The organism is Clostridium sartagoforme (assembly GCF_004794105.1).
Taxonomy (GTDB): Bacteria; Bacillota; Clostridia; order Clostridiales; family Clostridiaceae; genus Clostridium; species Clostridium sartagoforme_B.
The window spans coordinates 173,014-230,684 of the sequence record NZ_SRYR01000002.1 but is presented as its reverse complement, the minus strand read 5'-3'; the positions used below and the strand labels follow the sequence as shown (position 1 = coordinate 230,684).

General features: G+C 28.9%; 53 protein-coding genes and 1 riboswitch (1 of these 54 running past the window's edge). Of the genes, 4 read left to right on the top strand and 49 right to left on the bottom strand.

Annotated features, from left to right (window positions below; all coding sequences use genetic code 11):
• The 7 genes from E5347_RS08065 to E5347_RS08035 form a co-directional block, all read right to left on the bottom strand.
• Positions 1-327: the 5' portion of a cysteine desulfurase gene (locus tag E5347_RS08065; RefSeq protein ID WP_136006231.1), read on the bottom strand. It extends 900 nt beyond the left edge of the window; 327 of the gene's 1,227 nt are visible here — the first part of the coding sequence; its start codon is at positions 325-327; its stop codon lies off the left edge, out of view.
• The gene (gene sufD, locus E5347_RS08060) at positions 320-1,426 is read right to left on the bottom strand and encodes a Fe-S cluster assembly protein SufD (RefSeq protein WP_136006230.1); all 1,107 of its coding nucleotides are present in this window, start codon (positions 1,424-1,426) and stop codon (positions 320-322) included. Before sufD ends, E5347_RS08065 begins: the two co-directional genes overlap by 8 nt.
• The gene (gene sufB, locus E5347_RS08055; RefSeq protein WP_136006228.1) at positions 1,426-2,835 is read right to left on the bottom strand and encodes a Fe-S cluster assembly protein SufB; all 1,410 of its coding nucleotides are present in this window, start codon (positions 2,833-2,835) and stop codon (positions 1,426-1,428) included. Before sufB ends, sufD begins: the two co-directional genes overlap by 1 nt.
• 17 nt (positions 2,836-2,852) lie before the next feature.
• Positions 2,853-3,602 (bottom strand): Fe-S cluster assembly ATPase SufC, encoded by a 750-nt coding sequence (gene sufC, locus E5347_RS08050; RefSeq protein WP_136006227.1) that lies wholly within the window; start codon positions 3,600-3,602, stop codon positions 2,853-2,855.
• 555 nt (positions 3,603-4,157) lie between these two features.
• A complete protein-coding gene (locus tag E5347_RS08045; RefSeq protein WP_136006226.1) occupies positions 4,158-4,715 on the bottom strand; it encodes a GNAT family N-acetyltransferase in 558 nt (185 codons plus the stop codon).
• Between the two features lie 274 nt (positions 4,716-4,989).
• Positions 4,990-5,964 (bottom strand): alpha/beta fold hydrolase, encoded by a 975-nt coding sequence (locus E5347_RS08040; protein WP_243109757.1) that lies wholly within the window; start codon positions 5,962-5,964, stop codon positions 4,990-4,992.
• 148 nt (positions 5,965-6,112) lie between these two features.
• Positions 6,113-6,700: an NUDIX hydrolase gene (locus tag E5347_RS08035; protein WP_136006223.1), complete on the bottom strand. Its 588-nt coding sequence runs from the start codon at positions 6,698-6,700 to the stop codon at positions 6,113-6,115.
• A gap of 338 nt (positions 6,701-7,038) precedes the next feature.
• Between E5347_RS08035 and E5347_RS08030 the strand changes: the two genes are divergently transcribed.
• On the top strand, positions 7,039-8,175 hold the full coding sequence (locus E5347_RS08030) for an AI-2E family transporter (protein WP_136006221.1): 1,137 nt from the start codon (positions 7,039-7,041) through the stop codon (positions 8,173-8,175).
• A 130-nt stretch (positions 8,176-8,305) separates the two neighbouring features.
• Here E5347_RS08030 and E5347_RS08025 read toward each other — a convergent pair whose 3' ends face one another.
• From E5347_RS08025 to E5347_RS07910, 23 genes are all read right to left on the bottom strand, one after another.
• Positions 8,306-9,208, bottom strand: a complete 903-nt coding sequence (locus E5347_RS08025; protein ID WP_136006220.1) for a Gfo/Idh/MocA family protein — start codon at positions 9,206-9,208, stop codon at positions 8,306-8,308.
• Between the two features lie 24 nt (positions 9,209-9,232).
• On the bottom strand, positions 9,233-10,930 hold the full coding sequence (locus tag E5347_RS08020; protein ID WP_136006218.1) for a bifunctional diguanylate cyclase/phosphohydrolase: 1,698 nt from the start codon (positions 10,928-10,930) through the stop codon (positions 9,233-9,235).
• 58 nt (positions 10,931-10,988) lie between these two features.
• On the bottom strand, positions 10,989-11,123 hold the full coding sequence (locus E5347_RS08015; protein ID WP_136006217.1) for a cyclic lactone autoinducer peptide: 135 nt from the start codon (positions 11,121-11,123) through the stop codon (positions 10,989-10,991).
• A 2-nt stretch (positions 11,124-11,125) separates the two neighbouring features.
• Complete coding sequence (locus tag E5347_RS08010) at positions 11,126-11,785, bottom strand: accessory gene regulator ArgB-like protein (RefSeq protein ID WP_136006216.1); 660 nt, start codon at positions 11,783-11,785, stop codon at positions 11,126-11,128.
• Positions 11,778-12,245, bottom strand: a complete 468-nt coding sequence (locus E5347_RS08005) for a hypothetical protein (RefSeq protein WP_136006215.1) — start codon at positions 12,243-12,245, stop codon at positions 11,778-11,780. Before E5347_RS08005 ends, E5347_RS08010 begins: the two co-directional genes overlap by 8 nt.
• Before the next feature lie 10 nt (positions 12,246-12,255).
• Positions 12,256-12,822: a DUF5317 family protein gene (locus E5347_RS08000; protein ID WP_136006213.1), complete on the bottom strand. Its 567-nt coding sequence runs from the start codon at positions 12,820-12,822 to the stop codon at positions 12,256-12,258.
• 222 nt (positions 12,823-13,044) lie between these two features.
• Complete coding sequence (locus E5347_RS07995) at positions 13,045-14,769, bottom strand: NADH-dependent [FeFe] hydrogenase, group A6 (protein WP_136006212.1); 1,725 nt, start codon at positions 14,767-14,769, stop codon at positions 13,045-13,047.
• A complete protein-coding gene (locus tag E5347_RS07990; RefSeq protein WP_136006210.1) occupies positions 14,769-16,673 on the bottom strand; it encodes an NADH-ubiquinone oxidoreductase-F iron-sulfur binding region domain-containing protein in 1,905 nt (634 codons plus the stop codon). The genes E5347_RS07995 and E5347_RS07990 overlap by 1 nt, the downstream gene beginning before the upstream one ends.
• A gap of 1 nt (position 16,674) precedes the next feature.
• The gene (locus E5347_RS07985; protein ID WP_136006209.1) at positions 16,675-17,151 is read right to left on the bottom strand and encodes a complex I 24 kDa subunit family protein; all 477 of its coding nucleotides are present in this window, start codon (positions 17,149-17,151) and stop codon (positions 16,675-16,677) included.
• 974 nt (positions 17,152-18,125) lie between these two features.
• On the bottom strand, positions 18,126-18,584 hold the full coding sequence (locus E5347_RS07975) for an S-ribosylhomocysteine lyase (protein ID WP_136006206.1): 459 nt from the start codon (positions 18,582-18,584) through the stop codon (positions 18,126-18,128).
• 270 nt (positions 18,585-18,854) lie between these two features.
• Positions 18,855-19,751: a methylenetetrahydrofolate reductase [NAD(P)H] gene (gene metF, locus E5347_RS07970; RefSeq protein WP_136006203.1), complete on the bottom strand. Its 897-nt coding sequence runs from the start codon at positions 19,749-19,751 to the stop codon at positions 18,855-18,857.
• A 223-nt stretch (positions 19,752-19,974) separates the two neighbouring features.
• Positions 19,975-20,081: riboswitch (SAM riboswitch) on the bottom strand.
• Positions 20,082-20,229: 148 nt separating this feature from the next.
• Positions 20,230-21,183 (bottom strand): MraY family glycosyltransferase, encoded by a 954-nt coding sequence (locus tag E5347_RS07965; protein ID WP_136006201.1) that lies wholly within the window; start codon positions 21,181-21,183, stop codon positions 20,230-20,232.
• 241 nt (positions 21,184-21,424) lie between these two features.
• A complete protein-coding gene (locus E5347_RS07960) occupies positions 21,425-22,066 on the bottom strand; it encodes a V-type ATP synthase subunit D (protein WP_136006199.1) in 642 nt (213 codons plus the stop codon).
• A gap of 2 nt (positions 22,067-22,068) precedes the next feature.
• Entirely contained in the window at positions 22,069-23,451 is a 1,383-nt protein-coding gene (locus E5347_RS07955; protein ID WP_136006197.1) for a V-type ATP synthase subunit B, read from the bottom strand.
• The gene (locus E5347_RS07950) at positions 23,444-25,225 is read right to left on the bottom strand and encodes a V-type ATP synthase subunit A (protein ID WP_136006195.1); all 1,782 of its coding nucleotides are present in this window, start codon (positions 25,223-25,225) and stop codon (positions 23,444-23,446) included. Before E5347_RS07950 ends, E5347_RS07955 begins: the two co-directional genes overlap by 8 nt.
• 17 nt (positions 25,226-25,242) lie before the next feature.
• Positions 25,243-25,554 (bottom strand): V-type ATP synthase subunit F, encoded by a 312-nt coding sequence (locus E5347_RS07945; protein ID WP_168354929.1) that lies wholly within the window; start codon positions 25,552-25,554, stop codon positions 25,243-25,245.
• Positions 25,547-26,548, bottom strand: a complete 1,002-nt coding sequence (locus E5347_RS07940) for a V-type ATP synthase subunit C (RefSeq protein WP_136006192.1) — start codon at positions 26,546-26,548, stop codon at positions 25,547-25,549. The genes E5347_RS07945 and E5347_RS07940 overlap by 8 nt, the downstream gene beginning before the upstream one ends.
• Positions 26,549-26,560: 12 nt before the next feature.
• A complete protein-coding gene (locus tag E5347_RS07935; RefSeq protein WP_136006190.1) occupies positions 26,561-27,151 on the bottom strand; it encodes a V-type ATP synthase subunit E in 591 nt (196 codons plus the stop codon).
• Positions 27,152-27,169: 18 nt separating this feature from the next.
• Positions 27,170-27,655, bottom strand: a complete 486-nt coding sequence (locus E5347_RS07930) for a V-type ATP synthase subunit K (RefSeq protein ID WP_136006189.1) — start codon at positions 27,653-27,655, stop codon at positions 27,170-27,172.
• Between the two features lie 12 nt (positions 27,656-27,667).
• The gene (locus E5347_RS07925; RefSeq protein ID WP_136006188.1) at positions 27,668-29,623 is read right to left on the bottom strand and encodes a V-type ATP synthase subunit I; all 1,956 of its coding nucleotides are present in this window, start codon (positions 29,621-29,623) and stop codon (positions 27,668-27,670) included.
• Positions 29,610-29,936, bottom strand: coding sequence for an ATPase (locus tag E5347_RS07920; protein ID WP_136006186.1), 327 nt, complete (start codon positions 29,934-29,936; stop codon positions 29,610-29,612). Before E5347_RS07920 ends, E5347_RS07925 begins: the two co-directional genes overlap by 14 nt.
• A 202-nt stretch (positions 29,937-30,138) precedes the next feature.
• Positions 30,139-31,815, bottom strand: coding sequence for a B12-binding domain-containing radical SAM protein (locus E5347_RS07915; RefSeq protein WP_136006184.1), 1,677 nt, complete (start codon positions 31,813-31,815; stop codon positions 30,139-30,141).
• Positions 31,816-31,844: 29 nt separating this feature from the next.
• The gene (locus tag E5347_RS07910) at positions 31,845-32,339 is read right to left on the bottom strand and encodes a hypothetical protein (protein ID WP_136006182.1); all 495 of its coding nucleotides are present in this window, start codon (positions 32,337-32,339) and stop codon (positions 31,845-31,847) included.
• A gap of 191 nt (positions 32,340-32,530) precedes the next feature.
• On the opposite strand from E5347_RS07910, the gene spoVB reads away from it, so the two are divergent.
• Positions 32,531-34,030: a stage V sporulation protein B gene (gene spoVB / locus E5347_RS07905; RefSeq protein ID WP_136006180.1), complete on the top strand. Its 1,500-nt coding sequence runs from the start codon at positions 32,531-32,533 to the stop codon at positions 34,028-34,030.
• Between the two features lie 141 nt (positions 34,031-34,171).
• On the opposite strand, the gene E5347_RS07900 is transcribed toward spoVB, so the two are convergent.
• From E5347_RS07900 to E5347_RS07855, 10 genes are all read right to left on the bottom strand, one after another.
• Positions 34,172-34,477: a hypothetical protein gene (locus E5347_RS07900; RefSeq protein ID WP_136006178.1), complete on the bottom strand. Its 306-nt coding sequence runs from the start codon at positions 34,475-34,477 to the stop codon at positions 34,172-34,174.
• Between the two features lie 30 nt (positions 34,478-34,507).
• On the bottom strand, positions 34,508-35,680 hold the full coding sequence (locus E5347_RS07895; protein WP_136006177.1) for an MFS transporter: 1,173 nt from the start codon (positions 35,678-35,680) through the stop codon (positions 34,508-34,510).
• A gap of 16 nt (positions 35,681-35,696) precedes the next feature.
• Positions 35,697-36,710, bottom strand: a complete 1,014-nt coding sequence (locus E5347_RS07890) for an ROK family protein (protein WP_136006175.1) — start codon at positions 36,708-36,710, stop codon at positions 35,697-35,699.
• A gap of 253 nt (positions 36,711-36,963) precedes the next feature.
• Positions 36,964-37,164: a DUF4177 domain-containing protein gene (locus E5347_RS07885; RefSeq protein WP_136006172.1), complete on the bottom strand. Its 201-nt coding sequence runs from the start codon at positions 37,162-37,164 to the stop codon at positions 36,964-36,966.
• 54 nt (positions 37,165-37,218) lie between these two features.
• Positions 37,219-37,590, bottom strand: a complete 372-nt coding sequence (locus E5347_RS07880; protein ID WP_136006409.1) for a nuclear transport factor 2 family protein — start codon at positions 37,588-37,590, stop codon at positions 37,219-37,221.
• Positions 37,591-37,777: 187 nt separating this feature from the next.
• Entirely contained in the window at positions 37,778-39,397 is a 1,620-nt protein-coding gene (locus E5347_RS07875) for a putative polysaccharide biosynthesis protein (protein WP_136006169.1), read from the bottom strand.
• Positions 39,398-39,411: 14 nt separating this feature from the next.
• Positions 39,412-40,383, bottom strand: a complete 972-nt coding sequence (locus E5347_RS07870) for an RluA family pseudouridine synthase (protein WP_136006167.1) — start codon at positions 40,381-40,383, stop codon at positions 39,412-39,414.
• A 90-nt stretch (positions 40,384-40,473) separates the two neighbouring features.
• The gene (locus tag E5347_RS07865) at positions 40,474-41,658 is read right to left on the bottom strand and encodes a M20 metallopeptidase family protein (protein ID WP_136006165.1); all 1,185 of its coding nucleotides are present in this window, start codon (positions 41,656-41,658) and stop codon (positions 40,474-40,476) included.
• A gap of 302 nt (positions 41,659-41,960) precedes the next feature.
• Entirely contained in the window at positions 41,961-43,928 is a 1,968-nt protein-coding gene (locus tag E5347_RS07860) for a cell division protein FtsA (protein WP_136006163.1), read from the bottom strand.
• An 87-nt stretch (positions 43,929-44,015) separates the two neighbouring features.
• Positions 44,016-46,004 carry an ATP-dependent helicase gene (locus E5347_RS07855; RefSeq protein WP_136006160.1) on the bottom strand — a complete coding sequence of 663 codons (1,989 nt, stop codon included), beginning with the start codon at positions 46,002-46,004 and terminating at the stop codon, positions 44,016-44,018.
• Positions 46,005-46,322: 318 nt separating this feature from the next.
• Here E5347_RS07855 and E5347_RS07850 point away from each other — a divergent pair, with 318 nt between their 5' ends.
• Positions 46,323-47,792, top strand: coding sequence for a nicotinate phosphoribosyltransferase (locus tag E5347_RS07850; protein WP_136006158.1), 1,470 nt, complete (start codon positions 46,323-46,325; stop codon positions 47,790-47,792).
• Between the two features lie 50 nt (positions 47,793-47,842).
• On the opposite strand, the gene E5347_RS07845 is transcribed toward E5347_RS07850, so the two are convergent.
• The 3 genes from E5347_RS07845 to E5347_RS07835 all read right to left on the bottom strand — a co-directional run bounded on the left by E5347_RS07845 (position 47,843) and on the right by E5347_RS07835 (position 49,825).
• Positions 47,843-48,064: a hypothetical protein gene (locus tag E5347_RS07845; RefSeq protein ID WP_136006156.1), complete on the bottom strand. Its 222-nt coding sequence runs from the start codon at positions 48,062-48,064 to the stop codon at positions 47,843-47,845.
• 117 nt (positions 48,065-48,181) lie between these two features.
• Positions 48,182-49,384: an EAL and HDOD domain-containing protein gene (locus tag E5347_RS07840; protein WP_136006154.1), complete on the bottom strand. Its 1,203-nt coding sequence runs from the start codon at positions 49,382-49,384 to the stop codon at positions 48,182-48,184.
• A 108-nt stretch (positions 49,385-49,492) separates the two neighbouring features.
• Positions 49,493-49,825 (bottom strand): hypothetical protein, encoded by a 333-nt coding sequence (locus tag E5347_RS07835; RefSeq protein ID WP_136006152.1) that lies wholly within the window; start codon positions 49,823-49,825, stop codon positions 49,493-49,495.
• Between the two features lie 293 nt (positions 49,826-50,118).
• Between E5347_RS07835 and E5347_RS07830 the strand changes: the two genes are divergently transcribed.
• The gene (locus E5347_RS07830) at positions 50,119-50,526 is read left to right on the top strand and encodes a Fur family transcriptional regulator (RefSeq protein WP_136006150.1); all 408 of its coding nucleotides are present in this window, start codon (positions 50,119-50,121) and stop codon (positions 50,524-50,526) included.
• A 185-nt stretch (positions 50,527-50,711) separates the two neighbouring features.
• Here the strand turns inward: E5347_RS07830 and E5347_RS07825 are convergent, their stop codons facing one another.
• The 6 genes from E5347_RS07825 to lonB form a co-directional block, all read right to left on the bottom strand.
• Positions 50,712-51,332, bottom strand: coding sequence for a hypothetical protein (locus E5347_RS07825; RefSeq protein ID WP_136006148.1), 621 nt, complete (start codon positions 51,330-51,332; stop codon positions 50,712-50,714).
• A 139-nt stretch (positions 51,333-51,471) separates the two neighbouring features.
• Complete coding sequence (locus E5347_RS07820) at positions 51,472-51,750, bottom strand: hypothetical protein (RefSeq protein ID WP_207670462.1); 279 nt, start codon at positions 51,748-51,750, stop codon at positions 51,472-51,474.
• Between the two features lie 25 nt (positions 51,751-51,775).
• A complete protein-coding gene (locus E5347_RS07815; RefSeq protein ID WP_136006146.1) occupies positions 51,776-52,183 on the bottom strand; it encodes a hypothetical protein in 408 nt (135 codons plus the stop codon).
• Positions 52,184-52,462: 279 nt separating this feature from the next.
• Positions 52,463-53,059: a ribosome biogenesis GTP-binding protein YihA/YsxC gene (gene yihA, locus E5347_RS07810; protein ID WP_136006405.1), complete on the bottom strand. Its 597-nt coding sequence runs from the start codon at positions 53,057-53,059 to the stop codon at positions 52,463-52,465.
• Positions 53,055-55,388: an endopeptidase La gene (lon, locus tag E5347_RS07805; RefSeq protein ID WP_136006144.1), complete on the bottom strand. Its 2,334-nt coding sequence runs from the start codon at positions 55,386-55,388 to the stop codon at positions 53,055-53,057. The genes yihA and lon overlap by 5 nt, the downstream gene beginning before the upstream one ends.
• A 448-nt stretch (positions 55,389-55,836) precedes the next feature.
• Positions 55,837-57,513, bottom strand: coding sequence for an ATP-dependent protease LonB (lonB, locus tag E5347_RS07800; RefSeq protein WP_136006142.1), 1,677 nt, complete (start codon positions 57,511-57,513; stop codon positions 55,837-55,839).
• Positions 57,514-57,671 lie beyond the last annotated feature (158 nt).

Sequence of the window (57,671 nt, the reverse complement as noted above, 5' to 3'; positions counted from 1 at the left end):
CTCATTTATAAAATTCATTCCATAGGACATAGCTACTAAGTTAAAGGCCTCTGTTGCGTTCTTAGTAAATATTATTTCCTCAGAACCCTCTGCATTTATAAACTTTCTAACTTTTTCTCTAGCCTCATCATAAGCTTCTGTTGCAAGTACGCTTAATTCATAGGCACCTCTATGTGGGTTTGCATTTATCTTTTCATAATAATCTTTAATAGCTTCAATTACAGCTATTGGCTTTTGTGTAGTAGCAGCACTATCTAAATAAGCTATTCTTTTGCCGTTTTTCTCCCTGTTTAAAGTCGGAAAATCCTTCAAATAATCTCTATTCATTGTCTAATGATTCCTTTATATAAGATAAAACTTCATTTCTTGTAGTTTCGTCTTCAATCTTATCTATAATAGGATTAAATGCACCTTCAATGATTACTCTTCTAGCATCATTGTAATCTAGTCCTCTACTCATTAAATAAAATAGCTTATCTTCATCTATTTTACCTGAAGCTGCTGCGTGTTCTCCAGATACATCATCTTCTTCACATAGTAATAATGGAAGAGCTTTAGCTTTTACCTTAGGTGATAAAATCATACAATATTCATCTTCTTCACCTTTACTTCTAGATGCACCCCTCTTAAAATCAAGAGTTCCTCTAAATATCTTATTTGCTTCACCCTTTAAAGCACCTCTTGTGATAATATCTGAATTACTTCTTCTACCCATATGAGTCATAACATAGTTCATATCTATAATTTTCTTATCTCCACCTAGGTAAATAGAACTTAGTGTTGATTCTGAACTTTCCTTTGCTAAATCACCATGGTAGTTAGTAATACTAACACTTCCACCTAAATCTATTGAAACAAAATCTACTTTTCCGTAGTATCCTATATCTGAAAGATTAGAGTCTACATTTACTGTATTTTTGTTTAATAAATTTACTTTAACTACTTGAATCTTACTGCTATCCTTACCATATATCTTACATATTCCATTATGATATCCTTCAGATTGATCTTTTGAATTATACTTAATTAATATTTTTGCTTCTGATTCCTCTTCTGCAACTACTATTATATTATCAACTAAGGCATTATTTTTTTCATCTAAATTAAATTCAATTTCTATTAATCCATCTACCTTAGCTCTTTTATCTATATTTATTATGAAGCCCTTATTAAAATCAAATTCACCTTGATTTACTATTTCTTCTGATGCTCCATATTTAAATTTCTTATTTAACGGAAATACTTTTCCTTTTTTAAATTCTTCTATTGTAACTCCATCTAAATCATTACCAGTTACTTTATAATTATTAAATTCTCCAATCCTTGGAGGATTATAATCCTTTAATGTTACATCATTAACTTTTAACCAGCTTTTAGTTCTTACAGGAGTCTTATTAATATTATTAAAACTTATATTGCTATTCATTATCCTATGCTCCCTTCTAATTCAAGCTTAATTAAGTTATTCATCTCTACTGCGTATTCTAATGGTAATTCCTTAGATATTGGTTCAACGAATCCTCTAACTATCATTGACTTAGCTTCTTCCTCAGTTATACCTCTACTCATTAAGTAGAATATAGCATCATCACTAATCTTACCTATCTTAGCTTCATGTGAAATTTCTACTTCATCATTCATTAAATCTATAACAGGTATAGTATCTGACTTAGATAAATTATCTAGCATTAGTGATTCACAAGATACTACTGATTTAGAATTATAAGCATTAGCATTTACCTTAACTACTCCTCTATAAGTAGCTTCACCACCATTTTTTGAAATTGACTTAGAGTTTATAGTAGATGATGTATTTGGAGCTGCGTGAATTACTTTTGCTCCAGTATCAAGGTTTTGGCCTTTACCTGCAAATGATACTCCAGTAAATTCTGCTCTAGCACCTTCTCCTTTTAATACACTCATTGGGTAAAGCATTGATATTCTAGAACCAAATGAACCTGATATCCATTCAATTCTTCCATTCTTTTCAACAAATGCTCTCTTAGTATTTAAATTCAGCATATTCTTTGACCAGTTTTCTATTGTACTATATCTTAAAGTAGCGTCTTCTTTAACAAATAGCTCAACACAACCAGCATGTAAGTTAGTTACATTATATTTTGGAGCTGAACATCCTTCTATAAAGTGTAAACTTGCTCCTTCTTCTACAATAATTAATGTATGCTCAAATTGTCCTGCTCCAGGTGAGTTTAATCTAAAGTATGATTGTAGTGGAATATCTACATGAATTCCTTTTGGAACATAAACAAAAGATCCACCTGACCAAACTGCACCATGAAGTGCTGCAAATTTATGATCATTTGGTGTTACACATTTCATAAAATACTCTTTAACTATATCTTCATAATCCCTAACAGCAGTTTCCATATCAGTATAAACAACACCTTGCTTAACTAAATCTTCTCTTATGCTGTGGTAAACTACTTCTGAATCGTACTGAGCTCCAACCCCTGCAAGAGATTTCTTTTCTGCTTCTGGGATTCCTAAAAGATCAAAAGTTTTTTTAATATCTTCCGGAACATCTTCCCAAGTTTCATTTAATTTTGTCTTAGGTCTAACATAAGTAACTATGTTATCCATATCTAGTTCATCTAAAGATGGACCCCAAGTAGGTAGTTTAATTTTATTATATACATCAAGGGATTTTAATCTAAAATTTTTCATCCATTCTGGTTCATTTTTTTCCTTTGAAATAGTTTCTACTATTTCTCTTGTTAAGCCTTTTTCAGTCTTAAATTCAAATCTATCTTCGTTTTTAACGTCATAGATTCCTCTTTCGACGTCTTCTACATAAGTCTTCTTTTTAATTTCCAAAGCCTGTCACCTCCGTTTTACATAGCTTCTGCTTTAAAAGCTTCATAACCATTCTTTTCTATTTCATCTGCTAAACTTGCATCTCCTGTTTTAACTATTTTTCCGTTAACTAAAACATGAACATAGTCAGCCTTTAAATTTTCTAAAATCTTAGTATTATGAGTTATTATTAAAACTCCGTTATCTTCATTAGCATACATTTTAATACCTTCTGAAACTACTCTTATAGCATCTATATCTAGACCTGAATCTGTTTCATCTAATATAGCAAGCTTTGGATTAAGCATAAGCATTTGTAAGATTTCATTCTTTTTCTTTTCTCCGCCTGAGAATCCTACATTTAAATATCTCTTAGCATATTCTGGATCTATTTTTAATTCTTTCATATTATTTTTTAAGTCCTTATCGAACTTTAAAAATTTAATTAATTGACCATCTTTTGCTATCTTTGCACTTCTAATAAAGTTTTCAACAGTTATACCTGGAACTTCTTCTGGATGTTGGAAGGATAAGAATAATCCTTTCTTAGCTCTTTCATCAGTTTTAAGTTCTGTTATATCTTCATCTTCAAAAGTAATATCTCCTTCAACTCTTTCGTATTTAGGATGCGCCATTAAAGTATTTGCTAAAGTTGACTTACCAGCACCATTAGGTCCCATGATAATATGAACTTCACCTTTATTGATTTTTAAATCTAATCCCTTTAATATCTCCTTGCCTTCTACAGCAGTTTTTAACCCATTTATATTTAATAAAACTTCGCTCATTTTTACATCTCCTTATTTGTGTTTAATTATATATTTAAATTAAATCATATCATTTCACTCTGAATTGATTATATCATACTAAATTACTAAGAATTAATCAACTGTTTTTTTGCTATTTGTAAGCTTATAACAGTTAATTATTCATTAATAACTATTATTAGCTTTTTTATTCTAAATATTATTTACATTTATACAAAAAAGCTAACATTTGTAATTAATAATAGTTAATGCATAATTAATGATATAATTTGTTCCAAATTACTAAAATATTTTTTTAACTCCTACTGGAGTCTTCCTTTTAAATTCTTCACTCTTTCATTCTTTAATTCTTTCATTATAAAAAACTCAGCTTCTACTGAGTTTTCACCTAAATTGTCAATTGCTAATTGCTAACTGTTAATTATCATCGCCACCCTTCCTTACTTTCTCCACAAATCATATTTTCATTCCCTAATTCTTTAATTCTTTAATTCCTTCATTTTTTCATTTTTTCATTAAAAAAACTCAGCTTCCGCTGAGTTTTCACCTAAACTGTTAATTCTTAATTGCTAATTGTTAATTGTCAATTGTCTTCGCCATTACATATCTTCTAAGTCCACCATATTTTAATTTCTCTTTCTTTATTTCATAGCCTAAACTAGTAAATGTATTTACACTATATTTATTATATGGTGATGCTGTTGACGTAAGTATCTTAACTTCATCATCTTTTGCAATTTCTTCTATCTTTTCACATAATATTTTTTGTAGACCATTTCCTCTATAGTCACTTCTAACTACTGTAGATTCAACCTGCCCTATCTTAAGTAAATTTTCTCCTGATATTCCTAAATCGTAGCCATAGTTACCTTCTTCATATCCTTTTTTTATATATACAGCCATAGCTATTAGCTCTTCATTTTCGTCAGTATAGCCTATTATTTTTGCACCTTTATTTAAGTAATTTATAAATTCATCTCTTTCTGTAGGTGCATATAACTCTTTATTTTCTAATCCCTCTAAAATTATATCTTGAAGTTCCATTATATGATCTAAATCCTTTATATCTAGAACTCTTAATTTGGCATCAACTAAATTACCTGACTTATTTTTAAGCTTCAATACTTCTTTCAATATTGCTCCCTCCCTTTCCAATTTATTATATATATGTTTCAATAAATAATCTACATTTTGAGGGCTTATGATATTTAAAGTAAGAAATAGTATTAGAAGCAAATTACATCAATTGAAATCATATAGTTTTTAATTTCTATATAAGTTGTTTGTGTAATTGCCTAACTAAAATATTTTGAGTATAAAATATAGCTGAATAAAATGCAAAAACTTTATTACAACTTATATATCATATTTATTAAAACTTTATATTGTTAATATTTTTTAGATTTCATTATATCTCCTGCATAAAATCAAATATTTTGTCTAAATAATCTTCAAGAATATCATTGTTTTCTAAATATAAGTCATGTTTAGCATTTTTATAGTATATGAGGTTAGCACTTTTACATAATTTTATAAACTTCTTAATCCCTCGTTCACCTACAAGTTCATCTTTTCCAGCTTGAAATAATAATATAGGTGTTTTTATCTTCCTTATATTTTCCTTTTTCAATATATATTTGATTCCAATTAAAGATTCGTAAAGCCACTTAAAGGAACCTCCTCCTCTTTGCAGGTTTTCATTTGATAATACCTCTCTATAGTAAAGATTGTACCTACTTTCATTAGAAGTTGAAGCTAAGATAAAGTCATAAGTACTTTCATAAGGCATATTTCCAAATATAAATTTATCACCTTTTCCAAATATAATTAGGATCTTACATAAAATTATAGCTAAAAAACTAGGAACGTTTCCTACAGCTATCTTTAACATTGGTGAAGATAATATAGCCTTTTTAAAATAATTATTATACTTTTCTATAAACATCGCACTTATAGCTCCACCCATTGAATGTCCAAAAAGAAATAAATCTTTATCTTCATTTCTTTTTACTACTACTTCATCTATAAATATTTTTAAATCATTAACATAATAATTAAAATTTTCAACATTAACCTGGCTTTTATGAAGTTTTCCAAGTTCCCCAGACCTTCCGTGTCCTCTGTGCTCCATTATATAAACTGAATATCCTTCCCTAGTTAAATAATAAATAAACTCCTTATATTTTTCTATACATTCAGTAAATCCATGAGAAATTACTATTCCTCCTCTATCATCATTAATTTTATAAATCTCGTAATACATTTTATTATCTAATTCTCCCTTTATGTTCCCAGTAACCTTTATAGCATCCAGCTTATCTTTAACCATTTCAACAACATCTTCATCCATACCAAAATTTATAAAATACTCTCTTTTCTCCATAGTCATACCTCTTAAGTCTTTTTTAGTATTTTATCTCTAATTAGAATATTTATAAGCCTAAGATGAAGTTTAATAAATTAATTATTAAAGGAGCCATCTTATAAGATAACTCCTTTAATAATCAAATTTTGTATTTACTTTTATACTTCTATTTAATATAATTTTCTATTGCTAATAAAGCCTTTACATCAATATTTTTTTCAGTCTTAAGTATCTCCTTTGCTTTTTCTTTAGAAACTAATATAACTTCTATATCTTCATCGTCCTCTAAGTTCTCATTAGAAGGATTTCCACTACAAGTGCAATAAACCAAAGATATTGATTCATCCGTCATTCCAACAGATACATACACCTTCTTATTAGTTCTTTCCTCATCTATTTTAACTAAATCTAAACCAGTTTCTTCTTTTAATTCTCTTTTTACTGTTTCAATAAAATTTTCCCCTTCATCAACAAGACCTGCAGGTAATTCTATAACATAATCATTTATTGGAACTCTAAATTGTCTTATTAAAACTAGTTTATCTTCCTCTATATGCTTAGCTATTATAACTACAGCATCTGGCTGATCTTCTCCATTATCAAAAAATTTATTATTTAAGTCTTCTATACTCTTACGGGAAGCAATAGTCCAATTTCTAAGGGTTCCCTTTTTATTTATGTAATCAGCACTATATAACTTTAAGTATTTAGTATCTGCTAATTTTTCTATATTTTTAACCTTTACCTTACTCATTTTTTCATCTCCAACTCTCTATATTATACTTCATTCTTATTTTACTTTTATTTTACAATTCATTCAACATTAGTACTAGAATAAATTATAGACATGCTTTACAATTATATATATGTTTCAATAAGTAATCTACATTTTTAGTACTTATGTTATTTTAAGTAAAAATACTTTTAAAGTAAACTACATCAATTGAAATCATTGATCTTTTAATTCTTATATAAGCTGTTGTGATAATTACATATATTAAATATTTTTACCACCAAATATAGCTTAATAGAAAGTAGAATATTTATTACAACTTATATACTATAATTTTAATTTATGGAGGATATTTCAATTTGAAAGAGCTGAATAATAAATTTAAAGAAAACCTATTACTTGGAACTTATTTAATGTTACTTTATTTTATTTTATTAAATATAAAGAATATATTTGCCATGTTCGATGGTGTTCTAAGTATATTAAACCCATTTTTACTAGCCTTTTGTATGGCTTTCGTTTTAAATCTGCCAATGAAATTCTTTGAAAATAAGATTTTCAATTTCTTAGATAAAAACAAATCAGATTTTGTAAAAAATCTAAAAAGACCTTTATCAATTTTATCTACTTTTATAACTGTTATAGGTCTAATAGTTGCTTTAGGACTATTTGTAATTCCAGAACTTATTAATAGCCTTGCTACACTTATGGATGCAGTTCCAGGCTATATAAAGTCTTTTGAAACATTAATTAATCAATATGTATCATCCACAGAATTACTTCAAAATATTTATAATGCATTAATGACTACATGGCAAGACTTATTACGTATAGTTACTACATTCTTAACTACTTCATTAACAGGAATTTTAAGTACTACAGTTACTATTACAAGTGGTGTTATTAACTTTATACTTTCTGTTATACTAACAATTTACATGTTATCTAGTAAAGAAAAATTAGTATTAAACTTTAAGAAATTACTCTTTGCTTTTTCTAAAAAAGAGATTGCTAATAAAATCATTGATATATCTAAGATATCAAATTATACATTTTCTAAGTTTATTACAGGACAATGTATTGAAGCAGTTATTCTAGGAGTTTTATGTTTTATAGGAATGACTATACTATCAATGCCTTACGCATTACTAATTAGTGTGCTTATAGGTGTTACAGCCTTGATACCTATTTTTGGAGCTTTTATTGGCGCAATTCCTGCAGTGTTCTTAATACTTATAATAGATCCTATTAAAGCAATATGGTTTATAGTATTTTTACTATGTCTTCAACAATTTGAAGGTAATATAATATATCCTAAAGTTGTTGGAAATTCTGTTGGACTTTCTGCAATATGGGTTATGCTTGCAATGATTGTTGGTGGAAGTACTTTAGGACTTGTAGGAATGCTAATTGGAATACCAACTTTCAGCGTTATATATCAATTACTAAAGGAAGTAACATATAAAAAACTAAATGAAAAGAAAGTAAAATTATAAAAGGGCTGTCTCAAAAACAGCCCTTTTATAATTAAAAAAATCTAATTATCAATGTAATTCTTCCAAAATTACTAAAAAGATTTATTTTCTAAACTCATTTATGAGTTTTTTCATTAATTTTTCATTATTTCTATAGTTCTATTATCTTTTTAATTATTTCATCACATAATCTATGACTCTCTAATGCGTCATCTATAGAAGGGTTTGGTTGTTTTCCATTCTTAACAGCACTTATAAATTCATTAATTATTGAATCAAATCCTCTTCTATATAAAATAGTATCCCAATCATTAAATTCTAGACTTTTCTCTATATTTTGTGAAGCAATCTTAGAATTATTTAAATTCTTTACAATAGTTTTTTCCCCACTAAATGAATATTCTAATATTTCTTCATTTAATCCATTATCCTTGTTCATTATAGCTATACATGTTGTGTTTTTATTTCCTAATGTAACTACTACATTATATAAAATATTATCTTTTTTTAAAGCACTAACATTTAATAATTCAAGTTTATCCTTAGCTAAAAATCTTATAGTATCTATAACATGAATAAAATCATCTAATATAAAAACAGTAGTATCCTTAGGCTTTAATACCCTGTTCTTTTGAAGTTTTATTATGCTTGGACTACTATCTCTAAGTCTTGAATACATAGGAGCAAATCTCCTATTAAAGCCTACCATAAATATTTTATTTTGCTTTTTAGCAAGGTCACTCATTCTTTTACTTTCATCATAATCATAACTAATAGGCTTATCCACATAAACATGAATATCATTATTCAATAACTTTTCTATTATTTCTATATGACTTTCTGTAGCTGTATGAATAAATGCTGCATCTATTTTTTTATTTATTAAGTCATCAACGTTATTAACAGCTTCACTTATTCTATATTTATTAGATAAAGACTTCAACTTATCATTATTTCTAGTACAAAAAACTAATTCTAAACCTTCCATAGCTGTAATTACAGGTAAATATGCCTTTTCACAAATATTACCTAAACCTATTATTCCTATTCTCATTTAACCCTCTCCTTATAATTTTCCTTATCTAAGATTATCAAACTTTTCTTTGTTTTCTTCAATAACTTCTATAAATTTTTCTGCAATACTCGGATCAAATTGAGTACCTGAAAACTTTCTAAGTTCGACTATAGCCTCTTCATAAGTCTTTCTTTTATTATAAGGCCTATTAGATGTCATTGCATCAAAACTATCTACAACACTTAATACCCTAGATAAATAAGGAATTTCTTCTCCTTTTAAATTACTTGGATATCCGGTACCATCAAATCTTTCATGATGGTGTTTTATAATAGGTATAATTTTTTCTAATGATTTAACTGGCTTTATTATCTCTATTCCCTCTTCCGGATGACTTTTTAAAATCTCCCATTCTTCTTTAGTTAAAGGCATTTTCTTTAAAAGTATTTCCTTGGAAATATTTATTTTCCCAATATCATGCATATAAGAACCTTGAATGAGATTGGATTTCTCTTCCTTTGATAAACCTAATTTTTCTGATAATAATTTACTATATAAAACTACTCTTTCTGAATGACCATATGTATATCTATCCTTAGCATTAATCACACTTATTAACGTCTTAATAGATGTAACTAATTCAACATCTTTTTCTTCTATATCATTTTTCAAATCATCTAATATAGAACTATATGTTTCAACTCTATTTTTATTAAAAAACTTTGCTCTATATAAAGCATCATCAGCACTTTTAATTAACTCCACTTCATTCCTAGCTTTATCTGGGAAAGTAGATATACCCATTGATACTGTTAATACACCACTTGGCTGATTTTCTTCACCATAAAATTTTGTTTTTTCAATAATCACTCTAATTTTATCAGCAATTTTCAAAGCTTCTTCTTCATTAGTATCTGGTAAAATTATAGCGAACTCTTCTCCACCATATCTTGCTGTTATGCTTTTATCTCCAGAATTATCTCTTAATATTTTACCAATACATCTTAAAATTTCATCACCCTTTTGATGACCGTATAAATCATTATAGTGCTTAAAGTAGTCTATATCGATCAAAATCATAGCTAATTTAGCTTTTTTCTTCTTTGCGCTAATAATTAATTCCTTTAAGGAATCTTGAAAATATCTATGATTATATACTCCAGTTAGTCCATCCATATTAACTAAGTTCTCTAACTTTTCTATATGTTCACCTTCTATTTTTACATAAAATCCTAGTGGCCATGCAGTTAATATAAATACTCCAGCTAATAATAAGTCATCTTGAAAGTATTTATTTACCGAAGCTCCTGGCATACATAAAATATCCATTACTAAAATAGCTAGTGATGCAATTATAGAAGTTACAATTCCACTTTTCATTCCAGATTGTATAGTTGTACTAGTAATTATAAATAAAAATATAAATTTATAATTACTCTTATTTGCGCCAGAAATAACTATCGCAAAAAATAATATCACCATAAACAGTATATTTTCAATTAATATCTTGTATTTTAATACAGGCTTATTTGTATTTTCATGTACTTGAAATGACCATAGCATATAAATTATTGTTAATACAAGACAACCTACAACTATTGGCATAAATATAGATATACTATTAAAAGAATCTAACAGCATGCCTTCTTCATTAAAAAAATATTGAAAGAAAATTATTGCTGTAAACATCAAAGATGCCAACTTTACTATAGATGCCATATCATCAATTTGCTTAATTCTACTTTTCTTAATTTCTTTCATATTTATCACCATTTCTATATGATAAATAAAGACCGGTTACCCGATCTTTATTTTTCAATTACTCATCTCTTAAGCATTTTGGTTCTTCTGGTTGGTATGAACACCAGAAACATGCTGAAGTAGCAACTGTTGAAGCTATAACTGTAGCAAATGCTGCTACTGCCATCATTACCTTACTGTTTAATTTTTTCATTTCTAATTCCTCCCCTTAATACTTAAAATTTTTATTAATAAAGAATCCATTCCATTCACTAATGAATGTCCTATTTTGGTAAGTGTTAGTACTTGCCAAGAAACCCCAAAATAAATACATATAGAATATACTAAGTAATCTATATTTGAGCTTTCTCGATAAATAAATATCATTGCTAGAGCTAAGAACATATATATAGTCAATAAAATAATAGATCCCTTTTTTAATCTTCTAATTTTAGCCAGACTTTTTATAGGCTTGTTAGGAGTATCTACAGGCGCAAGCTTATAAGTTACTATAATAGAAATTAAGTAAACTAATCCTCCGACTATTATTAAATAATTGGTATTAATATTTATTTTTGTGAATATAATTGCTGGTATTACTGATACTAAAGCACCAATAATTGCACAGTTAAAAGCTTTACTTGCATGGGCTCCCCCTGAGTATTTTCTAAAAATACTAATTACAAAAGAAATGATTAACGCTTCTAACATAACATTAAGTATTCCACCAACAATAGCTACTAAAAGTATTGATAGTCCTATTTGAAAGAAGGCATAGAGTCCATACTCTATAACACTAGTTTTATCATCATCATAATTTAATTCTTTTCTTAAGTTATTAGCTATTTTTTTTGATAAAGCTTCTACACTATACATCCTTTAACACATCTTTCCTTTTATCTAAAATATAGAAAATATATATTATTGCAGCTAATATTATTAATGAAGGTATTCCTAAAAGTGTTTTTAATACAGGGTTTAGAAATAACTTATCTAAATCAATATTAGGTATTAGCCTTAATACAAATACATTAATTCCTTCTGAAACAAATTGTAGTAAAAATACTATAAGAGCACTTCTCATAGTTAGTATTACATCTATCTTTATATAGCTAATAGTTAGTAAAACTAAAAATAATAATATTAAGATAGTATGTACACCATAGTTAATTGGTAATAATCTTATACAAAAAATTGTAATTGCATAAACAATACTTGATACTAAATATTTTTTCTTATCTATGTTAGTCTTGGATAAAACATAGATTCCTAATATTATTAATAATCCCTCTGGTATTGCTCTTAGAAAAAATTCTATTGGTTCAAGTTTTAACATGATTTTCTCCTTATCTGTAGTTAATTGCTAATTCTTCTTCAGTACTTGTATTCAAACTTTTTATAATACTATAAATAATGATAAAAATGTAAAATCTAATAAAAATATCTCCTAAACTTAAAACGCTATATCCAATATCAAAAATATCAGTTAGTGGTTTTAGCTTAGTACTTGCATCACCAAGTATATGAATATCATTAACTTTATTAAATGCATCAGTTTTTGCATATCCTGTTAAATATGAAAGACTAGGGAAAACTGGCATAAATCCATTATTAGCTGCTATTGCTATATCGTTTAATATTCCACCTATTATCACAAAAACAGATCCAATAATAGCCTCCGTATATTTCCTATATTTAAATATTAAAGGCAGATAAGAACATAAATAGACAGTCTTCAACGGTGCCACAATATCTATATAACTATAATTCTCCATAAAAATATTTATTTGTATAAATAAATACACTAACTCCATAAAAATAACTGGGTAAATTGTCCAATTTTTAAATAACCCTTTAATGTCATATTTCTTTATCTTACATATTATTAATGATATTAATACAGTTTCTATCATAATTTTATATTTTTTTAAATTACCTTTCTTGTTAATAATTTAATTTATAAATTTATTATATCATCTGTTAAAATAAATTTCCATACTTTATCCATATTATTTTCATTTTTTTACAATTATCTTTTAAAAAGTCATATTTTTGTATAAACAGTTAAATTTATTCACTAAAAAAATGGAAAAATTATCATTTTTCCACTTTTAGCATTATATTTGAATTTTTTTCTATTTTTTGCGACTTACATGTAGAATTTTGTGAGCAATATAACTATTAGGTTTCATAAGATAATCTTCATACAGTTTTATTATCATAGGATTTTCATGAGATTTTCTTATTTCCTTATTAAAATCCTCCTCATACATGGAATCCATTCTCTTTCTTAATATATCCCTATTAGATCTTATATAAGGCTGTCCTCCACCATCTATACAACCTCCTGGACAAGCCATAACTTCTACAAAATCATATTTTGATTCTCCTCTTTCAATTTCCTCCATAGCATTCTTAGCATTTCCTAAAGAATTTACCACTGCAATATTCACAGATTTCCCATTTATCTCTATAGAAGCTTCTTTTACACCTTCTAATCCTCTTACAACCTCAAATTCAACAACTTCTAATTTCTCTCCTGTTATCCACTCATAAGCTGTTCTAAGGGCAGCTTCCATAACTCCTCCACTTGTTCCAAATATAGTTCCAGCTCCACTTGATATACCTAAAGGATTATCAAACTCAGATTCAGTAAGTCTTAAAATATCAATTCCAGCTTCTCTTATAAATTTAGCAAACTCCCTTGTGGTAATGACTAAGTCCACATCTTTAATTCCTGAATTATCTTTCATTTCTTCCCTATTACACTCATGTTTTTTAGCAATACATGGCATTATTGAAATAACTGATATATCTTCTTTCTTTACACCTAATTTCTTAGGTAAGTAATTCTTTGCTACTGCTCCAAACATTTGTTGAGGTGATTTACAGGTAGATACTAGTTCTATTTTATCCTGATAATTATTTTCAGCATATTTTACCCATGCTGGACAGCAACTAGTTATTAATGGTAGGTTTTCTCCTAAGGTAAATCTTTCGATAAACTCATTTGCCTCTTCCATAATAGTTAAGTCTGCTGCAAAATTAGTATCACATACTAACTTAAATCCTAATAATTTTAAAGCTTTTACAATCTTACCAGTAGGTAAATCCCCAGATTCTAATCCAAACTCCTCTGCTAGTGCATATCTTACAGCTGGAGCAATCTGAACAACTGTAAATTTATCTTCATCATCTAAAATGTCCCATATCTTTCTATAGTTTGATTTTTCCTTTAAAGCCCCAGTTGGACATACTGCAACACATTGTCCACAGTAAGTACAATTAGTTAGCTCTATAGCCTCATTACAGAAAGTAGATATATTAGTATTAAATCCTCTATTAGCTAAAGTTATTGCATGTACCTTTTGTATATCATTACAGGCTGTTACACATCTTCTGCATAAAATACATTTTTCCCTGTCTCTAATAAATCCATCAGAAATATCAATTTCAAAAGATGTTCTCTCCCCTTGAAAGTTTTTTTCATCTATACCAAGCTCTGAAGCTAAACTTTGCAACTCACAATTAGTATTTTTCTCACAATTTAAACAATCCTTAGGGTGATTTGATAAAAGTAATTCTGTAATAGTTCTTCTAGCCTTTACAGCCTTTGATGAATTAGTTCTAACTGACATTCCTTCCCTAAGCTCTGTAGCACAGGCTGGTAATAAACCAGACTTACCTTCTATTTCTACTACACAAACCCTGCATGTCCCCTTACAATTTCTAGTTTTACCATCAACCATATTCATATGGCATAAGGTAGGTAGATTAATATTAATACTTCTAGCAGCATCTAAGATACTTGTACCTTTTTCAACTTCTACTGAGACTCCATTTATTTCTGCCTTTATCATTATATTTCACCTCCTAAGCTAGTTTTAATAATTGCTTTTGTTGGACAGGCTTCAAAACATAAACCACATTTAATGCATTTTTCTATAATAATAGTATGCTTTTCTCTGAGCTTTCCTTTAATAGCTAAAACAGGGCAAGCTCTTAAGCACTTAGTACACCCTATACAATCATCTGTTACTTCATACTTTACTAATCCCTTACATACTCCTGCACTACACTTCTTATTAATAACATGCTCTTCATATTCTTTTCTAAAGAATTTAATAGTGCTTAAAACTGGGTTTGGTGCTGCTTCACCTAATCCACAAAGAGAAGTATCTTGAACTACTTCACAAAGTTCTTCAAGTTTCTTTAAATCTTCTATAGTTGCTTTTCCATTAGTAATATCTTTAATCATCTCTAAAATTCTTTTATTTCCAATTCTGCATGGTGTACACTTACCACAAGACTCATCAACACTAAACTCTAAATAAAACTTAGCTATATCTACCATACAATTATCTTCATCCATAACTATCATCCCACCAGATCCCATCATTGAACCAATAGCTGTTAATGTGTCATATTCTATTGGTAATTCCAAATAATCTCTTGGAATACATCCTCCGGAAGGACCTCCCGTTTGTACAGCCTTTAATGATTTATTTTTAACAATCCCACCCCCAATTTCATATACTATATCTTTAAGTGGCATTCCCATAGGTATTTCTACTAACCCCACATTATTTATATTTCCAGCTAAAGCAAAAACCTTTGTTCCTTTTGACTTTTCAGAACCAATATTACTATACCAGCTTGCACCATTGTTAATAATTTGACTAATATTCGCAAAAGTCTCTACATTATTAACACAGGTTGGCTTTTGCCATAACCCTTTTTCTGATGTCCTTGGTGGCTTCATTGTTGGTTCTCCCCTTAAGCCTTCTATGGAATGAATTAATGCTGTTGCTTCTCCACAAACAAAAGCACCAGCCCCATATTTTATTTCTATATCAAAATCAAAACCAGTATTTAATATATTTTCACCAAGTAATCCTATCTCTCTAGCCTGCTTAATAGCAATCTTTAATCTATGAACAGCTAATGGATATTCAGCTCTAATATATATATAACCCTTATTAGATCCAATAGCATATCCACAAATAGCCATAGCTTCTAACACTAAATTAGGATCCCCCTCTAATATAGCCCTATCCATAAAAGCCCCTGGATCACCCTCATCTGCATTACATATTACATACTTTATTTCACCTTCAGCCCTTCTTGCAGTTTCCCACTTTCTACCTGCTGGGAAGCCTCCACCACCTCTTCCTCTTAATCCAGAATCAGATATCTCCTTTATAACTTCCTCCTTACTCATGGAAGTTATCACTTTAGCAAGGGCAGTATATGCTCCTACAGCTAATGCTTCTTCTATACTCTCTGGATCTATTACTCCACAATTCTTTAAAGCTATCTTTACTTGTTTCTTATAAAAAGGAATTTCTTCTTTTACTTTTATTCTTTTCTTAGTTTCTTCATCTTCATATAAAAGCCTCTCTACTATTTCCCCTCTAACAATATGGCTTTCTATAATTTCTCTTACATCTTCTTCTTTTACTTGAGTATAAAAGACTTTATCTGGCATTATTTCTATTACTGGTCCCTTTGCACAAAACCCGAAACATCCAGTCATTATAACCTTTACTTCATATCCTAAATCTAGTCTTTCTAATTCATTCTTAAATGCTTTATTAATACTATCTGCCCTAGAAGCCTTACATCCAGGTCCTCCACAAATAAGAATATGTCTTTCTTTTATTTCCCCTTTATTAAACTTTTCCGGATTCTCTCTAACCTCTATTTGTTTTTTATAAAAATCTACCTTTTCTAATAATTCATTATAATTTCTTATCTTCTCCATACTAACCTTGCTCCCTTAAATTATTAATTAATTCATTAACTTGAGGCTTAGTAAAATATCCGTAAACCTTATCATTAATTAGAACTACAGGTGCTATTGCACAGGAACCAACACATCTTAAAGTATCTAAGGTAAATAATCCATCAGAGGTAGTTTCACCTTCTTTAATACCTAATACCTTTCTAAAATCCTCTAAAATATCATTAGCTCCTCTTACAAAACAGGCTGTCCCAGTACAAATGCTAATTACATACTTTCCTTTAGGCTCCGTTGAGAAATAGGAGTAAAAAGTTATTACTCCATACACTTTCGAAGGAGGTATATTTAGCTTATCTGCAATATATTCTTGTACCTCCCTTCCTAAATATCCATATAAACCTTGTGCATGATGTAAAACTGCTATTAAGGAACTTTCTTCATCATTCCCATCTTGGATAAATAATTCTAATTCCTTGAACTTTCCACACTTATCCTCCAATTTTATCTCCCCCTGTATTATATTAGTTTTAATAATTTTCTGAATATTCTCATAATTATATGTTAGCACAATGTATTTCAATTAACAATTAACATTTAATAATTAACAATTAATGAAGTAATTTGTACTAAATTACAAAAATTCGAATAAAAAACCCGATATATATAATATGATTTTAACTTAGAGAAAATGAAAAAGAATAGATTAATATTTAAAAATTATTATTCTGAATAAAACATCCACACTGATTTAACATAAACTCAATTTAAGAAATAATTTTAATATTGTATAATAATCTATATTAACTAAAAATTACAGCATAGCTAAAGAAAAGGTGGTTACAGTATTAGAAATTAAATATAAGAACACATTAGATGATTATGTAAATTTTTATTGGTTTTCACAAAAACCATTAATTCTCATTATATTTTATGGGTTTCAATCATTATTTTTATTTGGAATAGTCTATGCACTTACAGATTATGATTATTCTCTTAGTGCAAGGATAATTGCAGTAGCTATAATTATAATCTTATGGATTATATATCGTGTTTTTTGCAAAAAAGTAAATAAAAAAGCTATAGCACAAGGAGTAATAAAGATAAGGGCAAAAATGGATTCTTCCTTATTGAGTGAAAAAACTTTAACAATAAATGAAGATAACATTACTATTAAAAGTGTTAAATGAGTAAAAAAGTTTAGTTTTAAAATAATTTCTAGAATCCATGAAGAAGATAATTGTATATATATTATAAATATCATACGTGATGTTACAGCGATAATACCTACTAATATCTTCACAAGTACAGAGGAAAAGGAACAGGTCATAGCTCAACTAAAAACAAGGTGTAAAAGAAAATGAGAGAGTGATAAAATAGATTATCACTCTCTTTTGTTAACTAAGAAAAAAACAAATAATTATACATAAAAATTAATGGTTTATATTTGCTAATTAGAAATTAACTAAGTAATTCCTATACTTCTCCATAGATGTTTAATGAGAATCCTGTTTTTAATGTCTTTTCAGCATATCTTTTTGCACCATCTAAAGATAAATCTTTATAATTTCCACATTGAACTTCATTAGCAGCTGGTATTTCTTTTGCTTTAAGTACTGCTTCTAAAGCTGATTCCAATGCTTCTTTAATTTCTTTAGGCTCTCTATCCCCCCATATACTTAAGTAGAATCCTGTTCTACATCCCATAGGTGATAAGTCTATAATACCATCTACCTTGCCTCTTAACTCGTGAGCTAGTAAATGTTCTAAACCATGGATTGCAGCTGTTTCAAATGCTTCCACATTAGGCTGTAAAAATCTAATATCAAATTTAGTTACCTTATCTCCTTTTTCACCTTCTAAAAGACAACACTTTCTTATATATGGTGCCTTAACTATTCTATGATCTAATTCAAAACTTTCTACTTTTTCCATAATACTACCTCCCTATATTTACTATTATATTTTAATTAACAGTTTACATGATTTCAATGATGTTCTAAATTATCATATCTATTCACCAATAGCCTTACTAGAAGCAAATAATTATAAATGGAGCTGCTGCATTATCAGCTCAAATTAAAAATGAATAATTATTGATGTAATTCCTACATAATTACTAAAATTAATTGTTTTTCAAAACTCCCTTAGGAGTTTTTCATAAATTTTCATTATTCATTCTTAATTTTCAATTGTACAACAGCACTATTTATTTGCTACATTTTCACAAGTGTTTATTGTATTTATTATAGATGATACCCCTTCACTAATCCTTCTTGCTACATAAGGATTATTCATAGTGTATAGATGAATTCCATCTACTCCACTTGATATTAAGTCTATTATTTGCTCATTTGCGTAAGCTATCCCTGCATCTCTTAAAGCTTCTGGGTTAAATTCATATTTATTCATTATCTTTAAAAACTTTTGTGGTACTTTTGCACCACAAAGTGATACTATTCTCTTTATTTGCCTTGCATTTATAACAGGCATAATACCAGCTTCAACAGGTATATTTATATTATACTTCTCTTTCTTATCTAAGAAATTATAAAAATAATTGTTATCGAAGAATAATTGAGAAACTAAGTGAGTAGCTCCTGCTTCTTGCTTTCTTTTTAAATTTAATAAATCATCTTCAATAGATTTACTATCTGGATGAATTTCGGGATAACAGGCTGCAACTATGTTGAAATCATCTCTTCCTTTAATGTGAGTTATTAAATCAGTTGCATACCTAAAACTACCTTCTCCTTTATAATCTGCTGGAATATCTCCTCTTAATGCTAAGACATTTTCTATACCTTGATTTTTTAAATCATCAAGTATCTTATCAACATTATCTTTAGTTGAATTAATGCATGTTAAATGAGCTAGTGGCTCTATACCATACTTATTTTTTACTATTGAAGAAATCTCACAAGTCATATTCTTAGTTAAGCTTCCACCTGCCCCATAGGTAACGCTTATAAAATCTGGCTTAAGATCCTTTAACTCCTCTAAAGTATTATAGATAGTTTCTATATTGGATTCTTGTTTTGGCGGAAATATTTCAAAAGAAAATACTACCTTTTTTTCATTAAATAAATTATTAATATTCATAATAGCCCCCTAATTTTTTATTCTTAGCCCATCTACCTTTTCCAATATTCCCCAGGAAAAATAGCTGAAATACCTTATTACTATTTTGATCTTTAAATTAATTAACTCTTACCTTTTATAGGCTCCTTAAGCTATCCATAAGTCTTTTAAGGTAAAAATAATTTAAAGAATAAAAAAAATACCTAAAGGATAACCTTTAGGTATAGTATAAGCCTATAAATTACCCTTATCTAACAGGAATTAGCACCACACAAATAAGCTAAATATACATTTAACCTTGTAGGTTGCCGGGTATCATAGGGCCAGTCCCTCCACCACTCTCGATAAGTTCTTTAAATATTGTTTTTTTATTATTATAAGTTATTTCCTCTTTTTTGTAAACAAGGAAATTAAGTTTAATTCTTATTTATAAATCTTAATCTGTTTTTTATTATTTATCCAATCTCATTTTTAAAACTTAGTTATAGTAAAAATCTAATTAATGTTTTATTAATAGTAATACTATTGAAACTATACTAAAGGCTAAGCTTACCATATTTATATATGTTACTACTTGCTTAGGTGTAAATCCTTTAGCTTCTAACCTATAATGAATTTGGCTTCTATCTGCTTGATAAACAGGTTTTCCATCTAAAAATCTTTTTATAATTACAAAGATATTATCAAATATAGGTATAGCTAAGGCTAGTATAGGAATAAATAAACTCATTAATGTAGCTTGTTTAAAAGCTCCATCTAGAGCTATTATACTAAGTATAAATCCTAAGAAGTTAGCACCTGAATCACCCATAAATATTTTTGCAGGATATTTATTATACATAAGGAATCCTAAAGTCACACCAGAAACCCCTAAGGACATAATTATAGATTCACTTTGATTAAGTATTATAGCTGCTCCAGCAAAAGTAATAGATGAAATTAAAGTTAATCCACCAGCTAATCCATCCATACCATCTGACCAGTTTATAACAGTAGTAACTCCAAATATCCATGTTACAGTTAAAATAAATTGTACTACATAACTTAATTGAATATATTCCCCTGAAAAAGGATTGCTAAATCCTCTAAAGGCAACTCCTGAATTAAATACAAGAATTGCAGCTAGTAATTGAATAATTAACCTTGGATAAATAGGAAATTCTTTTCCTCTAGTTTTATAAAAGTCATCAACTAGTCCAATTAATAATATTAAAAGGGATCCAAAAAATATCCATACTTTTTCTATATCTAAACTATATGTATTTACAAAGAAATAAACAACAAAAAATCCTATAAACATAGCTATCCCACCACAAAGTGGAATTTCGCCTCTATGTTGTTTTCTTTTAGTTGGCTTATCTGTAAAACTATATTTATGTGATAATTTCACTAATATAGGCACTGAAAAATATACAATTGAAAATGCCAATATAAAAGATAATATATATCTCATAATGTCTCCTTAATTATAAATGCTATTTTATATTATATTATGTTAATTAATTATTATCTTATTATACTATTAAAGGCCCTTATTATCAATGACAAAACAATTACGATTTTTATCACTTCACTCTATTATCTGTATTAACCATATTTAATTTAGCTGATTTAGAATAAGTCACCCCCTAAATTATTAACTGTTATTTGTTAATGAGCAATTAAAAAGAGGCTGTTTAAACAGCCCCTTAAAATTAATTCTTTGCTTGTATCATATCTTTAACCTTCATAAGTCTAGTTAAAGCTCCTCTTTCATTTTCATCAAGCTTCATTCTAATATACTTGATAGTTTCTTGAAGAGAAGGAATAGTCATATATTCAAGAGCATTAACTCTTCTTCTAGTCTTTTCTATTTCATCTGCCATAAGCTGAGTTGACTTTTCAACCTCTGCAAGTTCTAATAACTTTGGCAGTATTGTATATAGCTTAGAAATAGAATCATCTAGTTCTGATGATGTGCTTGCAAATCCATATGGGAATATGCTCCCTTCATCACCTTCTAGCTGTCTATGAAAGTCCATTTTCGGAACATTAACACTCATTATATTCTTAGTTCCTACTTCAACAGAAATACTTTCTTTCGGATAAGCTACTGCCTCTTCTAGAAATTCTGAGCTCATAACAGCTCTAGCCATAACAAAGTCCTTAAGTGCTCCTTGAAGCTCTGCTTCTACAGATTTTCTTAATTCATTATTATATTTGACAAGATTAACGAATTGCCTCATAAGCTCATCTTGCTTATCCTTTAAAAGTTTATGTCCCCTTGTAGCTGTAGCTAATCTCTTTTTTAGCTTAGACATCTCCATTCTAGTAGGATTGACATTTAATCTTGCCATGGCTATTCTTCATCTCCCTTTGGCATATACTTTTCAAGATATTCGTCTCTGATTCTCTTAAGCTCAGTCTTTGGAAGTATCTTTAAAAGTTTCCATCCTAATTCTAATGTTTCTTCTATACTTCTATTTGCTGTAAATCCTTGAGAAACATATTGTTCTTCAAAGGCTTCAGCAAATTTAGCATATTGCTTATCTATATCTGATAATGCTGATTCTCCTAATATAGCAGATAATTCTTTAGCTTGCTTTCCTTGTGCATATGCTGAGAATAATTGGTTCATAGTATCAGCATGGTCTTCTCTAGTCTTATTCTTTCCTATACCCTTATCTTTAAGTCTTGATAATGAAGGAAGAACATCTATTGGAGGCATAATACCTTTCTTATATAACTCTCTTGAAAGGATAATTTGACCTTCTGTAATATATCCAGTTAAGTCTGGAATTGGATGTGTCTTATCTTCTTCAGGCATAGTTAATATAGGAATTTGAGTAATTGATCCTTCTTTACCTCTAAGTCTTCCTGCTCTTTCATATAGAGTTGAAAGGTTAGTATATAGGTAACCTGGATATCCTCTTCTACCTGGAACTTCTTTTCTAGCTGCTGAAACTTCTCTTAAGGCTTCTGCATAGTTAGTTATATCAGTCATAATAACTAGTACGTGCATTCCCTTTTCATAAGCTAAGAATTCAGCTGTAGTAAGAGCCATTCTAGGTGTAGCTATTCTTTCGATAGCTGGGTCTGATGCAAGGTTCATAAATAATACTGAATTATCTATAGCACCAGTCTTATTAAATTCATCTACGAAGAATTGAGATTCTTCAAATGTAATACCTATAGCAGCAAATACAACTGCGAAGTTAGAATCTGAATTTAAAACTTTCGCTTGTCTTGCAATTTGTGCTGCTAATTGTGCATGAGGAAGTCCTGATGCTGAGAAAACAGGTAGCTTTTGTCCTCTAACTAAAGTATTAAGTCCATCTATTGCAGATATTCCTGTTTGAATAAATTCTGATGGATAATCTCTAGATACTGGATTTATAGCTTCTCCATTTATATCTAATCTCTTTTCAGGTATAATATTTGGACCATTATCTATTGGGTGTCCCATACCATCAAAGATTCTACCTAGCATATCTTCAGAAACCCCTAGTTCAAGAGGTCTTCCTAAGAATCTTGCCTTAGTTTCTTTTAAGTTAATTCCTGATGATCCTTCAAAAAGTTGAACCATAGCTCTAGTTCCGTTTATTTCAAGAACTTGACCTCTTCTGATTTCACCAGTTTGAAGTTCAACTTCAACTAACTCATCATATTTAACACCTTCTACACCTTCAACTACCATTAAAGGCCCTACAACTTCTGTAACTGTCTTATATTCTTTAAGCATTTAGAACCCCTCCTTTTTCGTTGATTAATGTATCAATAGCTGATTTTAATTCTGCTTCAATTTCATTCATTCTGCTTAGATTTTCTTCAGGAATATACTTACTTCTAGCAATCTTATCTCTAATTTCACTTAAAGCTAAAATTTCATTTAAATATACTCCAGCCTTTAATGCTCTTTCTGCTTCCTTCTTAAATAGAAGTATTAACTTTAACATCTTATATTGTTTATCTAATGATGCATATGTATCAACTTCATGGAAAGCATTTTGTTGAAGATAATCTTCTCTAATTGACTTAGATACTTCTAACTTTAATCTATCATTTTCTGATAAAGCATCGATACCAACAAGACTCACTATTTCTTGTAATCCTGATTCTTCTTGAAGTAAAGTCATAGCTTCTTGTCTTAATGAAGACCAATCAGAAGATACTTCATTATTCATCCACTCATCAATTGTATCCGCATATAATGAATATGAATTTAACCAGTTAATTGATGGGAAGTGTCTCTTATAAGCAAGTTGAGCATCAAGTCCCCAGAATACCTTAACTATTCTAAGTGTTGCTTGAGTAACTGGCTCAGAAAGGTCTCCTCCTGGAGGTGAAACTGCTCCTATAGCTGTAACAGCTCCTTCTCTACCATCTTTACCTAGACAAACAACTTTACCAGCTCTTTCATAGTAGTCAGCAAGTCTTGATCCAAGGTAAGCTGGATATCCTTCATCCCCTGGCATTTCTTCAAGTCTACCAGACATTTCTCTTAAAGCTTCTGCCCATCTTGAAGTTGAGTCAGCCATTATTGAAACTGAATATCCCATATCTCTAAAGTATTCAGCTATAGTTATACCTGTATATATACAAGCTTCTCTAGCTGCAACTGGCATGTTTGAAGTATTAGCAATAAGTACTGTTCTCTTCATTAAGCTTTGGCCAGTCTTAGGGTCTTTTAGTTCTGGGAACTCATTTAGAACGTCTGTCATTTCGTTACCACGTTCTCCACAACCAACATAAACAACTATTTCAGTGTCTCCCCACTTAGCAATTTGGTGTTGAACTACTGTTTTACCAGCTCCGAATGGTCCTGGTACTGCAGCTGCTCCACCTTTAGCAACTGGGAAGAATGTATCTACAACTCTTTGACCTGTAGTCATTGGAGCATCTGGTTTTAACTTTCTTGCATATGGTCTACCTTTTCTTGCTGGCCATTTTTGCATTAATGTTAATTCCTTATCACCTTTTTCAGTTTCTACTATACATACAGTATCAACTATAGTGAAATCTCCTGCTTTAATTTCTTTTATTGTTCCTTTAACTCCATAAGGTACCATTATCTTATGAAGAACAACTGTAGTTTCTTGTACTGTTCCAATTACATCTCCAGCCTCAACTACATCTCCTACTTTAGCAGTAGGAACAAAGTTCCAAACTCTTTCTCTATCTAATGACTTTACAGCTACACCCTTAGTTAAAAATTGTGAGTTTGCAGCCTTTGCAAAAGCATCTAGAGGTCTTTGGATACCATCGAACATAGACTCAATAAGTCCTGGTCCTAATTCTATACTTAATGGTTCACCAGTAGTAACTACTGGGTCTCCAGGTCCAATTCCTGTAGTTTCCTCATAAACTTGGATAGATGCCTTATCGCCTCTCATTTCAATGATTTCTCCGATAAGACCTTTTTCTCCAACCTTAACCATGTCGAATATATTTGCATTTTCCATTCCCTCAGCAACTACTAAGGGACCTGCAACTTTAATTATCTTTCCGGTCTTCAACGTACTAACCTACCTTCCTATAAAATATTAACGCCTACAGCTTTTTCCACACTATCACTAATTCTCTTAAGTCCTATATTTAATGAACCTTGATTACTTGGAATTAATATTACAGCAGGAAGTACCTCTTCATTGTAACGTGCTATAGTTTCTTCTATTGTTTGCGCTATTTGTTCAGTTACAAAGATTACTGCGTAATTGCCTCTTGCACAGCCATCTACTGCTTTTCTAGCTTCATCAGCATCTACTACTGGGAAAACATCTATTCCTAGAGCTTTGAAAGCTAAAACTGAATCCTTATCTCCAACAACACCTATTTTCTTATGCATATATATCACGCAACCTTTCTCTTATTACTTCCTCAGCAATATTATTAAGCTTGCCAACCATTATAATTCTTATTACTTTTATTTCAGTTTCTTTAGCATATATATATGATAAAATCTTCTCTGGTCCAAAAGTAACTAACTTAGAATCCTTCATTAATTCCATAATGTAATTATCACTTAACTTTTCTAAAAGACTTGCAGATTCTGTTGCAATATATCCTTCAAACCCTTCTTTAATTAAGTCTGAATAAATAGTACTTTGAAGTTTAGTCATTATATTTTCTGGTGATTCATTTAATAAAGCAACTAATTTACTACTATCTATTGCCCCACCATCTACTATAACTTCCTCAGCAAAGTCTCTTCCTTTGTTTTGTTTTTTAATTCTAAGTAATGTTCTTATATTAGTAGAATCTATCATTGCTTTTACTAAATTATCTATAAACTTATAATCTAAGCTTTTTTGAATTTCTACTAATTCTTTAAACATATATTTATCAATAATTATATCTATCTTTTGAGGATCTTTAGTTTCTTCAAAGACCTTCATAGCTTCTTGAACTCCTTTTCCAAGGGTTCCATTTAAGCTTTTATAATTATCTCCATCTATTTTACGTTTAATTTCTTGTAAATCTAAATTTCCAAGCTTTATAATCATTGAAGATAAATCTTTTCCAAGAACTTTTCCCTTTAAAAGAACTTTTACATTATGATAATCATATTTTAAACTCATTATCTTAACTACTTCTTTAACAGGGCTTATTTCATATACCAAATCATATACTCTTTTAAGTTCTGCAGACAAAATTTCTTCATAATCCTCTGCTCTTTTTATACTTGATGATACATTTGAATATTCTGTTTCATTTAATATTCTAAGAACTTCGCTTGCAGATGGAGCTTCAATCATTCTTTCAACTTTTGGTTTATCAAGGAGTTTAGTTTCTAAAACCCATATTCTTGATACTGCTTGGGTAAACTTCATTTTATCCATTTCTTACCCTCCTTAATTGAACAACACATTAGCTACTTCAAACTCCAATTCATTCTTTAATGAACTTACTAAAGCTTCATATGTGTTATTTATTTCTATACCATTACTTTCAAGAATAAATCCACCTTTAAAGTTCCCTATAGTAGGACTTAACTTTATATTACCATTATCTCCTAATGCTTGATTTAAATCATATATAAAAGTAAGGTCTACTAATTCCATTCCTGCTTTATTTAAAATAAGATTTTGTTCTCCTATTTTTCCTAAAGATAATATTGAACTTTTAATAAATCTTAAAAAGTCATCTCCAGAAATAGCAGCTAGAACATCTACACTTTTATCAAAAACGTCTTTAATAACTTCTTGTTTTGCAGATAACTTATTATTTCTTACTTTTAAAGAAGCAGAAGATATTATTCTTTCTTTTTTAGTTTTTGCCTCAGCTTCAGCCTTTTGTATTATTTCTTTTTCTAGTTCTCTGGCTTTAGCTACTTTTTTAGAAAGAATCTTATTCTTTTCTTCTTCAGCAGAAGCTAAAATGCTTTCCTTTCTTTCTTCAGCATCCCTAAGGATTTTTGAAGTTAGATTATTAATATTTGCCATCGCCTATTCTCTCCAATCCTAGAATCCTTTGTTTACTAACATAAATGAAATAACGAATCCTAATAATGCATATGTTTCAACCATTGCTGCTAAGATAATACCTTTAGTATTGTGTTCTGGGTTCTTTGCTAATATTTGAATACCAGCTGCTGCAACCTTACCTTGAGCTATACCTGACCAAAGTCCAGCAAAAGCTATTGGAAGACCTGCTCCTAATAAGTATAAACCTTGTTCTAATGGCATTCCTGAAGTCATCTTAGTGAATATTAAGAAACCTATAACGAAACCATATAAACCTTGAGTACCTGGTAATAATTGAAGAACTAAAGCCTTACCGAACTTTTCTGGTTCTTCTGTAACTAAACCTGTAGCTGCTTCACCAACTATACCAACACCTTTAGCTGAACCTATACCAGCTAAACCAACTGCTAATGCAACTCCCATTGCTGCAAAAACTAATCCACCGTTATTTTCTATAAAATATTGAATCCATGACATTTCCATTTATAATTCCTCCTAATTTCTTTTGATCCTTATATATTTTTCTGATCCTTTAAATGCATTAAATGGTCTTCCACCACCATCATAGAACTTAGAGAAATATTCAACATACTGAAGTCTTGCTGTATGAACATAAGCTCCAAGTAATGATAATCCTAAGTTAAATATATGGAATAATACAAATAATACTGGTCCTATTATTATTGCCGCCACTCCTGGTAGAGTATTAATTAAAAGATTTAATGCCCCAGCAATAGATCCACCTGCAAGTCCTAGTGCCATAAGTCTTGTGTATGAAACTAAGTCTCCTACATATCCAGTTATACCATATAAAGAATACAACCCTTGACCTGCTTTAGCACCAACAGATTTCTCTGCTCTTCCTCCAGCTATAACTATAAGTACCATACCTATTATCGTAGTTACTATAAACACTGTTCCTAAGAAACTTGATAATCTTAAAAACTTAACAGCAACTATTCCACCAATAGATGCTAATGTAATTATCCATGATCCTGCATCTAGTAATGCATCTAGTTTTTTCCCCATCTTAACTAAACTATAGACCTTTATAAATAGTCCAAAGAATATTTGTATTACTCCAAGGGCTAAAGATAAGATAAGAATGGTATTAACGTCTTTATTTGTATCAATTAATTGAGTTGGAAGTTTTACTATATCACCAAAGAATGATCCGTAAATCAACCCAAAGAATATTGTTGGGAAACTTAAGTAGAAGAAGAACTTTGCAAAATCCTTCATACTATCACTTAGCTTTAAGAACTTAAGAGCTAAGAATGATCCTATTAATACTATTAAACCATATCCTGCATCTGCTACCATCATACCAAAGAATATTAAATAGAATGGTGCAAGAAGTGGAGTTGGATCTACTTCATTGTATTTCGGATAACTATACATACCAGTAACACTTTCAAATGCAGATACAAGCTCTCCATTTTTTAATTTAATAGGTACATCATCTATTTCATCTTCTTTAACATCTTCAAACTCTATGTAGTATTCATCTTTAAGAACCTTTTTGCAAGCTTCTGTTAAGAGTTCACTATCTTCCTCTGATATCCAACCTTGAATTGCACTTACATTCTTAGTTTTTAAGAAGTTTTTTGCAACTTTGTTTCTTTCTACTTTACTAGCGAAATAATCATATGCAACTTCTAAATTTCTTAAATCCTCTTCATAATCTGCAATTTCTTCTTTTACGAAGAATTTCTTTGATCGAATTTCTTCAATTTTATGCTTAAAGTCTAAAATTAGCTTTAATGGCACATCATTATGCTCTGTTTTAAAGGAAGTAAATCCAACACTTCTAAGAACTTCAGAAATATTTTCATCCTGATCCTTATTTGCTAAAATTAATAAATTAATATCATTTGTACTTCTAGATACTATTTCTACATAAGCATTTGATAACTCTTGTAATAAAGTATCCTCATAAGATTTTGATATAGTTCCTATATAATAAGAAGTATTCTTTAATGATTTAATTTCACTAAAGCTTACATCTAAATCTTGCCAAGGTGTTAAAGTATCAATTTCAGCTTGTAACTTAGTTACCTGTGAATCTAAATCAGCTAATTGTCCATCCTTTTCTTTTGCCTTATCATAACTTTTAATCCAATTAGATGATTTTACCTTTTCACCTAATTCATCTAAAGTTAATGATTGCTTTTCTTCTCTTAAAGCTTTAATTCCAGATTTCTTTGGAACATATTTGCTTAAGAACTCAAGACCATATTTAGCTTTTGATAAACTTTCTTCATATTTTACACACTCTAAATCCATATCGTCTTTAGATAAAGCTTTTAAATCCTCATACTTATCTTGTAATTCTTCATCTTGTAAATTTATAAATTCTACTCCAGATAAGCCTTGAATTTCTTTTAGTAGCTTTTGTTTTTTAGATTCGAAGGTAAGCAAAGTGAATTTCTTCATCTTAACTATTGCCATGAATCTTCACTATCCTCTCAACGATTAAATTAATAGCATTATTCTTCTTGTCTTCAGAAATATTTTTGATTTCAATTACTTCATTTTCACCCTTAGATAAAATAGGTGCTGCTTCTGAATTCCCATCATCTTCAGCCTTTTTAATAGTTTCACTCTTTTTTAAATTAGCAGATTCCACTATTTTGTTGTATTCATCTTCAGCTTGAATATTTGCAACCTTTAATATTTCCTTTGCCTTAGCTGTGGCTTCTTGAATTAATTCTTCAGCCTTATCTTCAGCCTTCTTTATTTCATTTATTGCTTCTAATGCCAAAATCTCACCACCTTTATTATATTTAATAATAATAATATAGTAATTAATGCTTTATATAGTATTAATTACTTTATTCTATTATACATTATACACTGTTTCATATATTTTTCAACATTTTTATTCCCAGTCTAAGGAAAGAGCCCTTATATTTTACGTAATGTAATTGTTTTCTTCATTATATTTTAAGGCTATTTAACTTTTCTTAATATTCTTTTATCTCCTCAGTTATATGGATAATATCACCTCCATAACCAAATAAATAATAGTCCTTCTTTTTAATAATTATCGAATCCTTTAAAAATGTCTGTATATCAATCTCAAAAGACTCTAAGTAATACTCTTTAAATGAATATTTATGCCTAAGCATATTCTTTATTTCTTCTTCTTCTCCCCTCTTTATGCTTCTTCCTATAAAGTCAGGTATCCCTCTTTTCTTATTAAAGTTTAAGTAATCAAATCTTAACAATTCATTTAATATATCTTTATCTCCTTTTAATATTTCCATATTAAAATCTAAAAATACCTTATAGTATTCACTGTTGCCGATATTTCTATTAAAATATCCTTTCTTATCAAAATACTTTCCAAGCTCGTAATAAAAATCAAAAGGATTATCAAACTGCTTAACTAAATAATTTATTATGTTATTAAACTTCTGAGAGTTATAGTACTTATCTACCATTTCTTCAACCTTTTTAAGCTTTAATAACTCTTCATAGCTTAAATCCTTTGTTTTTAAGATTTCATAAGGTGGATATGGAGAGAACTTCATTCCATATGCTACTGCTTCCTCTCTTATAGATGCCCCTCTTAATAATTTTAAAAATCCTAATTGAATCTCTTCTGGCTTAATACTATATACATCATTGAAGGATCTTTTAAATGAATTATAATCTTCTCCTGGTAAACCTGCTATTAAGTCTAAGTGTTGCTTTATATTTCTCAACTTTAAAAGTTCATCTACCTTTTCTTTTATATCACTGAAATTAACAAATCTATTAATTCTATTTAAAACTTCATCATTAGTTGTTTGAACTCCAACTTCAAATTGGAATCTATCTTTCGGAGCTTTTCTAAGTAATTCTAATTCGGCATCCTTTAAAAGATCTGCTGATATTTCAAAATGAAATTGTGTTTTAGTATCTTGATTAATTAAAAATTCCCAAATTGCCATTGTAAATTTGTGATTGCAGTTAAAGGTTCTATCAACAAACTTAACAAGCCTTACTTCCTTTTTAATAAAGTAAGAAAGTTCTTTTTTAACTCTTTCTATATCTAAGAAACGTACTCCATGAATTGTTGAAGATAAACAATAACTACAGTTAAACGGGCATCCTCTACTTGATTCATAATAAACTATCTTATTATCTAAATTTTCATCTTCTTCATAAGGAAATACTACTTCATTCATATTCATAAGAGGTCTTTTGCCATTAAAGAAAATATTATTATCTTTTTTATAATACAATCCTCTGATATCTTCTAAGCTTCTTTCCTGTAACTTATATTCAACAAACTCCCTATATGTTTTTTCTCCTTCACCTTCAATAATATAGTCCCCATTAAGCTCTCTTAATATGTTTTGACTATCATAAGAAACCTCAGGTCCACCATATAGTATTTCTATATTTTCATCTACTAATTTAATTAAGTTAGATAATCTTTTTATCATTTCAATATTCCAAATATAAGTAGAAAATGCAACTACATTTGGTGATTCTTTTATTATTTCCTCTAATATCTTTTCTTCTCTATCATTAATTGAGAACTCTCTAATTTTACAATCATAATCCATATCCTTGGTAAAAGCCTTTAAATATCTAACAGCTAAATTGCTGTGAACGAACTTTGAATTAATAGCTGTAAGTAAAATTTTCATATGTTATCTCCCTTCAAATTTAGCAAATTTTATATTTTTTTACCCCTAATAAAATGAATATCTTCCCATAATTTAGTTTCTTCTATTTTATAAGATTTTTCAAGGAGTTTTTTATTTTCTTCCATATTTGATTTTATAATAGGATTTAAATTTTTAAATTCAAACTCTTTAAATTTCCCTGATGGCATTACTGCAATTATTTTATTATTTATCATATCACGTACTTCTTTATTAATATCCCATATATATATTTCTCCCCCAACCCTTATATACTTACTAACTTCCTCTATTATCCTTGCTCGACTAAAACCATTCCACATCTTACTTAAAGAGAAAAACATTGTACAGGTATCATATTCATTTTCCTTTAGTTCTCCATCTTTATTTTCACTAACATAATCTACTGAAATCTCATTCATTATTTCTTTTGATAAATTATAAATAACTCCAAAATTCTCGCCAACATCTAAGATATTCCCTTTAAATTTTATATCTGATAAATTTAAAACTATTGTCTTCCCCATATTAAAACACCTCCATATTACATAAGTTACATTATATTTATATTTATGAAGGCATTATTTTATAACAGTTTTATTTATTATTTATAATATTTGTTTTCATTTAACCTTTTATTTATTCTCTTTACTTTTCTTCTTGCATAAACTCTTATAAGAAAGAATAGATATAAATGTATTGATTGGAGGTGAATACTTTGAAGAAAGATAGCTTTTTAAGAAATTCTATCCTTCTTACAACGTCGAATATTACAACTGGAATATTGGGCTTTATTTTTTCTATTTACTTATCAAATCTTATAGGTCCTGTTGGAGTTGGCCTTTATGGTTTAGTAATGCCCATTTACAATCTTTTTATATGTCTAATGACAGCTGGAATAATTGCAGCAATTTCCAGAACTTCTGCAGTGTATAAGGCAAAAGGAGAATTTAATAATATTAGTAAAACTATTAGATCTGTAGCTGGTTTTAATGTTATTTGGGCAATTGCTATAGGCGCTTTAGTCTTCTTTTTAGCACCATACATAAGTAAATATGGAATTCATGATATTAGAACTGTTAATGCTATTAGGATTACTTGTCCTGCTATGGTGTTCATAGCTCTTTCTAATATTTTAAAAGGTTATTTCTTCGGTATTTCTAAAATTGTAGTACCTTCTTTTATAGATATTTTAGAAAAAGCTATGAGGATAATTACTATTACTTTATTAATTTTTGCTTTTAAGTCAACTTCTATAACTTCTTTAGTTACCCTAGCTTACTTATCCTTAGCTATTGGAGAACTGCAGAGTTTGATTTTATTATTTCTATATTATAAAAAATTATCTAGAGAAACTCCTAAATCCTTTGATAAGCCTGAAAGAGCATCTCAATTACTTTTTAACGTCCTAGTAATTGCACTTCCTCTATGTTTAAATGGCTTCTTAGGAAATTTATTTGGAACTGCTTCAACTCTACTAGTTCCAAGAAGATTAATTGCTGCTGGCTTTGATGCAACTACTGCATTAGGTATGATAGGAAAGTTTACAGGTATGGCTTTAACTATAGTTACCTTTCCTATGATTGTAATTATGTCAATAAACTCTTTAATAGTTCCTGACCTTTCTGAAACTATTAGCAGGCGTGATTACTACAATGCATCTTTAAGAATTAAAAAAGTTATGAAAATAGCATTTTTATTAGGACTTGCTACAACGGTAATATGTAATCTTATTCCAGATTCTTTAGGTATGATGTTGTTTAAAAGAGATGACTTAGGTAACTATATAAAGATAGCATCCTTAAGTGCACCAATACTATTCACTGCAAATACTATGTTTGGAATACTTAATGGCTTAAATAAACAAGGAATAATTCTTAGAAACTCCCTTATAGTATCTGCTATAGAAATTGTATGCCTTTTTATTTTCATTGGACTACCTGGTGTAAATATTATGGGATATGGAATAACTCTATTTATAACCTCATTAATAAGTTTAGTTATAAATCTTAGAGAAATTCAAAAGCATATATACTTAAATCTATCTAAAAGCAATATAATAATTTTTGTATTACTTTCAATTTTAATATTTATTGTACTTAAAGTCTTAAGTAGAAATATGCTAAATGATGTGATGATAATAAAAAATTTAATAATTATATTTATTACCTTTGGTCTTTTTACAGCTCTAAGCTTTTTTGGTATAGAAGAAGAATAAGTGCTGCGCTACGCTTAGCACAATGAATAATTAAGAATGTATAATGGATAATGAAGGATGTAATTTGTTTCAAATTACTGATAATAAAACAATAAAAACTCAGCTTAGGCTGAGTTTTTAAATTTAAGCATCTATCTTGGATTAAGTTAATAATGTGTATCCTCCATTAACTAATTCCTTTTTTAATCTATCTTCAGTTTCCCTATCTAAATCAAGAAATGATAAACATATATAATTTTGATTAATTGATGATTTATCTATAGTAGATATATTAGAAAGTAAATTTACTTCACATATTGTTTCATCCTTAAATTTTAAAAAGAAAGTTTCTAATCCTGTATCATAAGTAAAATATTCTATATTAATTATTTTTCCAAATAAATTAATAAGTAGTTCTTTCAAAGTCAAAAAGTTTTCTCCATAAAGCTCAATATATTTATTATTCATTTCTTATCTCCTATATCTATAGAATCAATTTTATATTTCATTATTAACTTTTACTTTTTTATTAACATGTTCAGATGAAAGTAGCATAATTCCCATAAAGATTAATAGAAAAATAGGTAAGAATTTAAAGCCTATTAATTGAGATATAGCTCCAAATAATGGAGGTATAAAAGTACTACCTATATAAGCTGTAGCCATTTGGATTCCCATTATTCCTTGAGATAATTCCTTTCCAAATCTGTTTGGCGTTTCATGTAGCATTGCTGGATATATTGGAGCACAACCTAGTCCTATAGCTATTAACCCAGATAATTGCATGGATTCTGATAATGATAAAGTTAATATTGCCGCTCCTAATATACAAATTACTTGTCCAATTCTTATCATTTGCTTATTATTAAACTTCATAGCCATAAAGCCTGATAAAAATCTTCCAACTGTTATTCCCAAATAATAAAATGAAACCCATTTAGCTGCCCTTTCAGTTGATAAACCATTATTCATTACTAAAAAGGAACTAGCCCATAATCCTGTAGTTAACTCAACTGCACAATAACATAAAAATGATATTAAAGCTGCCTTAGCGCCTGGAAGTTTTAATAATATAGAAACCTTAACTTCACTAGATTTTTCTTCTTCATTATTATTGGGGGCTTCAAACTTTCTCCAAATAGGTAATGATATAAATAAGCAAACTACTAATATAGCTTGAATAATCCCTATTGTCGCATACCCCAATCTCCAACCATTATCCTTTAATAGATAAACTGACATAATAAATGGTCCTGAAGTAGCCCCTATTCCCCAAAAGCAGTGAAGCCAATTCATATGCCTAGCTTTATAATGGAGAGCAACAAAGTTATTTAATGCAGAATCCACTGCTCCTGCACCTATACCTAAAGGTATTCCCATTAAGCATATCCATATGAAACTAGGTGAAATATAAATCCCTAATAATCCAGTTGCAGTTAGTAGCACACTAAATGTGGTAACTTTCCCTGTACCAAACTTCCTTATAACTCTTTCACTAAAAAAGCTTGATATAATAGTTCCTCCTGAAACTATCATAGTAGCTATTCCAGCGTAGGATATTGGCACATTTAAATCATTATGAATCATAGGCCAAGCTGATCCCATTATTGCATCTGGTAATCCTAAGCTAATAAAAGCTATATATATAATAATCAACAATACCCTTATCATTTTACACCTCTCTTAATTACTCAAAAACTTTTTCATTTTCATATAAAACTTCTAATGAAGCTTTTATCATTCCCATTTTATAATCCTCTGCAAAATTATTACTAGCTATTGTATTAACATTAAAATTTCCTTTAGTCATACTCTTAGCTTTTTCTTTTATTTTTTTAGCAATATCCTTATCAATAAAATCACTATAAATAACAAAATTATCTGGTGCAATAACACAGCTAATTATCGCTAATAACTTTCCTATGGCTTCTGATACTTCTTCACTATCAGAGTAATTTATTTTCAGCCAATCTATATCTATTGGCATATATGATATTTCCCCAGCAAAATTAGCTTTTCCAGTATAAATATCACCATTAATTACTATTCCTGCCCCAGGTAAATGCATCCTATTAAAAACTATCCCTACCACAGTTTGTGGAGTGCTATCATCAACATTCTGATTATAGTATCCCATTACTGCTGCATTGATGTCATTTATAAAAATAACAGGAACTTTATATCGATTCTTGTAGTTCTTTAAAAAATTATCTCCTGCGATATCAGGATAATCTATCACTTTAATAACACCATCTTCTTCTACACCTGGTAATCCAAAAGATATAACTTCTATAGTAGGATATTCATAAAAAAGGTTATCTAAAATATCATTAAAACTATCATATTGAATATTTTCAAAATTACTTTCCTTTTCGTAAATGCATTTTCCTAGTAAATTAGTTACTATTACTCTTATATGATTAACATTATTTTTAGTAAATCCAAAAACTATAGCTGCACATCTAAACATATCATTATATCTATATACAGTTGATGGGCGTCCTCCATTTGATGGAATACTTTCACCAACAAATATCTCTTTACTGTTAATCATTTCTTTTAATAATCCATTAACAGTTACAACACTTAATCCAGTCTTTTCAGAAAGATTAGCTGCTGTTGATTCAATTTCACTTTTAAAACAATTCCTAATTAAATTCTTATTAATTTCCTTCATTAATTTAGTATTAGCTTTAATCATTTTATCTCCTCACTTTTTGAACATGCTTAATTAAGTATCTTTATTAAGTATGTTTATTATATATTAATAGCAAAACTTATTCAACTAGTTTTTACCAAAAATTTGCTCCCTATTTGAATTTTAAATAAAACAAGACTTCTAATACAAATACTTGTTATTAAAAGCCTCTTCTCAAATATTTAGATTTCTTTGATTATTTACTCACAATATTATATTGCCATTAGCCTACCTAAATTTTTCATGCATTCTTAATTTATATTTCTAAAGATTCTTCTTCCTCTTTTTCAAAGACTAAATCAACAAAGTCTATTTGTCCATAACTTCCACTACTTTTAGGTATTGCTGATACAAATCTCCATCCTTGTACTACGTATTTTTCTATTTCATCCCTATGATTATTAGACTTTCCCCATAATCCCCCTACTTTACATTCAACAAATAAATATCTATACATACTACCCCTCCCAAAATTATTAACTATCTATATAATTATTCTCTCACGAATCTCTTATCCATATGGATAATAATGCTTAAATTTAGACTGGAATTCCTTTAAGCTAATTATTCTATTATTATCATCAAAGTCTATAATAGATACTCCATCAAATTCAGAAGCATTATCTTTATAAACACATTTAAAATACCACTCAACTACTGTGATATTTTCATCATGAATAAATTGCTTAATATCCCAAGCTAAAACTTCACCGTTATTATGCCAATCCTCAAACCATCTCTGAATAATATCAATGTCATTATATTCAGGTCCATAGCACTCGCTATACACTATATTCTCAGAAAATATTTCTTTTAATACATCTCTTTCATTATTTATCCAAGCTTTAAAATAACTTCTTACAATCTCTTCTCTAAACTCCACCAATTACACCTCCATAGATATAACTTTTCTATCAACCACTCTATATAAAAATTATACCATTTAATTTTCTCTACTACACTTCTATATAAAAAACTTAGGCAACTTATAATACGATCAAATTTTTCTCAATAAAACAAAAAACTCAGCCTCGGCTGAGTTTTATCATTAATTGTTAATTGTCATTTATCTATATTAGTTGTTTTCTTAATCTTCTTGGTAAGTACTTAAATAATTTTGGTGATATTAAGTCTAAGTCTTTTCTTCTTATACCTCCAAAATAAATCATAGTATATAAATATACTACACCTCCAACTGCTATTAATACTAGTGTAGCCACTCCAATCATTATTCTTCCCCCACCTAAAAATTCCACAATCTTTACTACAGGGTATTTTACAACAACTATAAGTATAGACATTAATATAGAACAAATCGTTGGAATCAAAGCTTGTTTTACTACTGGTATCTTAACTTTAAAGAATTGTGTTATCTTTTTATGGTTTATTACTGTTGGAATAATAAATGAAACAAAGGTTCCAATTACTGCCCCACTTATATTTATCTTTGGCATAGACACTAAGAATATATTTAATATAATTTTAGCTACTAAGCCAAGGCTTGCAGATACAATTATTAAATATAGCTTATTAATTCCTTGTAATATAACGTTTTGTATTGTAGTTATAGACATAAAAATTAATAAAGCTGATCCATACATAAGTAATACATATTCATTTCCTATTTTATTAAATAGGAAATGATATATTTCCTTACTTAAGATTGCAAGGCCAAAGGTTGCTGGCATTACTATAATATACATCATTCTAAAAGAATAACTTGTTTGAATCTTTAACTCTTTCCTATTTTTCTGTACAAAAGCCTGGATAATCTTTGGGAATATTGAAGTTCCTAAAGCAGTTACAATAGCTAATGGTACATATATAAGAGTTTTATAATAAGATAAAACTGCTGTTAGTCTATCAACATTATCTCCATCAAAACCTGCAGATGAAAGACTATTAGCTAAGGTAATACTATCTATAACTCCTGCAAAATTTTGAACAGCTGCAACTAAAGTTATTGGTATTGCATACATTAAAAGCTTCTTTACTATTCTTCTATCAGAAACTTTTCTCTTTCCTTCTACATTAAGTTTTTCTGCCTCTTCATAATAAGATTTCTTATTAAATATATGTATAATATATATTAATGCAACTATAGCTCCAAGGAAGGTACCTACCGTTCCCCCTGCACTTCCCCATTCTAGGCTACCAGTAGCTGAAAGTAAAAGTACTGCAAATACTAAACTTAAAATAACATTTATAAACTGCTCTAGTATTTGAGATATAGCTAATGACTCCATATCTTCTATAGCTTGCATATATCCTCTATAAGCAGCCAAAATAGCTGCAAAAAATATTGCAGGTCCTAAAAATAGGAATGTATAAACCGATCTTTCCCTATTGATTAAAGTTGTTATTGGAAATGCTAAAGCCATAAAAATAGCGGCAACAATAAAGCTTATAATCCCTAGATATCTTCTAGAAAGCTTCATTGCCCTTAGAGCATCCTTATGATGCCCTATTGCCCTTAACTCAGTTACAACCTTAGTTACAGCTGGCTGAGCACCAAGACTAGTAACTGCTATTAAAAATACAAATATATCATATCCCGCTACATATATTCCATAACCTATATCACCCAATACATAAGTTAATAAAGGAACATATAATGCTGATAATAACTTACCAGCAATACCTGCAATTGATAATATTAAGAAACCACGACCAACTGATTTTTGCTCCATATCTAAATCACCTTTTATTTTATTGAAAATTTAAACACATCATTTTTAATCTTTTTAAATACTGGTGGTAAACTTTCTGTTATAGTCTTATTATTTAAATAATTTAATTTATCCTTAGTTTCTCTAAATACTAACTTATATGCATATAAGAATTGACAATCTAATCCGAATTTATTCGCAAAGAAAGAATTTAATTTTCTATCTCCATACTTGTTATCTCCAATAATAGGTGTACCTAAATGAGATAAATGAGCCCTTATTTGATGACTTCTTCCTGTTATTAAGTCTATTTCTAAGAATGAATATGCTCCATTAGTCTTTATAGTTTTGACTTCCATAGCTATTTCCTTAGAATTAGGAATCTTTTCATCATAAATTTTAGAAATATTAGCTTCTTCATTTTTATGAATATATCCTTTATATAATCCATCTTTAATCTTACCCTTAACTAGAGTGTTATAGTACTTTTCAACATTACCTTCTCTAATTAATTCATTTACTGATCTAAGTGCTTCAAAATTCTTTCCAAATATAACTATACCTGAAGTATTTCTATCTAATCTATTACAAGATGCAGGAGTAAAAGTTACTTCATTTTCTGGTAAGTAATCTCCCTTCTCATTTAAATAAGATAATACGTAGTCAGTTAAGCTTGGTTCCTTTCCTTTAGCATCAGGATGAACTAATATATTTGGCCACTTCTCTACAATTAATATATTAGCATCTTCATAAGTAATCTTCATTCCACTAGCATCAACCTTAATAAACTTATCTTCTGGCTTTTCTTTATTGCTTTGGATATATTTTATTTCAACTACATCATCTACTAATAGGGTGTAATTTTCCTTTTGTTTCTTACCATTTACTCTAATATCACCTTTTCTTAAGGCCTTAAAAATCTTACTTAAAGGAACATCCTTTAAAAGCTTTCTTAAAAATTTATCTAGCCTTTGTCCTGCTTCATTTGTTCCTATTTCTATCTTCAAACTAATCACTCCTAGTTTTCTTTATTCTAAACTATTTTCCCCATTGTAATAGATTAATATTATTTTAACTTCTTGTCAAATATTCTAAAACTATGTCAAATATTTTAAAACTATTTCACACTGCATAGCTACCCCAAGTGGCAAGCATTCCTCATCTATATCAAATAAATTACTATGAGCTGGGTGAACTATATTTTTTTCCTTATTACCTGAACCTAAGAAATAAAATACTGCTGGTCTTTCATTTGCAAAATATGCAAAGCTTTCAACACCCATTTTAGGATATTTTTGTACTAATACATTTTCTTTCCCTAAAACCTTCTCAGCTCCACTTCTAAATAAAGTAGCCATATTATTATCATTATACAGGTTTGGATAAGATTCTTCTATATCTATATCACAAGTAGCTCTTGAAGACTTGCATATTCCATAAGCTATTTCAGCTAATCTTTCCTTAGCAAAAGCTCTATCTTCCTTGCTCATAGTTCTAATAACACCACTAATAGTAACTTCCTCTGGTATTATATTTTGAGCTGTACCTCCATGAATACTTCCAACTGTTATAACAGCTGGGTTTAAAGTATTTATTTCTCTACTTACAATAGTTTGAAGTGCTATTACTATATGACTTGCTATTACTATTGGATCAACTGTAGTGTGAGGATAGGCACCATGTCCACCTGAACCCTTTATTTTAATAGTAAAAGGATTAGATGCAGCATTTACCACACCTTCTTTAACCATAATAGTTCCACTTTCCAATGTTTCTTCTACATGAAGTCCACATATACAATCAACCCTAGGATTTTCTAGAACTCCATCTTCTATCATAAATCTAGCTCCACCTATTGTTTCTTCAGCTGGTTCAAATAGTAGTTTTACATTTCCACTAAATGAATCTTTATTTTGATTTAAAAGCTTAGCTGCTCCAAGCAATATAGTTGTATGTGCATCATGACCGCAGGCATGCATCTTTCCTTCAACCTTTGATGAATATTCACAAATCTTCTTATCTAAAAGAGGTAAAGCATCTATATCGCCTCTTAGTGCTATAGTTCTATCCTTCTTAGACTCATCCTCTTTAGTTCCCCTAATAATTCCACATACACCTGTTTTAGCAACTTCTAAGTACTCTATTCCTTCTTTTCTTAAAAATTCTTTTATAAACTTTGAAGTTTCATACTCCTCCATTCCTAGTTCAGGATGCTGATGTAAGGTTCTTCTTATTTCTATTAACTCATTTTTTATACTTACTGCTTTATCTTTAAAATTCATTTTATTGCCCCCTTTAATTTCTTTATGTATATAAGTTGCAAAATGCGAATATAACTTCAATATAAATATAATACGCTTCATAAGACAAATGTCTGCAAAAAAGTTATATCTTTAACTGATACACTAATTCCATAATAATTATTGAAATTCAGCTTGTCTGAATTTCTTCCTTTAGTAGGCTGAATCTCCAAGATTAAATTATTTAAGGAGTTTTTAACATATTGTGCGTAAGCTGACTTGGAGCTTGCGACGGAAGCCGAGCATAATATGTTAAACACTCCTGCTCAATTTATATATTATATCTACGTCCAATAAACTTCGATATTATCCCCATCATTAATTTTTTCAGTATATCCTACCTTATTTCCATTTAACTTTAAGTTTATTATTCCTTTTGCATCTTTTAAGTTAAAATCTACATAATTAAAAATATTAACAAAGATATAGTCCTTTTGTCCTTTTAAGGTGGTTAACTTCCCATTAAAAGTAACATTAATCTCATTAGCATCACTTTCTTTAGACTCTATCACATAGTTATTTTCTTTATTAGCTATGCTAAATTTATCCCCTTCAACAACTACGTAATTATCATCAAGTACTTTCCCGTTCTTTCTAATATTAATATCATTTTTTAATATATGCTTTTTTATATCCCCAATAGTTTTAGGTAAAATAATACTTATATCATCATTTTCTTTAATTAGGTATTCAATTGTTTTTATTTCATCATTAACTAAAATTATAGGCTCTAAGTTTATAAGCTTTTTATCAAGATAAAAACTAATAGTATTAAATTCTTTAATTTGATCTAGAATCTTAGGATTAGCATCCTTACCTTGAATTGCATACTCAATTTCTATAATATCTCCTGTATTTACTACCTTCTCTAAAGATTCTAGCTTACCATTTACCTTAATTATAGGATTCTTTCCTCTTTCCCCAAAAGCTATCCTCTTCACATTATTTACTTTATATCTTAAGTTTTTTCCATTCTTCACTAAAATCATATTAGGATTTACTCCTGCATGAATAATAACATCCATTACTTTATGATTATGAGAATTTAACATAGTAACTGGTGTACCATTAAGTGTTACTTCAATAAAGTCATTATTTCCTTGCTTTATAGACATTAATGCTATACCTAAAACAGTTACCCCAGCTGATCCTAAATCATTGCTGCTTATACACTCTTCTATAGCTGTTCTATCTTTTATAGCTATTCTTTGAACTGGTATCCCTAAGGCTGTGCTTAGTTCATCTACCATCCATGGAGTATGAGCTCCTCCTCCTATTAAAAATAGTGCACTTGGTGCTTTACCTGCATTAAGTTCTATTATTTTTGTTGATATAGCTTCTGCAATTTTTCTAACTGCGGGTCTAATAACTTTTAGTAAATTCTCTGAGCTTATATTATTCTCTAGACCTAAAATATCAATATATGTTATGTTTTCTTTTAATAATAAATTTCTCTTTATGTATTCAGCAGTATTAAAATCAACTAGACACTCTTGTGCTATAACTTCTGTTATCTCATCCCCTGCTTGAGGTACCATTCCATATGAAGATATACTTTCTTTTGAACTTATTGCTATATCAGAAGTTCCTGCCCCTATATCTACTAATGCTATGTTTAAAAGCCTAAGTTTTCTTGGAACTACTGCCTCAATAGCAGCTATAGGTTCTAAAGTAATATTATTTACTTTTAGTCCTACTTTTCTCATAACTGTATATAAAGAATCTATAACTGATCTTGGAAGAAAAGTTGCAATTACTTCAGCCCTTGCTTCTTCACCTTTATGACCAATTAAATTAGATATAACAAATCCATTTAAATAATAATTTTTTACAGAATAACCTACACAGTATAGCTTACCTTCTGTACTTTTATTTATTTCATTTTCAGCAGCCTTAACAGATACAAGTTCTAAGGTTTTTATATCTTCTTTATTAATTTCTTCATCAGGATTTAAATCTATAACCCCTTCTGAATTTACAGTTTTTAAAAACCTTCCTGCAGCTGCTATAGCCACATCTTCTAGTTTTATATTAAGTTCTTCTTCAATTTCATTAACTATTTTAGATACACCTTTTGCAACTAATTCTATATCATGAATTTGGCCATCTATCATAGCTCTTTCTTCATGTTCTAAATACTTTTCACATATTATTCTAAATTTATTATCTTCAACAATTCCTACTGTCCCTATTAAAGATCTAGTTCCAACATCTAGTGCAAATTTAATTTTATTTAAATTTACATTATCCATACTATACACCTCATCACAAATGATCTTAATTTTCTCCTTTTATTGCCATAATATGATTATACAATCTATTTCCAAAATAGTGAACACTTACTTAATTATAGTAATAATATTATTAGTTATTAATACTTTTAAAGAAAAACTTCTTGCAATTCCATCAATAAAATCAATCTTTACTGTATCTTTATTTATCTCTCTAATTTTGCCTTCTCCATATGCTTTATGAATAATCATATCTCCTATTTCTAATCCATGATCCTTACTATCATTTGCTTCATCAAAGTTTCCCTCAAAAACAAATCTAGATACCTCTTTAAATCTTCCCCTTTGAGTCTTAGGAGAAAAAATATAGAGATTATTAATAGCTCTAGTTATTCCTACATAAAAAAGTCTTCTTTCCTCTTCTAAATTTTCATCTATTGAAGATTTATGTGGTATAGTTTCCTCTGTACAATTAATTAAAAATACATTCTTAAATTCCATACCTTTAACACCATGTATTGTACTTAATATAACTCCCTCTTTAACTTCCTTACTTTCTTCTATTTGTTGTCTTACACCCTCTACATGGATTAGTAAGTCAAGAATTGTTTTAATACCATCGCATGCACTTTTAAACTCCTCTAAGATATCTTCATAATCATTGAAACTTTGATTATACTTTTCACAATATGCTTTTAAGTAATCAATATATCCTAGTTCTGAAATAATAAATTGTATAGCTGAGGATAAAGATAGCTTATTAAGATGAATAATATCCTTTCTTAAATCATCTATTTTCTTAGCTTGATAAGGTGGGGTATCTTTCTTCTCTATTAAAATATCAAAAGGACATTTCTCTTCCCTATAGCTTCTTACATAATCTAAATTAGCTTTGCTAACATACCTAAAAGGCTTGTTTATTATATGTAAAAAACATTCTCTATCTTTATTATTTATAGCTAATCTCAAGTAAGCTAATAAGTCTTTACATATAAAATGGTCAAAAAAGTTATATCCTTTATCTAGTAAAATAAATGGAATTTTATTTCTAGTAAAGGTATCTATTATACTTCTTGCTTCCATATTAGTTCTATATAAAATAGCATTTTCTTTAAAATCATCTATAGATGCCTTTAAAATACTTGATATTTCTTCCCCCTGATGTCTTTCATCAAAAGGTGCGGAATACTTAATATGGCCTTCAGTATTCTTATAGGCTTTAATAACCTTGTTATTTCTGCCTATATTATTTTTTATTACATCTTTAGAAGCTTCTACTATATTTTCACTACTTCTATAGTTAATAGATAAATATATTTTTTTTCCACCATGAAATATTTTATCAAAAGTTACCATATATTCTGGTTTAGAACCTCTAAAACTATAAATACATTGATCTTCATCTCCTACTGCAAATAATGAAGCCTTTTCATTAAGTAATTTTAAAAATTCAATTTGTAATTCATCACAATCCTGAAACTCATCTACTAAAATATACTTAAATAATGATGAATACTTATTTATATATCTCTCTTCTCTAAATAAATTTATCACTTGAAGAGATAAATCATCGAAATCCCATAATTTATTTTTATTTTTGTAATCCTCATATTTTTCATAGGCTTCGTCAAATATATCCCTGGATAAAGAAGGTTTATATTCTTCAAAGGATTGCAAAGATGTTTTATAAGATGAAATATTATTTAATACTTCCTTAATTTTATCATCACTAACTTCATCAGAATACTTAGATAAAACACCTTTTATTAAATTATAAGACACTGAAGAGTTAATTATTGAAATATTAAATCCTTCTTTTAAAAGAATTTTATAGAATAATCCATGAAATGTTCCGAAGAAAGGTGCTTCCTCTCTGTTAAACACAGTTTTATATCTACTTCTCATATTATCAGCAGCTGCCCTTGTAAATGTTATTACAATAATATTATATGGTTTTACCTTTAAATCACTGATTAAATGATCAACTCTATTAATAATAACAGTAGTTTTTCCTGAACCAGGTGCTGCAACTACTAAAGTATTTTTTTCATTTATGTAAACTGCTTCTTTTTGATAATTATCCAGATATATTTTCATATTGCTTCCTTTCTTTCTATATTATTGACTTATTTATTGTGTAAATAACTATATTGTAATAATTAATTTATAGAGGTACAATAGTTGTGTATTTATATAGTTCAATTACTAATATACATATTATAGGTTTTACACTTATAAATCAAAGTTATTATTTAAGTAAAATAACTAAATTGAAATCATATATAGTTTAAATTTTATATAAGTTGTTAAAATAATAGCATAATCCAAGTGCTATCGCACAATGAAAAATTAAGAGTGAATGATGAAAAATTAATTTCTTCACCATTAAAGATATTTATTTAAGAGGAGTTAAAAATGGAAAATTTAATGAGATTTGATGTTACTAACGAACGTAACCTTACTATGTTAGTAGACTTTTATGAACTTACCATGGCAAATGGATACTTCAGCAAAGAAATTCAAAATAAAATTGCATATTTCGATATGTATTTTAGAAGAGTACCAGATGGTGGTGGCTATTGTATAATGGCTGGTGTTGAACAATTAATTCAATACTTAAACAATTTGAATTTCACAAATTCTGATATAGATTATTTAAGAAGTAAAAATTTATTTTCTGAAGAATTTTTAAATTATCTAAAGAACTTTAAATTTGAGTGTGATGTATGGGCTATACCAGAAGGAAACTTTGTATTCCCAAATCAACCATTAGTAATAGTAAGAGGACCTGTAGTTCAAGCTCAATTTATAGAAACTATGATACTACTTACAATTAATCACCAAACTCTAATAGCTACTAAGGCTAATAGAATCTGTAGAGCTGCTAATGGAAGAACTGTTATGGAATTTGGTTCTAGAAGAGCTCAAGGATATGATGGAGCTATCTATGGTGCAAGGGCTTCAATAATAGGTGGATGTGACTCAACAGCCTGTACAATTGCTGATAAGTACTTCCATGTTCCAGCTGTTGGTACTATGGCTCATAGTTGGGTTCAACTATTCGATACTGAATATGATGCTTTTAAAGCATGGGCAGAAGTATATCCTGATAATTGTTCACTTCTTATAGATACTTACAATGTATTAAAATCAGGATTACCAAATGCAATTAAAGTATTTGATGAAGTATTAAAACCTCAAGGTAAAAGACCTACTGGTATCAGAATAGACTCTGGGGATATTACGTACTTAACTAAAAAATGCAGAAAAATATTAGATGCAGCTGGATATCCAGATTGTAAAATAATAGTCTCTAACTCTTTAGATGAACATATTATTAGAGATGTTTTAAGTCAAGGTGCAACTATAGATTCCTTTGGAGTTGGTGAAAGATTGATTACAGCTAAATCTGAACCAGTTTTCGGTGGAGTATATAAATTAGTAGCAGTAGAAAATAATGAAAATAAAATTATTCCTAAGATAAAAATAAGTGAAAATACAGAAAAGATAACAAATCCGGGCTTTAAGAAAATTTATAGAATTTATGATAAAGAAAGTCATAATGCTATTGCTGATCTAATAGCTTTAAACCATGAAGTTATTGATGAAAGTAAGCCTTTAGAAATTTTCCATCCAATTGAAACATGGAAGAGAAAAACTGTTACTAATTATTATGTAAAAGAATTAATGGTAAAAGTTTTTGAAAAAGGAAAACAAGTATATGAAAGCCCTTCCGTCTTAGAAATAAAAGAGTTTTCTAAAAATGAAAGCCTAAAGATGTGGCCAGAAATACTTAGATTTGAAAATCCTCATACTTACTATGTAGATTTATCTGAAGATTTATGGGGTCTAAAACAAGATTTGCTTCATAAGTGTATAAAATAAAAAATAGGTGCTGTCACACAATTAAAAATTACTGTGACAGCACCTTATTTTTAGTAATTTATTACCTTATCATTCTCTCCATAGTTTAAAAGTCTATCTTGTGAATAAAAAACTTCTTCATTCATATTATCTATAAATGAAACTTTACTTTCAGACATTGATAGTTCTTTAAATGGACATAATTCATCTCCACTTGTTATAGTATGCATCGGACATTCGCTATAACAATTGACCCTTTCTTTCTTTGTTGACCAAAATGGACACTTACCCATAACTATTCCCTCCATACCCCTTATTTGAAAACGGAATCAAAAATTTGCTTATATTATATTATACTTTATAACTAAAAGGAAGTATTTAGAAGCATCTTTCATTTTACAATTTTCGACTTAATTTGATATATCTCTCCCCCATTCGAGAGATTTGTAGTATAAGTCTAATAATTCTCCCTCATTTATAATCAATTTCTTACAAAACTTCTCTATATTATCCTTATCTAAGTTTTCGTAAGCTATAGAAAGTTCTAAGATATTTCTATAAATATTCTCTTCTCCAAGTAAAGCACTTTTAACTTCTTTATTTAAAGGTAATGTTTTAACAACATAATCTACATCTTTCTCTATCATCTCATCTATATTATAAAATAAACCAACCATGAAAGCTGATGAAGAATCCTTAAGATTAATAGCTCTAGCAATTTCTTCGCACAGCCTAGCTCTAATTATAATATTCTTAGTATATCCTTCATTTTGAGGAGACATCTCTGATACTGTTAAAATAGACAGCCATTTTCTTAATTCTCCTCTTCCTATTAGCATTATTGCTTGCTTTATGGATTTAACCTCTTGCAAGAAATTAAAATAAGATGAGTTAATAAATTTTAAAAATTTATATGTAAGGGCTAAATCCGTTTTCATTATATAATCAACTTTATCCAAATTGTAATTGTCCCTAACAAGTTCAACTAGAAGCATAAATATACTTGTATTTTTAATTGATATATCCTTACCTAAGAATACTGATGGCTTGCTATAATAATATCCTTGAAAATAATCACAATCTAAATTCTTAGCCTCAAATAAGTCCTCTTTAGTTTCAATTTTTTCTGCTAATACTTTTATATTATTTTTTTTGCAGAAAAATACTACTTCTTTTCTTTCTTCCTTATCGCATAGCATAAAATCTATTTTAACTATATCTACTACACCAACAAATTTTTTTACATAATCTAAACTTACTACATCGTCTAAGGCTATACTATAGCCAAGTTCCTTTAATGAAGTTAATTTATTAATTATTTCTTGTGATGGATTTACTGTCTCCAATACTTCAATAACTACATTGTCTTTTGGCAAAAGGGTTGCTACATTATCTTTTATTACTTGTTCAGAAAAATTAACAAATGCTTTCTTATTCTCTGTTAAAACATCTAATCCAAATGAAGATATATTATCTATTACTTGATATGTAGCTTTTTCATCTTCTATCTCTATATCGTATTTATTCTTAATTGAGTTCCTATATAATAACTCATAGGCTACTACTTTTTCGTTTAAGTCATAAATACCTTGCCTTGCAATAAAAATATCCATACTCTCATCCTTAATAATACTTATTCAATACTATTATAACTAAATCCATTGGAAATTCAAACTTAATATTACATTAAAATGTAAAAAATAAAAGAGGTAAAACCTCTTTTATAATTTACAATGACTACTATTTTTTACTACTGAAATATTTATTATTTCATTAGTAAATGCTTTTAATAAAGCTTTTTCCAGAACCTTTTCATGATCAAAATTTTCAATATCTCTACATTCTGCAAATACCTTATTTAATTCTCCATCTACATTTCTATATGTTAATGTTACGTATGGTTTATCATACTCTACATCTAAAATCTTTATACCCCAAGAAATTTGAGCATAATCTTCTTCCTTTGTTAGTTTAGTTAATTCTCTTATTCTTTCCTTTTCCTCAGATGGATCATTTATAACTATTAATTCATCTCCTACTTTATACTTCGCCATGATTTACCCTCCTAAAACATAAAATTATTTATATAGTATATATTATTGCCTAAATTTGTGGTATTATAAGTTGTACATTTATCAAATGTGAAGTTTGTTAATTTATTAACAACCTCATGTTTATAATATCACATTATTTTGACAATTTCAATAGTTTTGAATAATTCATTTTTATTTAAATGCATTTAATTGATATTTATTATTTATAACTATTTATTATTATAAAATATATATTGACATATGATAGTTTATATTATATAATAAATTATAATATAAGAAAAGGATGGTGTATTATGGAGAATATAACTTCTATCTTTAGAGAAAAGAAATTAAAACTTACTCCTCAAAGATTAGCAGTTTACAAGTATTTAATGAGTACAGATGAACATCCTTCTGCAGAAATTATATATAAATCACTTCAACCTGAGTATCCTACCATGAGCTTAGCTACAGTCTACAAAGCACTAAAGACTTTAGTAGAAGTTAGCTTAGTACAAGAAATTAATGTTGGAGAAGGTAATTTTAGATATGATGCTAAACAACATGAACATGCTCATATTCAATGTATAAACTGTAGTAAGGTTTCTGATTTAGAGAATATATCTTTTACTACTCTTAACCATACTGCTGAGGAGCGCTCAGAATATAAAGTTTTATCAAATAGAATTTTCTTTTATGGATTATGTAAGAATTGTAAATAATTAAGAGCTAGAATTAATTTCTAGCTTTTTTTATTTTTTTAAAGGTAAAGGCCGCTATATGCGGCCTAAAGGGGGATGGGGGGGTTTAGCTTAAACGAAGATTTCTCTAAGTTAGCTATAGGAGAATACTTCTCCGGTACAATAATATTATTTACTAATTAAAATTTTTTATGCACTTTCAAATTTTAAATTAATCCTTTTTTATATGCCTCAATTACCCTCTCTATAAAGTCAGCTTTCCTATCATCTACTATACTTTTTATAGAAATTAGCATTTGTATGTTTTCATCTTCCTCCATAATATTATTATTTAATTCACCCTCCTCTAAATATTCTTCATCGCCCCCATCTTTAAGATCTCTTTCTTCTTCCTTATCTATTTCATTCATAACTTCATCATTAATTCCAATGTTCTCTTCATTAAAAGTATTATTCAAATTACTATTTGACTGGTTAAAACCATTCATTCCAAGAGCATTTATAATCCCTTGTAAACCTCCAAAATCATATCCATTTCCACTATTAATGTTATTCATGTTATTTGCGTTATTTACATTATTAAGATTACTCGAATTATTTACTTGTTGATTTTGTGCAGCTGAATTTGGATTAAAGTTATTTAAATTTACTCCATTGTCCTTCATTGATGACATCATATTCCCTAAATTATTTAAATCAAAATTCTCTCCTAAAAGACTTAATAATTGATTAGGATTTATTCCAAAGGGGAGGTTATTATTAAGCTCACCTTGTACACCAGCTATATCTTCTCTCTCGCGCCTATGTCTCCTTCTTTTTTTAGACATTTAGTGCCTCCTATAATAATTCTATTTATTTATTATATGTACTAATATTTTTTTTGATTATATAAATGTAGTAATATTTTTTCATTCATAATTTTTTGTATTTTTTTGGAGGGCCATAAGCCCTCCATCCTCTATACTATTAGCAAGCTGCTCCTCCAAATAAGCTACCGAATGAGCCACCACATAGTAAGAATAATAATATTATTAAAACTGAACAATTATTATTTAATAAACCTGCGCCACAAGCAATTAATAAGAAGATTATAGGAGTAATACAACTATTCATTCCTCCAAAAATATTTCCGCCTCCACAGCATGGTTGTGGTTCACAGCACATTGGTTCACAACACATTGGTTCACAACATACTGGTTCACAGCAACAATTGTCACGTCTTCTTCTTCTTCTTCTCCTTGACATATCTATCTCTCCTTTCTAATTTATCCTAGCAAATTCCGCCAAATAAATTTCCATTTCCGCAGTTTCCGAATCCTGAACAACCATTACATAAGAATAGGATTACTAATAGGAATAACCAGTTAGAGCATCCTCCGAATCCTCCTAAGAATCCGCCGCCACCATATCCTGAATTTCCTGTACAACAGCAATCTCTACGTTCTCTCTTACAGCAGCATTTTTCTTGTTTACAGCAGCATCTGTTATTGTTATTACCATAACCGCCGCCAAATCCACCGCTGTAGAAGAGTATTAATAAGATCCAAATCCAGCTAATACCGCCAAAGCCGCCAAAGCCGCCTCCACAAAATGGTCCTTGGTTTGATGGACATTGTGGTGCGATGTTGTCGCTGCCACCGCATGAATTTAAACCATTTAGAATTTCATTCATTTCCATAACTTACTCCTCCTTGGGATTTATAGTTTTTTGTTTTATAGTATATGATATTCCCTCGAATAATAATTGCCACTGTTTTTTAATGTAATATTTTAAATATTATAATAAAATAAAGTATTTTTATATAAAGTACAGAAGTGCTGTCGCAAGACGAATAATGAAAAATTAATTAAATAATACTATTTTATACAGCAAAAAGCCCTCTGTCCTTAAACAGAGGGCTTCCTAATAACTATATTTAATTCTCTATTATATCAAAATACCTTATGATATTAATGATTATTCATTTTCTACTAATATATTAAAAAGATTATCGATTAATTCATCTCTACCTTTTTTATTAACTGATGAGAAGAAGTATAAAGTATCTTCTTTAGTTAATTTTAAAGTCTCTCTAATGTCTTTTTCTTTTTTTCTTAATTCATTATTTGAAAGTTTATCACTCTTTGTTGCTATAATAACTTCATCATATCCATAGAATTTAATCCATTCATGCATTTGAATATCATCTGCTGTTGGCTTATGTCTTGAATCTACTAATAGTACAACTCTTTTTAATTCACTACGTCCACTTAAATATGTTTCAATGGTATTACCCCAGCTAGCCTTTTCAGTCTTTGAAACCTTAGCATATCCATATCCAGGTAAATCAACTAAATGGAATTCTCCATTATTGATTACAAAAAAGTTAATAAGTCTAGTTTTTCCAGGTGTTTGGCTTACTTTAGCTAATTTTTTTCTATTAGTTAAAGCATTTATTATAGAACTTTTTCCTACATTAGATCTACCTACAAACGCAATTTCAGGAAGTCCAGTAGTTGGATATTGTTCTTTTTTAACTGCCGATGTTACAAAGTCTGAATTTTTAATTTTAATCAATTGTATCCACTCCAATTATAGCTTTATTTAATACCTTATCAACATGATCAGCTGTTATAATTTCTAATTTATTCTTAACAACATCAGGTATTTTGTTTATATCTTTTTCATTTTCTTTTGGTATTATTATAGTATCTATTCCAGCTCTATAAGCTGCAATTGATTTTTCTTTTAATCCACCTATAGCTAAAACTCTCCCTGTTAAGGTAACTTCTCCAGTCATAGCTACATTGCTTCTTACCTTCTTATTAGTTAATGCAGATACTATTGAGGTAATGATAGTAACACCTGCAGAAGGTCCATCCTTTTTAATAGCTCCTTCTGGGAAGTGAATATGGATATCCGTCTTTTTATAAAAGTCCTCATCTATTCCATATTTGCTAGCATTAGCTCTTACAAAGCCATAAGCAATCTTAGCAGATTCTTGCATAACATCGCCTAATTGCCCTGTTAACACTAACTTTCCTTGTCCATTCATAGTTACTGATTCTACTGGTAATGTATCTCCACCAGCAGCTGTCCAAGCCATTCCCTTAACTACTCCAACTCTATCTTCAACATCTTTAACATCATATTCGAATATCTTAGGTCCTAAATACTTTTCTAATCTATTTGCAGAAATATTTATAGACTTTTTATCCTTTTTAATCATTTCAGTTAAAGTCTTTCTAATAATCTTTCCTAATACTCTCTCTAAGCTTCTAACTCCAGCTTCTCTTGTATAGAAGTTAATTATATCCTTAAGTGCAGCTTCAGAAATTTTAAATTCATCTTCCTTTAATTTGTGTTCCTTTAATAGTTTTGGAATTAAGTGTTCTTTAGCAATATGATACTTTTCCTCATAAGTATAGCCTGATACTTCAATAACTTCCATTCTATCCAATAGAGGCGTAGGTACAGTATCTAAAGAATTTGCTGTTGTAATAAATAACACCTTAGATAAGTCCATATCTAATTCTAAATAATGATCTCTAAAAGTATTGTTTTGTTCACTATCTAATACTTCTAATAGGGCATCTGCCACATTTCCTCTATGGTCTGATCCAAGTTTATCTATTTCATCTAATAATATTAATGGGTTATTAACCTTAGTTTCCTTTAAAGAGTAAGCTAATCTACCAGGGATTGCTCCAACATATGTTTTTCTATGTCCCCTTATCTCAGCCTCATCCCTTACACCACCTAAAGACATTCTTGAATACTTTCTATTAGTAGCATTTGCTATTGATTTTGCAATTGAAGTCTTACCTACTCCTGGAGGCCCAACTAAACATAATATAGGTCCCTTTAGTGTATTTGTATACTTCTTAACTGCTAAATATTCTATTATTCTTTCTTTTACTTCTTCTAGGCCATAATGCTCTTTATTTAATATTTCTTCTGCCTTATTAATATCAAAACTATCTTTAGTTGATTTATTCCAAGGAATATCTAAAATCCAATCTAAATAATTTCTAATTACATTACTTTCTGATCCTTGTCCAGCAGAAGCTTTAAGTCTATTTAATTCACTTTCAGCTTTCTCCCTAACATATTTAGGTAACTTAGCCTTATTTATTCTTTCTTCATACTTTGATATTTCTTTCTTATCTTCGTCGTCTTCTCCAATTTCTTCTTGAAGAACTTTAATTTGCTCTCTAATATAGTATTCTCTTTGTGATTTATCAACGCTTTCCTTAAGCTTATTTCCAATTTTCTTTTCTACATTTAATATTTGAACTTCATTTTCAATAATTACTAAAAGCTTTTCTACTCTCTTTATACTATCTAACTCTTGTAATATTTCTTGTCTTTTTTCTTCATCAACAATAACATAAGATGCTATCATATCAACTAGTTTACTAAAGTTTTTAATTTCATCAAAAATTGATAAGACATTGCTTCTCATATTTCCAGAAGCTTTTATAAATTTAGTAAAACCTTTTTTTAAAGACTTAGTGTATGCCTCTACATTTTCATATTCATCATTTGAAGGAACATCTACAGTTTCTATATTTGCCTCTAAAAACTCCTCTGCTTCCTCATTTAAACTTATTAATCTACCTCTATCTACACCTTCTACTAGTACTCTAATTACTTCAAAAGGCAATTTTACAATTTGTTTTATCCTACATATAGTTCCAATTTCATATATATCATTGAATTCAGGTTCTTCAATTTCATAATCCTTTTGAGTAGATAAGAAGATTTCAGCCTTACTTTCCATTGCAGCTTCTATAGCCGCCTTTGACTTTTCTCTTCCTACATCAAAATGCATTACCATATTAGGAAAGATACTAATTCCTCTTAAAGGAATTAAAGGTAGAGTTTTTAACTTTTCACTCATTATTCCCATCCTCCTTGTATTTTGTATATAACTTTTATAGTATACACATAAAATTAAGTTTTTTCAATCTATTTCAAGTTATTTAGACATTAACCTCACTAATCAATATTTATTATTAATAGGTATTAATTATTGAGAATTCTATATTATTTATATTATAATACATCTTTACTAATTAGCAATGAGAACATAAAGAAATTACATAAAAAAAATAATGGGTTGCCTTATGACAACCCTAATTAAAAGATCCTCTATTTTATCCAATCCCTACCATTGCTAATACTCCCAGCTTCTAAAAGTGAGAGTTAATCACTGCTACGCGTCTGGATTAGCTCTTCTAAGCTTCAGATGTAGTAAGCATCCTGCACCCTGTGAAAGTGATTCACACAAAACACAAGATTTTGGTTTCCTACTTTTAAGAAAACTCCATCTGAAGCTTAGAATCACTTTATTCTTCAGCCTTAGCAGATAATATATCAATACTACTATTGTTTATTACTATATTTTCAACAACTTTCTCATTTACTATTGCTTCTTTTATAACTTCTTTTATTGATCCAACTGCAACTATTTCTATTCCTTCTAAATCCTTAAATTTTTCTTTCCAGTTATCCTTTGGTATTATTACCTTCTTAGCTCCTGATTTTTTTGCTGCCATAACCTTTGCATTAACTCCACCAATAGGCTTAACCTCTCCTAAAAGACTTATTTCTCCAGTCATTGCTACTGTACTGCTTATTTTAATATTTTTAATTGCGCTATATATTGCAGTTGCTATTGTTATCCCAGCTGATGGTCCATCCACAGGCATTCCACCTGGAATATTAATATGTATATCATAATTTTCACAATCTAAATTAAATACATTATTTAAAACTGTAAGTACATTTTGTACAGAGGAATATGCAGTGCTTTTTCTTTTTATTCTTCTATTACTACTAGTTATTTCTTCTTCTTCAATTATTCCACTTACTTTTAAAGTTCCAAGCCTTTTACTAACCTTTCTAGCAGTAGCTTCTATCTCCATTAATATTCCTATATTGGCACCATGAACTGCAAGACCATTTACCAGGCCAACTTCAGATTTCTCTTTAATTTTTTTATCTGGTATTTCTGTATAATTACCATTTTCTATTACCCATAGTACATCTTCAACTCTTAAATCAAGTCTATCTTCATTTATAGCTATCCCTGATGCTAGTTGAACTAAATTAACTACATCCCTGCCATTAGTACAATATTTTGAAATTAAATTAAGAGCTTCTTCATCTATGCTTAATCCTACCTTATTTACAGCATTACCAGCTATTTCCTTTATTTCATCAACATGTAGTGATCTAAAGAATATCTCTACACATCTTGATCTTATTGCAGGCACTATTTCTTCTGGGCTTCTAGTAGTTGCCCCTATTAGTCTAAAATCTGCTGGTAGACCATTATCAAATATTTCTTTTATATAATCTGGCATATTGGGATTTTCACTACTATAGTAAGCACTATCTAAAAATACTTTTCTATCTTCAAGTACTTTTAATAATTTATTTAACTCTATATGATGGAGTTCGCCAATTTCATCCATAAATAATACTCCTCCATGAGCCTTTGTTACAGCCCCTGGCTTAGGTTGAGGAATACCTGCTATTCCAAAAGAGCCAGCCCCTTGATATATAGGATCATGTACAGAACCTATAAGGGGATCTGCAATACCTCTTTCATCGAATCTTATTGTAGTAGCATCTATTTCAATAAATTTAGCATTTTTCTTAAATGGTGACTTACTGCTCTTTTTTGCTTCTGCCATAACTAATCTTGCTGCAGCAGTTTTACCAACCCCAGGAGGACCATATATTATAACATGTTGTGGATTAGGTCCACATAATGCAGCTTTTAAAGCCTTTATACCTTCCTCTTGACCTATTATTTCTTCAAAACTATTTGGTCTGCTTTTTTCTGTTAATGGTTCTGTTAATTCTATACTTCTCATTAGTCTTAGCTTTTCCATCTCTTTTGTATTTTCTTTTTCAATAATAACTTTATTATTATTGCTTCCTCTGCTATTGCTAAATATGTAATAGATAAAGAGTAGCATAGTTGTGATTTGTAAAAATACTAATACTTCAGTCATATTTCCATGGATCTATCATAAGAACAAGTAAACTAAGAATTTATAATTATAACTTGAAAACTATTAATGTAATTAATGCACTTTCTTATAATTTAACCATCAAAACTTATTAGTCACTTTTACATTAATTATCTATTAGTTTTTTAATTATTAACTCT

Excerpts from the sequence above, each read along its gene's own strand:
- E5347_RS07825 (WP_136006148.1), bottom strand. The coding sequence starts at position 51,332 with ATGTCTAAAAAAAGAAGGAGACATAGGCGCGAGAGAGAAGATATAGCT.
- E5347_RS07860 (WP_136006163.1), bottom strand. The coding sequence starts at position 43,928 with ATGGATAATGTAAATTTAAATAAAATTAAATTTGCACTAGATGTTGGA.
- E5347_RS07815 (WP_136006146.1), bottom strand. The coding sequence starts at position 52,183 with ATGGAAATGAATGAAATTCTAAATGGTTTAAATTCATGCGGTGGCAGC.
- E5347_RS07965 (WP_136006201.1), bottom strand. The coding sequence starts at position 21,183 with ATGAGATATATATTATCTTTTATATTGGCATTTTCAATTGTATATTTT.
- E5347_RS07885 (WP_136006172.1), bottom strand. The coding sequence starts at position 37,164 with ATGTATAGATATTTATTTGTTGAATGTAAAGTAGGGGGATTATGGGGA.
- E5347_RS07925 (WP_136006188.1), bottom strand. The coding sequence starts at position 29,623 with ATGGCAATAGTTAAGATGAAGAAATTCACTTTGCTTACCTTCGAATCT.
- E5347_RS08010 (WP_136006216.1), bottom strand. The coding sequence starts at position 11,785 with ATGTATAGTGTAGAAGCTTTATCAAAAAAAATAGCTAATAACTTAAGA.
- E5347_RS07850 (WP_136006158.1), top strand. The coding sequence starts at position 46,323 with ATGGAAAATTTAATGAGATTTGATGTTACTAACGAACGTAACCTTACT.
- E5347_RS08015 (WP_136006217.1), bottom strand. The coding sequence starts at position 11,123 with ATGAAAAAATTAAACAGTAAGGTAATGATGGCAGTAGCAGCATTTGCT.
- E5347_RS07930 (WP_136006189.1), bottom strand. The coding sequence starts at position 27,655 with ATGGAAATGTCATGGATTCAATATTTTATAGAAAATAACGGTGGATTA.
- metF (WP_136006203.1), bottom strand. The coding sequence starts at position 19,751 with ATGAATATTAATAATTTATTTAATGAAAAAAAGGTAGTATTTTCTTTT.
- E5347_RS07975 (WP_136006206.1), bottom strand. The coding sequence starts at position 18,584 with ATGGAAAAAGTAGAAAGTTTTGAATTAGATCATAGAATAGTTAAGGCA.
- lonB (WP_136006142.1), bottom strand. The coding sequence starts at position 57,513 with ATGACTGAAGTATTAGTATTTTTACAAATCACAACTATGCTACTCTTT.
- E5347_RS07955 (WP_136006197.1), bottom strand. The coding sequence starts at position 23,451 with ATGCTTAAAGAATATAAGACAGTTACAGAAGTTGTAGGGCCTTTAATG.
- E5347_RS07990 (WP_136006210.1), bottom strand. The coding sequence starts at position 16,673 with ATGGAGAAGATAAGAAATTATAATGAATTATTAGAAAAGGTAGATTTT.
- E5347_RS07940 (WP_136006192.1), bottom strand. The coding sequence starts at position 26,548 with ATGGATAAAATGAAGTTTACCCAAGCAGTATCAAGAATATGGGTTTTA.
- E5347_RS07835 (WP_136006152.1), bottom strand. The coding sequence starts at position 49,825 with ATGGCGAAGTATAAAGTAGGAGATGAATTAATAGTTATAAATGATCCA.
- E5347_RS08040 (WP_243109757.1), bottom strand. The coding sequence starts at position 5,964 with ATGGAGAAAAGAGAGTATTTTATAAATTTTGGTATGGATGAAGATGTT.
- E5347_RS07845 (WP_136006156.1), bottom strand. The coding sequence starts at position 48,064 with ATGGGTAAGTGTCCATTTTGGTCAACAAAGAAAGAAAGGGTCAATTGT.
- E5347_RS07820 (WP_207670462.1), bottom strand. The coding sequence starts at position 51,750 with ATGTCAAGGAGAAGAAGAAGAAGAAGACGTGACAATTGTTGCTGTGAA.
- E5347_RS07960 (WP_136006199.1), bottom strand. The coding sequence starts at position 22,066 with ATGGCAAGATTAAATGTCAATCCTACTAGAATGGAGATGTCTAAGCTA.
- E5347_RS08020 (WP_136006218.1), bottom strand. The coding sequence starts at position 10,930 with ATGAAAGAAATTAAGAAAAGTAGAATTAAGCAAATTGATGATATGGCA.
- E5347_RS07945 (WP_168354929.1), bottom strand. The coding sequence starts at position 25,554 with ATGCATAAGAAAATAGGTGTTGTTGGAGATAAGGATTCAGTTTTAGCT.
- lon (WP_136006144.1), bottom strand. The coding sequence starts at position 55,388 with ATGAGTGAAAAGTTAAAAACTCTACCTTTAATTCCTTTAAGAGGAATT.
- sufC (WP_136006227.1), bottom strand. The coding sequence starts at position 3,602 with ATGAGCGAAGTTTTATTAAATATAAATGGGTTAAAAACTGCTGTAGAA.
- E5347_RS08005 (WP_136006215.1), bottom strand. The coding sequence starts at position 12,245 with ATGTTAAAACTTGAACCAATAGAATTTTTTCTAAGAGCAATACCAGAG.
- E5347_RS08000 (WP_136006213.1), bottom strand. The coding sequence starts at position 12,822 with ATGATAGAAACTGTATTAATATCATTAATAATATGTAAGATAAAGAAA.
- E5347_RS08025 (WP_136006220.1), bottom strand. The coding sequence starts at position 9,208 with ATGAGAATAGGAATAATAGGTTTAGGTAATATTTGTGAAAAGGCATAT.
- E5347_RS07865 (WP_136006165.1), bottom strand. The coding sequence starts at position 41,658 with ATGAATTTTAAAGATAAAGCAGTAAGTATAAAAAATGAGTTAATAGAA.
- E5347_RS07900 (WP_136006178.1), bottom strand. The coding sequence starts at position 34,477 with ATGAATAATAAATATATTGAGCTTTATGGAGAAAACTTTTTGACTTTG.
- E5347_RS07895 (WP_136006177.1), bottom strand. The coding sequence starts at position 35,680 with ATGATAAGGGTATTGTTGATTATTATATATATAGCTTTTATTAGCTTA.
- E5347_RS07910 (WP_136006182.1), bottom strand. The coding sequence starts at position 32,339 with ATGGGGAAGACAATAGTTTTAAATTTATCAGATATAAAATTTAAAGGG.
- E5347_RS07890 (WP_136006175.1), bottom strand. The coding sequence starts at position 36,710 with ATGATTAAAGCTAATACTAAATTAATGAAGGAAATTAATAAGAATTTA.
- E5347_RS08035 (WP_136006223.1), bottom strand. The coding sequence starts at position 6,700 with ATGAGTAAGGTAAAGGTTAAAAATATAGAAAAATTAGCAGATACTAAA.
- E5347_RS07840 (WP_136006154.1), bottom strand. The coding sequence starts at position 49,384 with ATGGATATTTTTATTGCAAGGCAAGGTATTTATGACTTAAACGAAAAA.
- E5347_RS07995 (WP_136006212.1), bottom strand. The coding sequence starts at position 14,769 with ATGATAAAGGCAGAAATAAATGGAGTCTCAGTAGAAGTTGAAAAAGGT.
- sufD (WP_136006230.1), bottom strand. The coding sequence starts at position 1,426 with ATGAATAGCAATATAAGTTTTAATAATATTAATAAGACTCCTGTAAGA.
- E5347_RS07915 (WP_136006184.1), bottom strand. The coding sequence starts at position 31,815 with ATGAAAATTTTACTTACAGCTATTAATTCAAAGTTCGTTCACAGCAAT.
- E5347_RS07830 (WP_136006150.1), top strand. The coding sequence starts at position 50,119 with ATGGAGAATATAACTTCTATCTTTAGAGAAAAGAAATTAAAACTTACT.
- E5347_RS07935 (WP_136006190.1), bottom strand. The coding sequence starts at position 27,151 with ATGGCAAATATTAATAATCTAACTTCAAAAATCCTTAGGGATGCTGAA.
- E5347_RS07855 (WP_136006160.1), bottom strand. The coding sequence starts at position 46,004 with ATGAAAATATATCTGGATAATTATCAAAAAGAAGCAGTTTACATAAAT.
- E5347_RS07875 (WP_136006169.1), bottom strand. The coding sequence starts at position 39,397 with ATGGAGCAAAAATCAGTTGGTCGTGGTTTCTTAATATTATCAATTGCA.